The organism is Streptomyces sp. NPDC054786 (genome assembly GCF_053611685.1).
Genome location: NZ_JBSHAW010000016.1, coordinates 115,344 through 167,345 on the forward strand (window position 1 = coordinate 115,344; position 52,002 = coordinate 167,345).

Below are 52,002 nucleotides of genomic sequence, written 5' to 3' on the forward strand. Positions count from 1 at the left end.
CACGCGGAGAGTCCTGGGAGGACGCGATCGTGAGCCGGCGGGTGGGAACAACAGTGGCGGACGGCAAGGGCAGGTCCACGGGCAGAGCGGACGGCCGCGCGCTCGCCGCGGCCTGCGTCACCGTGGCGCTGTGGGCATCGTCGTTCATCGCGATCCGCAGCTCCGCTGCGCATTTCGGGCCCGGCGCGCTCGCCTTCGGCAGGCTGGCGGTGGCGTCTGTCGTGCTGAGCGCCATCCTGCTGGCCCGGCGGGGTGGATTCCCGCCCCGCGAGGCCTGGCCCGGCATCATCGCCTCGGGAGTCCTGTGGTTCGGCGCGTACATGGTCGCGTTGAACTGGGGTGAGCGTGAGGTGGACGCCGGAACGGCCTCCATGATCGTCAATGTCGGGCCGATCCTGATGGCGCTCCTGGGCGGGTGGCTGCTGAAGGAAGGCTTCCCGCCCAAGCTGATGGCGGGCATGGCGGTGTCGTTCGTCGGAGCCGTGGTGGTCGGGCTTTCCACGTCCGGCGGAGGAGAGTCGTCTCTCGTCGGTGTACTGCTGTGCCTGTTCGCGGCGGTGGCGTACGCGGTGGGTGTGGTGCTGCAGAAGCCGACGTTGAAGCACGCCACACCGATGCAGGTGACGACGTTCGGTGCGCTCGTCGGAGCGGTGGCCTGCCTGCCGTTCGCCGGCCAGTTGGTGTCGCAGGTGAGCCAGGCTCCGGTGTCGGCGACGTTGCAGATGGTGTACCTGGGCGTCTTCCCGACGGCCCTTGCGTTCAACACCTGGGCCTACGCGGTGTCTCGTACCACCGCCGGGAAGATGGGGGCCACGACCTACGCGGTACCAGTGCTCGTCGTCTTCATGTCGTGGCTGTTCCTCGGCGAGGTGCCCGGCCGGCTGACGCTCCTCGGTGGCCTCATCTGCCTGTTCGGGGTCGCGGTCTCCCGGATGCGGGGGAAGGCGCAGGCCCAGGTCCCGGAAGACACACGACGGAGCCGAGCGGCTGCGGAGTTCGACGCTGCTGCGGAGCCCGACGCGTCGGCGGAGTCCGCACGGTAGGCGGCGGCCGTTGAAGGCCCGTGGCCCTGTGGGCCTGTGGGGTTGTGTCGCAGGCCCGGGACCTTCGCGGCGTGCTTCGCCGTACACATGACGATCGTCGTTCATCAGTGCCGCCTGCAGCGGCATGGTTTCTACGGTGCTGTCATGGCCTCGGAGTACTTCTTGACGAGTTCGTAGGAGCGAATGCGGTCGTGGAGGTCGTAGACGGGTGTGGTCAGCATCAGTTCGTCTGCTCCGGTCTCAGCAGCCAGTTGTGCAAGCCGGTTTACGACGGTCTCGGGTGTTCCGACGGCTTGCCGTGCGCGGAAGCCCGCCAGCGCCTGTCGCTCCTTTTCCGTGAAGGGGTGGGCGGCCGCGTCCGTGGGCGTGGGGAAGGGGATCTCACTCAGACCCTTGAGGAGCCCGGCTTTGACGACGTCCATCGGTCCGGCCAGCCACGCGGATTCTTCTTCCGTCTCCGCACACACCGCCTCCACGCACACCAGCACCCGAGGTTGCTCGCACCAACGGGACGGGGTGAACTCCGCTCGGTAACGTTCCAGCGCCGCACGGGTGTTGTCCGGCCGGATGTGGTGTGCGAGGGCAATCGGCAGGCCGAGTCCTGCGGCAAGAGCGGCACCTGCGGTGCTGGAGCACAGCAGCCAGGGCTCCGGCAGCGGGCCGAGTGCGACTTCGTCGACCAGAAAGGACAGGATCGCGGCCACGTCACCGTGGTACTCCGCATCCGTCGTCGGTCCGGCCCCGCGGCGCAGTGCCCGCGCGGTGGCCTCGTCGAAGGTGCCAGGGCCGCGGCCGATACCCAGGTCGATGCGGTCCGGGTGCAGGGCGGCCAGCGTTCCGAACTGCTCCGCCAGGGTGATGGGTGCGTGATTGGGTGCCAGTACGCCGCCCGAACCGAGACGGATGACCGAGGCCGAGGCGGCAGCGTGCGCGGTCAACACGACAGGCGGGAACGCGCCGATGGCCGGTGAGTGGTGATGCTCCGCGTACCAGATCCGGCGGTAGCCCAGCCGCTCCAGCCCCTGCGCGAAGGCGGCGGTGTCGCGCAGGGTCTCCACGGCTCGCGCCCCCGTTTGAACCATCGCGACTTCCAGCGCCGAAAGCGGTACATCGATCATGTCGTCAGCATAGGGATCGAGTGTCCGACGAGGGTGCCGTTCTTCCCTGTTCGCGGCCACAGAGCTAACGCGGGTGCGGTGCATACGCCGCCGCAACCGGTCGGAGTCGAGTCGGCCCGATCTACGGAGCGGGCTCCCCCGGTGAAGCGCCGCTACGTCGGCCGCCAATGACATGTCCGGCCCTCCCCCGTCTTCCTCCTCAGGGCCTCCTAGGTCGGAAGTCACCCAGTGGCGCCAAATACGTGGAGACCGTGGGGTGTTGGTGATGACGGACGCCTGGAAGACGGCGGTCGCGGCCGGACCTCGGGACCCGACCGCCGCCGGTGCGGTGTCATGTGGGGGTGCGGAGTTCAGGGGTGATGAGTTGGCCGATCTTCTTGTCCCGCTCCGCTCCCGCCAGAGCGCCTCGACCCGGCGTGCGTCTCCACCGAGAGTCCGCCCCTCCCGGCCCGCCGGGGATGCCGGGTGGGGCCGCTCCGTGACGCCCGTCCTCGTCGTAGCGTGTTTTTCACCCGCCTGCGAGTGCCGTCCGCACCGACGCAGTATCGGCCCGCCCCTTCTCATAGACCGTCAGGCCCCGCGACAAGTGCAGTGGTACCAGCAGCAACTCCACGACGAGAGCCTTCCAGGCGTAGACGAGATTGACGGCTTTGGTTGCGTAGACGCAGGGGATGTTCAGCAGCACCCCCGGCAGCGGGAGTTTGCGGCGGCGGGCGGCGTAGATGAGCGGGGGCATTGTCAACAGGAGTTCGGCTCCGGCCCACCAGGCGAAGGCGAGTGCGGGTGACTGGTCCGTCGTCGCGGCGAGGACGAACGGTGTCGCCCACCAGAGCGGTGCGGTGAGGATCTCCAGGAGGGCGAGCAGCACCCAGACCGCCAGCAGAGGTTTGTGTACGACCAGCCGTCCCAGGTGCAGCCGGACGTTCTGGCAGAAGCCGGCCATCCAGCGCCAGACCTGTTTGCGGAGGTAGGTGAGGTCTTCCGGGTCGGCGGCCAGGGCGACCGCGTCGGAGACGTAGACCGCACGTCTGCCCGCGATCTGCTGGGACCAGGTGTAATCCATGTCCTCGACGATGGTCCGCTCGGGAAATCCGCCGAAGGCCATCAGATCGTCGCGCCGGAAGACGGAGCAGCAACCCGAGCACACCATGGGGCTGTTGGCCCTGGCCTGGATGGGGCGATGCCAATGGAAGCCGAAGAGATACTCGGTGGAACGCCCGCGCTCCCAGATCGTGCGGGTATGGCGGGTGCGGACCGTGCCCGCCGCGATCGAGACGCCGGGGTCGTCGAAGACGGGCAGGACCGTCTCGATGTAGTCCGGTGCGAGGACGGTGTCCGCGTCGACGGCCAGGACGAGGTCGGTGGTGCACTGCGGAAGGGCGTAGTTCTGCGCCTTGGCCTTGCTGCCGAGATTGTGCGCCGGGCGCAGTACCGTCACTCCGTGTGAGGCCGCCACCTCTCCCGTACGGTCCGTGGAGGCGTCGTCCACGACCAGGATCCGGTCAGGCCGTACGGTTTGCCGGGCGAGGGACTCCAGTGTGGCCGACAGTCCCTCCTCCTCGTTGTGGGCAGGAACGATGACGGTGATGGTGTGCATATCGGTCTCCCCCTTTCTTGCGGATCGCGCTGACCACGACGGTGAACAGTCCGATCACGCCGTAGACCATGGTGCTGATGCCGATGAACGGCAGTCCTCCGTGCATGTCACCGACCGTAGCGACGCGACGCCTCACGCGGTTCCGGAGGGCGCCTCCTGTGGATAACTCACCGAGGGAGGGGGTGAGTTGTCGCACCGTGTGCGTCCGTGAGCTGACGGGGCACAGAGATCTCGGGTCAGGCGCCTTCGGGAGTGACCGGTGCTTCCGCCGTCGTGTCGCGGTGCTGTCCGAGCAGGCGGGTGCGGAAGAGGTCGAGCACCTCGTCCAGCGCGGCGCGGGTCGGCTGGCCGGGTTCGTCGATGAGGTGCTCGGTCAGCACGGAGTGCGGCGACAGCACAGCATCGGGATTCGCGGCGGAGTCGTCCAGTTCGACGGCGGTGAAGGCAGCACCGAGTTCGCGGCGCAGTAAGGCGAACCGGTCGCCCGGTACCAATCGGTCCGAACGGAACCGCAGCCCCATGACCCGAAGGTCTTCACGCTCGCAGCGGCCCCGGACCGCGGCGAGATCTTCGGCGGAGATATCGATACCGGCGGCCCGGCTCCTGGTGAGGGGCAGCGGCAGGGACGGCTGGGACAGGACGGGGGCGAGCAGGCGCTCATCGGCGGCCATGGCGAGGGCGAAGCCGCCGGTGAGACACATACCGACGGCCCCGACGCCGGGGCCGCCGCAGCGCTGATGCTCGTGCGCCGCCAGGGCTCGCAGCCAGGTCACCACGGGGGAGGTTTTTCCGGTGGCCAGCACGGTGAATTCCCGGCTCACGCAGACCTTCCCCATCGACGAGGCCGTGTAGAGCCCCGACTTCAGCCGGCCGGCGTCAGGTCCGGCATCGCGGCCGGGCCTGCCGAAAAGTACCGGGAGCACGGCCGTGCAGCCGATGGCGGCCACACGTTCCGCGAATTCCAGGACCTTGGGCGTAATACCGGGTATTTCCGCCATCACGATTACCGCGGGCCCCGTGCCGCGCCGCAGTATCCGGCGCGTATTGCCGTCATGGGTGAAAGTGCTGCGGTCGAAGCCGGTCAGGTCGTGATCTGCCATGGATTGCCACCGTCCTGGTCGGTGCCGGTCGGGGACCGCTCTTCGAACAGGGCGCCCGGCCCCCTCCGGCGCGGTTTCCACGCGAGACTACCGAGCGGTCCTCTGGCGTGCGTCCACCTCTTCGCCACACGGATCACCACTTACGCCGATGCAGCCCTCAGCGGATCCGTCAGTTGGTCGGCCCCGTACCGCTGATGGAGACCCGGCGTCGGCGTCGCAGCCCCTCGGACCACCAGCCCCGGACCGCATCCCGTCGGACCACAGCCCATCGAACCGCGCCCCACCGGACCGCGGCCCCCAAAACCACCGCCGCGGAACACAACGACGCCGGCCGCCGCGCCCCGTGGGGGCGAGCGCGACGGCCGGCAGGTGGAGCTGAGGAGGCGAGGTGATTACTCGACGACCTTCAGCAGCTTGTTGGGCGTTCCCTCGCTGGGGTTCGCGATCTTGTCGGTCGTGGCGCCGCCCGTCAGGGCCTTCTCCACGTCCGCCGGCTTGGCGTCCTTGTGACCGGCCAGGTAGACCGCGGCGGCACCGACGACGTGCGGGGTCGCCATGGACGTACCGGAGATGGTCTTGGTGGCGTCGTCGCCGGTGTTCCAGTCCGAGGTGATGTCGGAGCCGGGAGCGTAAAGGTCCACCACGCTGCCGAAGTTGGAGAAGTCGGACTGCTGGTCGTCCTTGGTGCTGGAGGCCACGGTGATGGCCTCCTTCACGCGCGCCGGGGAGCTCTGGCCCGCGTCGGCGGACTCGTTGCCCGCCGCGACACCGAAGGTGACACCGGCGTCGATGGCCTTCTTCACGGCCGCGTCCAGTGCCTCGTCCACTCCGCCGCCGAGCGACATGTTGGCAACCGAGGGGCCCTTGTGGTTCTTGGTGACCCAGTCGATGCCCGCGACGACCTGCTCGGTGCTGCCGGAGCCCTCGCCGTCGAGGACCTTGACCGCCACGACCTTGGCCTTCTTGGCGACACCGTGCTCGGTACCGGCGATGGTGCCCGCGACATGCGTGCCATGACCGTTGTCGTCCTCGGCCTTGTCACTCTTGTCGATGGCGTTGAAGCCGTACGACGCACGGCCGCCGAAGTCCTTGTGGCTGATGTGGATGCCGGTGTCGATGACGTAGGCGGTGACGCCCTCACCCGCGGCGTCGGGGTAGTTGTACTTCTTGTCGCCCTTGGTGTCCGCCTGGTCGATGCGGTCCAGGCCCCACGACGGCGGGTTGGCCTGGCTGCCGCTGATGTGGAACTTCTTGTTCTGCACGACCTTGTCGACGGACGGGTCGGCGGCGAGGTGCTTGGCCTCTTCCGCACTCAGACCGGTCGCCGAGAAGCCGTCGATGGCGGAGGAGTACTGCCGCTTGACCTTGCCGCCGTACTTGGCGGCCAGGTCGCCGCTCTCGGCGGTACGCACCGAGTTCTTCAGCATGACGATGTAGCTGCCGTTCACGGCGCCCTTGGCCTCGGCTCCGTAAATCTTGCCTTCGGCCGAGGTCGACGCACCCGCGGTGACCGCGGTGACGGTGGCGATGCCAGTGGCGGCGACCGCGGCGGCTATCGCCGTGACGAGCCGCTTCTTGCTGGAACGCTTGTGAGCCATTGCGAGGGTTCTCCTCGTTCGTGGTGTGGGGGGAAAGCGTTGCGCAATAGCCCGAAGAGACCGGAAGATCTCCGTCGGACTGGTTCGAAACCCTGTCTGATTGATGAGTTCAATTCAAGGTCCGCCGGAGCGTGTGAGATAGACAACAAGCCCACTGAAATGGGAAATGTTTCAGAAGCGGTCAAAAGGGCCGATGAGTTGAACCGGAGAGGCTCAACTCCGTTTACACAGACGCAATAGAGGGTGACGGCAGGATGGCCGGCGCATCAGTCCGACCGGAGCGCCGCGGCCGGACGGAGGGCCTGCCACGAGGGGCACGTCGCACCCATTACGGCTTGTTCCAGGGCCAGTTGGTGGGGCGCTACGCACTCGTCGAGGCCTGCCGCGCCGCCGGCTGTCGGGGCTCGACGGCCTGCTCGTGCCGTAGCCGAGCCGGTTGGTGTGTGCCGGCGCCCTCAGCGCTGATAGCGGGCCAGGACCAGATTGCCGTCCCTGACGAGCCGCCTGCGCAAGGTGTCCAGGTCGATTGCGCCGCTGTAGTACTCCTGCAGACCGGGGGTGGCGATCTTGTCCTTCCACTCCGGATAGCCGCGGACGGACTGGGCCGGGGCGGAGCGGAGGGAGCTCGCCAGCGCGGTGCCCGTTGCCCAGTCGTACCGGGCGACCCGGAGTGCCGGATCCTTGAGTGCCTCCTGTCCCGTCGGCAACAGCCAGTCACCCAGGGCGAGCCGGACCATGTTCGGCGGGCGGAGGAGGAAGTCGATGAAGGCCATCGCCGCTTCCTTGTGCGGGCAGTCCTCGGCGATCGACAGGGTCTGCGGGCTGACCCCCTGGTCGAGGGCGGTGCCCTTGGGAGCGGGCAGCACCGTCCAGTCGAAACCCTTGGGTGCCTGCTGGACGATCTGCTGTCGGTAGGAGAAGCCGAGCGGCACCATCGCATAGCGCCCGGCGAAAAAGCCCGGGAGGGTGTCGGAGCCGCCCATGCCCAGGGTCGTACGGGAAGCGCTGCGGTCGACGTTCACCTGGTCGTGGATGGCACGCGGCACCACTTGGTCGACGGCGTCGAAGCGGACCTCCACCTTGCCGTCGGGGCGGCGGTGGAACATCCGGCCGCCCGTGGACAGGGCGAGATTGAGGGTGGCCGAGACCGGTTCCTTCAGCGGCCAGGCCACGCCGTGGTCGGTGCCGCGGGTCAGCCGCTGCGCCACCTCCCCGAACTCCTCCCAGGTCCAGGGGTGTTCGGGGGTGGGGATGCGCACCCCGGCCCGGCGCAGCTTCGCGCGGTTCGCGATCAGCACCCGCGGCTCCTGGAGGAACGGGACGCCATGGACCCGGCCGTCGAACGTGGCGGTCTCCCAGCTCTGCTGCGGGATGTCGCGCCGGAGGCGCGGCGGCAGGAGGGAGGTGAGGTCGGCGAGGTCCCCGCCGTAGGCGAAGTCCGCGAGGTCGTCCGAGGCGTCGTGGACGATGTCCGGCGCCTCGCCGCCCTCGAAGGAGGTCAGGAGCTGGTCGTGGACGGTGGACCAGGCACCCTGGACGTACTGCACCTGGACATCGGGGTGCTGTCTGTTCCATTCGGCGACCAGCTGTTTGTTGGCCTTGAGGGAGTCCTGCTGCCAGGCCAGCGACTGGAAGCGCAGGGTGATCCGGCCGCCGGACGCGCGCCCTCGCCGGTCGTCGGAACAGCCCGGCAGCAGGGCCGCGGCGGGCAGTGCGGCGGTGGCCGCGAGCAGGCCCCGCCGGGTGAAACGGGCCGGGTGCGTGGGGGTGTGGTGATCGTGGCGCATCAGCTCTTCACCGCCCCGGCGAGCATCCCGCCCGTGATCCGCCGCTGGATGACGGCGAAGAGGAGCAGGCTCGGGAGGGTGGCGAGGAGTGCGGCGGCGGCGAGCGGGCCGAGGTCGGCGACGCCCTCCGTCCCGAGGAAGTGGGTCAGCACGACGGGCAGCGTCTGCTTCCCGGGGGACTTGAGCAGGACCAGGGCGAAGAAGAACTCGTTCCAGGCGGTGATGAAGGCGAACAGCGCGGTGGCGACGATGCCCGGCGCGAGCAGCGGTGCGGTGACCGAGACGAGCGTACGGACCCGCCCGGCGCCGTCCACGGCCGCCGCCTCCTCCAACTCGGGTGGTACGGCCCGGACGTAGCCGGTCAGCATCCACAGGGCGAACGGCAGCGACCAGACCACATAGACCATGATCAAACCGATCCGGGAGTCCACCAGATGGAGCCCCTTCAGGATCAGGAACAGCGGGATGATCACCAGTACCAGGGGGAAAGCCTGACTGATCACGACCCAGCCGGTGGCCGCCCGCGAGAAACGGTTGCGGTAGCGGGCCAGGACATACGCCATCGGGGTCGCCAGCACGATCGCGATCAGCGCGGAGACCGCCGCGGCCAGCAGGCTGTTGCCCGCCGCCGCCAGCAGTGGCTGCTGGGCGAAGGCCTGCCGGAAGTTCTCCAGGGTGGGCGCCTCGGGTATCCACGTGGGGTGAATGCTGCCGAGTTCACGTGGTGGCTTGAAGGCGGTGGAGATCAGCCAGAGGAAGGGGAGGGCGAGGAAGGCGAGATAGGCGAGGAGCCCGGCGTACTGGCCGGTGCGGGTGGCGGTGCGCCGGACGGTGACGGCGTTCCCCGCCCCCCGCCGCGAGGCGCTCCTGCGCCTCGCCGGGCTGCCGAGGTCATGCGTACGGCTGCCGTTCCTGCCGCTGCTGCGTTCCGTGTCCTCGGGTTTCCTGCCGCGGAGCTTTCCGTCCCCGGTCTTCCTGCCGTGGTCATTCGTGCCGCTCACCGGTCGTCGTCCCCCTTCAGCCGGCCCGCCAGGTAGACGGCCAGCAGGACCGAGATCACCGCGACCATCGCCAGGCCCATCGTGGCGGCGTAGCCGAACTGCCCGTAGCGGAAGGCCTCTTCGTACGCGAAGAGCATCGGCAGCCGGGTCCGGCCGCCGGGTCCGCCGTCGGTCAGCACGAAGACCAGGGCGAAGGAGTTGAAGTTCCAGATGAAGTTGAGCGCGGTGACGGAGAGCGCGATGGGCCTGAGGGCGGGCCAGGTGACGGTACGGAAGCGGCGCCAGGCGCCCGCGCCGTCCATGGCCGCGGCCTCGTGCAGTTCGCGTGGCACATGCTGCAGGCCGGCCAGAAGGGTCACGGTGGTCTGCGGCATCCCGGCCCAGATGCCGACGACGATGACCGCGGGCAGGGCGGTGGCCAGGCCGCTCAGCCAGTCCCGGCCATCGCCGGCTCCGGACAGGCCGAGGCCGCGCAGCGTCTCGTTCAGGATGCCGGCGTCCGGGTGGTAGACCAGCCGCCACATGATGCCGACGACGATCTCCGGCATCGCCCACGGAATGATCGCCAGCGCCCGTGCCAGCCAGCGCAGCCGCAGGGGGAGATGGAGCAGCAGGGCAAGACCGAGGGCGAGGAAGAACTGCGGGACGGTGACCCCGAACGCCCAGACCAGGCCGATCCGGAAGGAGTCCCAGAACAGGGAGTCCTGGAACAGATCGGAGAAGTTCAGCAGCCCCACGAAGCGGGTGGCCTGGGTCCGGCCCGACTGGGCGTCGGTGAACGCCAGTCCGATGCCGTAGAGCAGCGGCCCCACGCTCAGTACCAGGATCGGGATGAGCGCAGGCAGCACGAGGAACCAGGCGCCGTGATCACGCCGGGTTCGGGCGGCACGGTCAGCGGCCGCTGCGTTTGACCGCTGTGGCGCAGTCGCCGGCGTCACGGCAGGGACTCCTCAGGGCACGGCTCGGTCGGTCTTCCGCCGTGAACCCCCGCCGTCGGCACTGCTGCCATCGCTGCCCCTCTCCCCCGTCGGCCGCTCCCGGCCGCCGTCATCGTCGTGACGGCGGCCACATCCGTCAAGGTCCTGGCCGGATTCCCCGGAGGATCTCCCCACCTGGGAGGTCTCCCGGGGGGCTCCGACGGACCTGCGACACTGGTCGCGTTCACGCACCGCAGGAGGCATTCCGATGACCGAACCGAGCCCCGCCGCCTTCACGGAAGCGCGCGCCCGGGACGTACTGGCCGCGGCCGGACGCCCCGATGCGGCAGCCGACGCCGCGTTGCTCTCGCTCGGCGAGAACGCCGTCTTCGCCCTCGGCGACAACGGGCCGGTCGTACGGGTGGGCCGCAGCGCCGAACTCCTGGAGCGGGCCGAGCGGGAACTGGGGGTGGCGCGGTGGCTGGCGGCCGAGGGGGTGCCGGCCGTACGGGCCGCGGAGCCCGTGGCCACCTTGGTCGACGGACACCCCGTCACGTACTGGCAGCGGCTGCCGGAGGCCGTCCGCCCCGCCGGGCCGGACGATCTCGCCGCCCTGCTGAAGCTGGTCCATGCCCTGCCGGAGCCGCCGTTCGCGCTGCCCCGGCGCGAACTGCTCGGTGGCGTCGAGCGCTGGCTGCGGCTGGCCGGCGACGCCGTGTCGGCGCCGGACGCGGAGTATCTGCGGGGGCGGCGGGATGCGTTCGCGGCGGCCGCCACCGCCCTGGAGCCGCATCTGCCCCGCGGCCCCATCCATGGCGACGCGCTGACCCGCAACGTTCATGTCGGGCCCGACGGACCGGTGCTGGTCGACCTGGAAACCTTCTCCTCCGATCTGCGGGAACACGACCTGGTCGTGATGGCATTGAGCCGGGACCGCTACGGCCTGTCCCCGGACGCGTACGACACCTTTGTGTCCGTATACGGATGGGACGTACGGGACTGGGAGGGCTGCGCCGTATTGCGCGGGTCCCGGGAGACGGCGAGCTGCGCCTGGGTGTCCCAGCACGCGCCCGGAAACCCGGCGGCACTCAAGGAGTTCCGGCGCCGGATCGCCTCACTGCGCGACAAGGACGCGACGGTGCGGTGGTACCCCTTCTGAGCGGGGCGGCCGGAGCCCGGGGCCGGGCCTGCTGAGCGGGGAGACAGGACCCTGTTGTGCCGGGAGGGCCCTGTTGTGGCGGGAGTTCGCGGGGTCCGGCACGCCGCACGGCCTTGCCGGTGCGCTACCGCTCCGGCTCAGGCCTTGGCCTGGTACGGGATCAGGGGCCAGGCCTGCTCGACTATCGCCTGTGGGTCGCCGGATCGCCGCAAATACGCCTGGAACGAGGCGGCCTGTTCGGCGGCCACCTGCTCCTGGAGGGCGTGCAGCGCACGGGGCGACGGGATGGCGACGGCCGGGTACGTCTCCCCGATGCGCCGGGCGACCCCGGCCGCGGCCGCCGCGTCGGCGCCCGCTTCGTGGGCGCCGTCGAGCCGGACGCCGTAGTGACCGCAGAGCGCCTGCAGCGCGCGCTTCCCCTTGCGGTAGCGGTCCACATGCTTGTCCAGGACGAGGGGGTCGATGACCGGCGCGGGGGCGTGTCCGAGTCGTTCGGTCAGTGTCCGCAGGCCGTGGCGCCGGCACTCGCGGTCCAGGAGGGAGAGGTCATAGCGGGCGTTCATCACCACCAGCGGGATGTCCGCGCGCAGGGCATCGGCCAGCGCCTCGGTGATTTCCTCTATCGCGGTCGCCGGCGGTCGGCCATGCTCTTGGACATATACGGTCGAAATGCCATGAATAGCCGCCGCTTCATCAGGAATCGGCACCCCTGGGTCGAGCAGCCAGGTGTGCTGCGCGACCGCGCGGCCGTCCCCCTCCAGCCGGATCAGCGCGGCGGTGACGATGCGGTCCTGCTCGACATCGGTGCCTGTGGTCTCCAGGTCGAAGCTGACCAGCAGCTCCTGATGCCAACTCATGCCGAAACCTCGCTTCGCTCGGCCTCGCACTCGCTCGGCGCGCCCCTCTCCTTGCTTCTCCCCCGGCCCTGGGCCGGGGAGACCCCCACGCTGCGCTCGCTCATGCGGCCTCCTTCAGTGGTACTTCCCCCGTTGCCCGCCCACTCTCGCACGCACCACTGACAATCGACCGGCCACCCGTCACGGGCAGCGCAGCAACCGCTGCCACACCGCGCCCAACGGCAACCCGCCCCTCAGCCGTGCGATCCATGCTCCGGGTCAATACACCTCGGCCCGGTCCGACGGGTCAGGCCCTAGGCTGACCGCCATGGACCTACGGCTGGCAGGACACGGCGCGCTGGTGACGGGCAGCAGTTCGGGGATCGGGGCGACGATCGCCCAGATGCTGGCCGACGAGGGCTGCGAGGTCCTCGTGCACGGGCGCAACGCGGGAGCCGCGGCGGTCGTCGCCGAGCAGGTCGCGGCCCGCGGCGTACGGGCCGAAGTGGTGCTCGGCGATCTGACGGAACCGGGCATCGCCGAACAGGTCGCCCTCACCGCACGCGACTTCGGGGCCCGCATCCTCGTCAACAATGCCGGTCCGTTCGCCGAGCACGACTGGGAGACTTCCCGGCCGGCCGACTGGCGGGCCGCCTTCGAGGGAAACGTGCTGCCGACCGTGCGGGTCAGTCAGACACTGCTGCCGTCGCTGCGTGCGCACGGCTGGGGCCGGGTGATCACCATCGGCAGCCGGGCGGTGCGGACACCGCTGCCCAACATGGTGGCGTACTCCGCGGCCAAGGCCGCCGTGGTGAACATGACCACCAGCCTGGCCCGGCACCTCGCCGGGACCGGGGTCACCGCGAACTGTGTGAGCCCGGGGGTGATCGTCACCCCCTCCATGTCCCGGATGTTCGAGGAGCGTGCGGCGGCGGGCGACGGCACCGGGACGGACCCGGACGGCGGACCGGACGAAGCGGAGATCGTCGCCGGGTATGCGCCGAACCCAAGCGGACGGCTGGGGCGCCCGGAGGACATCGCCGCCGCGGTCGCCTACCTGGCGAGCCCGCTGGCCGATTACGTCAACGGCATCGAGCTGCGGGTCGACGGAGGGATCACGGGGACGCCGTAAGGCGCGCCCGTCTCGTGCCTCCCGGCCCCTTCGCCCCTCTCCCCTTTCCCCCTCCGGCCGGCAACCTCCGGTGCCGCCCGCCGGTGGCGGGGCGGCAGCCGGTCAGGAAACCGGCCGCGAATCCGCCCACATGCTCTCGAATTCCTCCCGGTAGGTCTCGAAGAGGCCGTGGTCGCCGTCGCGGGCGTCCCGAGCGTCCTGGCGGACGACCTCCCGGCCGCCGCCGCGGAGGACGAGGACGGGGGATTCCATGCCACGGCTCTTGCGGAGGTAGGGCTGGACGACGGCCACGCCGTCGGGGCCGTCACCGTCGACGAGGTAGGCGGTGAAGCGCGGGGTCTCGTCGAAGACCTGGATCTCGAAGGCACCGGGGTCGCGCAGCCGGGCGCGCACCCGTCGCATGTGGAGGATGTTCATCTCGATGGAGCGGCTCATCTCGCCCTTCTTCAGGCCGATTTCGCGCTCCCGGCGGCGGACCGCGCTGCTGGCCGGGTTGAGGAAGAGCAGGCGGACGCGGCAGCCGGATACGGCGAGCCGGACCAGGCGGCGGCCCGAGTAGTTCTGGACCAGGAGGTTCAGCCCTATGCCGACGGCGTCGAGCCGGCGGGCGTTGCCGAAGAGGTCCTCGGCGGGGAGCTGGCGCTGCAGCCGCACCCGGTCGGAGTGCACACCGATCACGTCGGCGTAGCGGTCGCCGACGAGGTCCTCCACCGCGTCGATGGGCAGCCGGCCGGAGATACGGGTGCCGACGCCGGAGCCGAGTATGTCCAGGAGGCGGGCGGAGGCGCGCTCGGCCTGGGCGAGGACCGTCTCGGACAGGGCGCGGTTGCGGGAGACGATGTTGCGGGCGACCTCCAGTTCGTCAAGGGCCAGCTCGACATCGCGGCGGTCGTCGAAGTACGGCTCGAAGCAGGGCCAGTGCTGGACCATCAGTTCGCGGAGTTGCGGGAGCGTCAGAAAGCTGACGATGTTGTCGTCGGCGGGGTCGAGGAGGTAGCCCTTGCGGCGGCTGACCTCGCGGACGGCGACCGCGCGCTGGACCCACTCCTGTCCGGCGGGCCCGGCCGCGGCGATGACCCATTCGTCGCCGTGCACCGGCTCGTAGATGGGCCGCAGGACGGCCGAGACGACGGCCCGCAGCCGTTGCTCGACGAGATTCAGCCAGATGTAGGCGCGGCCGGCCCGCCGGGCCCGGGTGCGCACCTCGCTCCAGGCGTCGGCGCCCCAGTCCAGCTCCGCCCCGATCTCCAGCGGTCGCGCCAGGGACACCGCGCCGGGCGGTGCGTCGAGGGAGCCGCCCTCATGGCCCTCATGACTCTCGTCACCAGGGGGCAACTCCAGCCCGCCGCTCACCTGCCACCGCCTTCCCGAACCCCCGTGCCAACGATCAAGGCAGACTACTGCGGTGCGGGAGACGGTGCAGCAGGATGGATCGAGTCGGTTACCAACTCCCCTTATCCATAGTGCCCGTTGTGCCCGGCCAGCGCGGGTGGAGTGAGCGGATTCATAGCGGTGACGTCACGGGGCACCAGCTGGAATCCCTGCCAGTGAACAGGCATGGGCTCCTGGTCCTCGTCCCTGGCGATGTGATGGAACCCGACATTGACCCACGCGATGGGGTGTTTCAGCGGCTGGCCGTTGACCCAGGTGTCGACGCTCTTGCCGGCATGGGCGCCGCAGTTGGCCAGGTTGTTGCTGGCGAACTGCTCGCATTTGTTGTACTCGGTGAAATAGATGTCGTGTGTGGTGTAACTGCGCCCGGTGTACTTGGTGGTGGCGCCCGGGACGATCTCGTACGAGCGCGGGTGGCCGTCCTGGTTCCTGCCGGTGGCGCTCACCACCCGCCACCAGCGCAGCGCGCCGGAGTCCCCGGCCAGCTCCTTGGTGACGGGGGTACGGGTGGTGCGGATGGTGGGGGTGCGGCCACCGGGCCGGACGGTGGTGGCGGAGTCGAACTGCTCGACCTTGTTGGCGGCGGAGCCGTCCAGGCCGAAGTTCAGCCGCCAGAAGACGTTGTGGCTGTGGCTGGTGGCGTAGTCCTTGGCGCCCTTGCCGAGCGGCGCGCCACGGCCGTCGCCGGCGTCGTAGTCGCCGGGTGAAACGGTGCCGGTGGCGCCGGCCTGCAGGGTCATGGTGCCGTCGCCGGAGAACCGCCACTCGCTGATGTACTCGTACCAGCCCACCTTGTTGACGGTGTAGAGCAGCAGGTCCTTGCCCTGGAGCTGGTAGGTCTTGGCGTGCTCGCCGGGGTAGGGGCCCATCCGGTAGGCGTGGCCACGGGCGCGGGTGGTGGCGCACAGGCCGCTGACGTCGGGGTGCGCGGGGTCATAGGCCCCCGGGACCCGGACGGTCTTGATGGTGCCGCCGGGGCATTCGGCGGGGTCGAGCTTCATCAGGCCCTGGGCGAAGCCCTGACCGGTGAGGTCGTCGTATTCGTTCCCTCCGTCGTCGTAAGGGACATGGATCTGGGCGAGCTTGGCGGTGGTGAGCACCTTGATCGGGGCGCGTTCGCCCTTGGGCTGGTAGGAGACGTCGTCCAGGACGAGGCCGGCATTGCCTTCGTAGTGCCAGCACATCCGCCAGACGGTGCCGCCGTCGAGCGTCTGGGTGATGCGGTAGGCGGCGCTGCAGCGGGGGGCAGGGGCGCCGGCGGCCGGAGCCGCGGGGGCTTCGGGCACGGCCTGGGCCGACGGGCCGGTCAGCAGGGCGGTCGCCATGAGCAGCAGGGGGACGGCGGTGCGGACCGCGGCGCGGCGGCGCGGGCGGCGGGTGCCGGCAGGACGTCTTTGGGGCATGTCAGGGGCTCCTGGGAAAGGAGTGGTGGGGGTCGGCGGTACCGGGGCGCGGTCAGCCGAGGCGGGCGACGGTGCGGGCACTGAGGTCGATCACAAAGCGGCGGGTGTCGATCCACCGGCCGTTCTTCACCTTGGTGAAGAGGCGGATGCAGCGGTGCTGCCCGCAGTCACCCAGGGCGCCCGGCGCTTCGCCTTCCGCGCGGCCGCGGTAGACGAAGCCGGTCACGGCGAGCGGATCCGGCCCGGTGAGCTCGCGTCCGGTGGCATCGCGATAGTCCTGGCGCAGCCCGGAGCCCAGCGGGGCGGCGATCAGCAGCCGGGCCGCCTCGACGGCCTCGGCGTGGCTGGGCGGGGGCTGGACGCCGTGCTGGGTGTCCGTCGACTCCACCTTCGAGGTCGTGAGGTTGACGGTCCTGGTGACGTAGCTGTCGCTCTTGTAGTCGTAGAAGGAGACCAGCGCCCGGCGCGGCGGGTCGGCGAGCCCGGTCTCCGAGGGGGCGAGTTCGGCCAGGTCGGTGGTGAGGCGTTCGGGCCCGGGCCGTCCGGTGACATCGGCGGCGGCGCCGCGCCGGGTGCGTGGCAGTGCCAGGTCCTCGGCCCGCCGGAGTTCGTCGTCGGTGAGCGGGTCCCGTCCGCGGCCGCGCTCCCCTTGTGGGCGGGCTGCCTCGACGACGCCGGGCGGCGGTGGTCCCGGGTCGTGTCCCGGTGCGGGCGGGCCGGCCGCGGCGGGCCGGCTCCCGCCGTTCGTTCCGTCCGCGGCGCCGGCGCCGGCGGGCAAGGTGATCGCGGCCATGACGGCGGTGCCGGTCAGCGCGAGGGCGGCGCCCGCGAGGACCTTGCCGAGGTGGCGGTGCATCAGGTGGTGCACGGTTCCCCCCTGTTGTCACGTCCCGTGACACGCATGTCGGATCCCCCCGTCCGTCCTCCAGTAGGACGACCAGTAGGACGATCCGACATCGCGACAGGTTGCCCACCATTGAGCGGAGATCCCGCGAAAAGCCCTCTGTGTGCGAGAAGTTGCGAAAAATTGGGGAAAGATTTCGATCTGTTCCGCAAATGCGTGTCGTGGAGTCGCCGCAGCGCCCGAGAAGAAAGTGGAAGAGTCTACCCATGCAGGTCTGGCCGGGACAGATGTATCCGCTGGGTGCCACCTATGACGGGGCGGGCACCAACTTCGCGGTGTTCTCCGAAGCCGCGAAGCGCATCGAACTGTGTCTGCTGCACGACGACGGTTCGGAGACCGCCGTCGAGCTGCGTGAGAGCGACGCCAATGTGCGGCACGCGTTTCTTCCGGGGGTGATGCCGGGGCAGCGTTACGGCTTCCGGGTGCACGGTCCGTACGAACCGGAACGGGGGCAGCGCTGCAACTCGGCGAAGCTGCTGCTCGATCCGTACGCACGGGCCATGAGCGGCCGGATCGACTGGGACGAGGCCGTCTACGGCTACCACTTCGGACGCCCCGAGGTCCGCAACGACCTGGACTCGGCGCCGCACACCATGGCGTCGGTCGTGGTCAACCCGTACTTCGACTGGGGTGACGACCGTCCGCCGCGCACCGCGTATCACGAGACGGTGCTCTACGAGGCCCATGTCAAGGGTCTGACGATGCGCCATCCGGAGCTCCCCGAGGAGCTGCGCGGCACCTATGCGGCGCTGGCGCATCCGGCGATCATCGACCATCTGACCAAGCTCGGGGTGACCGCGCTGGAGCTGATGCCGGTGCATCAGTTCGTCCAGGACCACCGGCTGGTGGACGCGGGGCTGACGAACTACTGGGGCTACAACACCATCGGATTCTTCGCCCCGCACAACGCCTACGCTTCCTGGGGCGACCGCGGGCAGCAGGTGCTGGAGTTCAAGACGGCGGTACGGGCGCTGCACCAGGCCGGTATCGAGGTGATTCTCGATGTCGTCTACAACCACACCGCCGAGGGCAGCCATCTGGGCCCGACGCTGTCGTTCCGGGGGCTGGACAACGCCTCGTACTACCGCCTGTCGGAGGACAAGCAGTACTACATGGACACCACGGGCACCGGGAATTCGCTGCTGATGCGCAGCCCCCATGTGCTGCAGCTGGTGATGGACTCGCTGCGCTACTGGGTGCAGGAGATGCGGGTGGACGGCTTCCGCTTCGATCTGGCGGCGACGCTGGCCCGGCAGTTCCACGAGGTGGACCGGCTGTCGTCGTTCTTCGATCTGGTGCACCAGGACCCGGTCGTCAGCCAGGTGAAGCTGATCGCCGAGCCGTGGGACGTCGGCGAGGGCGGCTATCAGGTGGGGAACTTCCCGCCGCTGTGGACCGAGTGGAACGGGAAGTACCGGGACACCGTGCGGGATCTGTGGCGGGGTGAACCGCGCACCCTGGCGGAGTTCGGGTCCCGGCTGACGGGTTCGTCGGACCTCTACCAGGAGGACGGGCGGCGGCCGCTGGCCTCGGTGAACTTCGTGACCTGCCATGACGGCTTCACGCTGCACGATCTGGTCGCGTACAACGAGAAGCACAACGAGGCCAACGGCGAGGACAACCGGGACGGTGAGCGCTTCAACCGGTCCTGGAACTGCGGCGCCGAGGGGCCGGCCGACGATCCCGGGGTGCGCCGGCTGCGGGCGCGGCAGATGCGCAACTTCCTCGCCACGCTGATGCTGTCGCAGGGCGTGCCGATGCTCAGCCACGGGGACGAGTTCGGGCGCAGCCAGGGCGGCAACAACAACGCCTACTGCCAGGACAACGAGCTGTCGTGGGTGCGCTGGCCGGAGCCCGTCCCCGCCGGGGGCGCGGGCGCACCGGCCGGGCCCGGCGCACCGGACGAGGCGGACGAGGCGGACGAGGCGGACGAGGCGTCGGTGGCGGACGAGGAGCAGTGGGCGCTGCTGGCGTTCGTCCGGCAGATGGTGTGGCTGCGGCGCGACCATCCGGTGTTCCGGCGCCGGCGGTTCTTCCAGGGGCACCCGATGGAGGGCGCCCACGACGAGCTGTCCGACATCGCGTGGTTCACGGCGGGCGGCGAGGAGATGGGGCCGCGCGACTGGCAGTCGGTGCATGCCAAGTCGCTGGCGGTGTTCCTCAACGGCAGCTCGATCTCCGAACCGGGTCCCCGGGGCGAACCGATCACCGACGACTCGTTCCTGCTGATGTTCAACGCCCATGACCAGGCGCAGGAGTTCAGGGTTCCGGAGCATCTCGGCCGGCAGTGGCAGATCGTGGTGGACACCGACCGGCCGCAGGCGGTGGCGGACGGCGGCGGCGCCAAGGTCAAGGCCGGCGACCGGCTGACGCTCATCGGCCGGAGTCTGCTGGTGCTGCAGCGGCCGGCGTAGTGGCGGCGGCCCGCCGGACCGGGGAGCCGAGGGCGATACCGAGGATCAGGACAGCGGCCCCGACGGCGACGGCGAAGGCGGCGGAGGGGCCGTGGGCCTCGGCGAGCCGGCCGGCGGCGGCCAGGGACAGCGCCTGGCCGCCGACCACCGCGCTGGTGAGGAACGCCATCGATTCGGCCAGCCGGCCGGCCGGCACCAGCCGTTCGGTGAGGCCGAAGAGCGTGATCAGATGCGGGGCAATGGCCACCCCGAGCACCACGACGACCGGATAGAGCGCCCCCAGGGTCCGTACGAACAGCAGCGGCACGGACAGCACGATCAGCGCGGCGGCGGCCGCCCGCCAGCGTGTCGGCAGTGCGATCCGGGCGGGGACCAGCGCCAGTGAGAGTCCGGCGACCGCGCTCATCACCCCCATCGCGGCGTAGACGAGTCCGGCCTGGGCGGGCTGGTGGAGGCGTTCGGTGAGCGCGGTGATGCCGGCCTGGCAGGCGCCGAAGAGAACGCCCTGCAGCGCCATCGAGGCGCGCATGCCGTGCACCGCACGGGGCATCCGGGGGCGGATCGGCCGGGCGCCGGGCGCCCCGGCACGGAGGTCGTCCGTCGTGGGGGCGGGCGGCCCGCCCGAGGGGGCGCTGGACCGCGGCGCCTCGCTCGTGGGCACCGGCGCCCCGGCCGCCGGGTGCGGCACCGCGGCCGCCGGGTGCGACAGCGCCGCCGTCGGGTGCGGCACCGCCGCCGTCGGATGCGGCACCGCCACCGTCGGATGCAGCACCGCCGCCGTCGGATGCAGCACCGCCGCCGTCGGATGCAGCGCGAAGGCCGAGCCGCAGACCGCGAGCAGCAGCGCGGCCAGAGCGAGCGCCACGGCCGGGTGGGCCACCGTGGCGGACAGTCCCACCAGCGCCGGGCCGAGCACGAACGACATCTCGTCCAGGGTGCCTTCGAAGGACAGCGCCGTATTGATCAGGCGCTCGTCGGCCCGTGCGCGGCGGGCGAGCGCCACGAGCCGGGTGCGGGCCAGCGGCCCGATCTGCGGTACGCCGGCACCGGCGAGCAGCCCGATCAGCGCGAGCGGCAGCGCCTCGGTCCGGGCGAGGGCGGCGGCCACCAGCGCGGCCACGGCGAACGCATCGAACCAGCAGGCGGCCAGCACCACCGGCCGCTGCCCGTGCCGGTCGGCGAGCCGGCCCAGCAGCGGCCCGCCCACCGTCTGACCCGCCGCCAGCGCACCGCCCACCAGACCCGCGGTGGCCAGCGAGCCGCTCGTCCGCGCCACCAGCAGCAGACTGCCGAGCTGGCACATGGCCGTGGGGAGCCTGCCGAGGAAGGAGATGACGGGCAGCATCGGCCCGCTCAGCGCGAGCACCCGGCGATAGGTGGCTATGGCAGCGATCATCGCCAGACGCTATCCGGGCACGGTCCGCGTACCCCACACACCGGACGTACGAAGGTCTACGGCCACACGCCCCGATCCCTTGGAGGAAGGGACGACACCAATGCCGGGCGGGATGACACAACGGGCCGTCAGCGGGGTACGGGTGTTCCCATGACGCAGCCACCGAGTACGTCGCCGACCGCCACCTACCGGCTGCAGCTCCAGCCGGACTTCCCGTTCGCCGCCGCCGAGCGGGCCGTCCCGCATCTGGCCGCGCTCGGGATCTCCCATCTGCATCTCTCGCCGGTGCTGGAGGCGGTGCCGGGGTCCCCCCACGGCTATGACGTGGTCGATCATGCGGCGGTACGGGCCGAGCTGGGCGGCGAGCCGGGGCTGCGGGCGCTGGCGGCGACGGCCCGGTCGCACGGCCTCGGGCTGGTCGTGGACTTCGTGCCGAACCATATGGCCGTGCCGCAGCCGGTGTCGCTGAACGGACCGCTGTGGCAGGTGCTGCGCGACGGCCCGTCCTCCCCGTACGCGCGGTGGTTCGACATCGACTGGGACGCCGGACACGGCGGCCGGCTGCTGCTGCCGGTGCTCGGCGGCCGGCTCGGCGACGAGGCGCGGCACTTCCGCGTCGAGGGCGAGGTGCTGCGCTATCAGGAGCACGCCTTCCCGCTGCGCCCCGGCACGGCGGGGCTGCCGCTGACGCGCCTCCTGGAGGCCCAGTGGTACCGCCTCGCCTGGTGGCGGCTGGCCCGCAGCGAGCTCAACTACCGCCGTTTCTTCACCATTTCGGAGCTGATCGCGGTCCGCGCCGAGGATCCCGAGGTCTTCGAGGCGACCCACGGCACGGTGCTGCGGCTGATCCGCGAGGGCGTCATCGACGGGCTGCGCATCGACCATCCGGACGGCCTGGTGGACCCGCGCGGCTATCTGGCCCGGCTGCACGAGGGGACCGGAGGCCGCTGGACGGTCGTCGAGAAGATCCTCACCGGCGACGAACAGCTCCCGCGGAGCTGGGCCTGTGCGGGCACCACGGGCTATGACGCCCTGCGGCACATCGACGGCCTGTTCGTCTGCCCGCAGGGTGCCGGACGGCTGTTCTCGCACTACCGGGACTTCGTCACCCCGCTCGCCGACGAGGGCGGCGACTGGGAGGAGACGGTGCGCCGGGCCGCGTACGAGGTCATCACGCACGATCTCTCGGCGGAGGTCGAGCGGCTGGTGCGGACCGCGGCCCGGATCAGCGCGCGCGTCCCCGAACCGGGCGACCATGCGCCGTGGGCGCTGCGCCACGCCATCCGTGAGCTGATGGTGCGGCTGCCGGTGTACCGCCCGTACGCCGCCGATACCGGGCAGGCCGAGCGGGATGCGGCGATGCTGGGCACGGCTGCGGCGGGGGCGCGTACCGCCTTCCGGGTGCCCGCGGAGGGGCGGGCGGTGGATCTGATCCACGATCTGGCGCTCGGCCGGCTGACGGACGACCCGGACCACGGCAGCGCGGACTGCGCAGACTTCGCTGCGCGGTTCGCGCAGACCGCGTCCGCGCTGCACGCCAAATCCGTGGAGGACACCGCCTTCTACCGCTATCCGGTGCTGCTGTCGGCCTGTGAGGTCGGCGGCGCCCCCGGGGAACCGGCGCTCCCGCCGGAGGCGTTCCATGCACACTGCGCCCGGGTGCAGCGGGACCGGCCGGCCGCCGGAACGGTGCTCTCCACGCACGACACCAAGCGCAGCGCCGACGTACGGGCCCGGATCGCGGTGCTGTCGGAGTGCCCTGACCGGTGGCGGGACGTCCTGGGCGCGATGGCCGACGGCGCGGTGTGCGAGGTCGGCGCCAGTGGCATGAACGGAGCCGGTCCGGCGGATCCGATGGTGTCGTGGCTGGCCTGGCAGACCGCGTTCGGCCTGGGGGCGCCCGGCGACGGAGCCGCGGCGGAACGAGTGGCGCCCGCGGTCCTCAAGGCCGTACGGGAGGCCGGACTGCGCACCTCGTGGACGGAGCGGAACGCGGGCTACGAGGAGGCGGTCGCGGAGTTCGTACGTAATGGACCGTGCGGTCCCACGGCTGCCCCGCTCGCCGCGCTGGACGGGGAACTCGCCCCGTTCATCCGCGCCAATGTGCTGGGCGCGGCGCTGCTGCACCTGACCATGCCGGGCGTTCCCGACCTCTATCAGGGCACCGAACGCGCCTATGCCGCACTCGTCGACCCGGACAACAGGGGGCCGGCCCACTTCCTCCCGGAGCTGCTGGCCGAGCTGGACGCCGGCAGCGCGCCGCGCGATCTGTCCGCCGAAAAGCTCCGGCTGACCGCCACGGCGCTGCGGCTGCGGCGCGATCATCCCCAGTGGTTCGGCGCCACGGCGTCGTACGAGCCGGTGTATGCGGAGGGCCCGGCGGCCGAGCACTGTGTGGCGTTCTGCCGCAGCGGCCGGGTGCTGACGGTGGTGACCCGTCTGTCGCTGCGGCTGGTGGAGACCGGCGGCTGGTGGGACACCCTGCTGCGGCTGCCGCCGGGCGGCTCCTGGCACGAGCGGCTGACCGGCCGCAAGCTGCCGGGCGGCACGGTGGTGGGGCTGAGCGAGCTGCTGGCGGCGTCACCGGTGGCGCTGTTCGTGGAGGAATGACGCAGCATCATTCACCCGCTTCACAGGACGCGTTCCCCGCCGCGCGCAGCAACTCGGTGAACTCCGCCGCCGCACCCACCGGTTCGACCCGTGAGAACACGGTGATGTCCCGGTGCCAGGGCGGATCGGTGGCCACGGACGCACAGTCCAGGCCCCGGAGTTCATGGGCCGCGGTCAGCAGCACACCGACGCCCGCCGAGGCCATCCGGACGGCGGTCGAGCTGTGCTGGGTGCGGACGGCGGTACGCGGGGTGAAGCCGGCCCGTGCGCACTCCAGGTCCAGCCAGCGCCGTCCGTCGACCACCGGCTCCAGACTGCAGCGCACCCACGGGCGGTCCGCCAGCTCCGCGAGACGTATCGTCTGCCGGGCGGCGAGCGGATCGCCGTGCGGTACGACCAGCACCATCCGTTCCTGACCCACGACGGTGACCGGTCCCGGCCAGTCCTTGGGGCGCGGCCCGAGCGCCATATCGGCGACGCCGCGGGCCATCTGGTCGGACAACTCCTCGGTCGTGGCGTACTCATGGAGCACCAGGCGCACGCCCGGATGCTCGCGGGCCCAGCGTGCGCAGACCTCCGGGAGGACCCCGATCGCCTGTGCATGCACCGTCGCGATATGCAGTTCGCCGCTCTCCGCGCCGCCCGCCGCGAGCGCGGCGCGGCGGGCCTGCCGGGCGCTGCGGACGGCGAGTTCGGCGTGCGGGAAGTAGGCCCGGCCCATCACGGTCAGCCGCACCCCGCGTGTCATCCGCTCCAGCAGCGGGCCGCCGACCTCCCGCTCCAGCGCCTTGATCTGGTGGGAGAGCGCGGACTGCGTGACGTGCAGCGCCTCGGCGGCGCGGGTGAAGGACTCCTGCTCGACGACCGCGACGAGGTACTCCATCTGCCGCAGACTCATGCCCGCCCCTCCCGGTGCACCTGGCCCACCTCATGAAGTCGCCCCATGAGGACTCTGCATCAACTCCATAGAAACATTGCCTTGGACTCATCGCTGCAGGTAGGCGGAGTCTGCTCACATGAGTCAGACAGACGCGAACACGACGGACGTCCTTGTCATCGGCGGCGGCACGGGCGGCTACAGCACCGCGCTGCGCGCCGCGTCCCTGGGCCTGCGGGTGGTGCTGGCCGAACGCAATCTGATCGGCGGCACCTGCCTGCACCGCGGCTGCATCCCCAGCAAGGCCATGCTGCACGCCGCCGAGCTGGTGGACGGGATCGCCGAGGCCCGCGAGCGGTGGGGCGTCAAAGCCACCGTCGACTCCCTCGACTGGCCGGCCCTGGTGGCCACCCGCGACACCATCGTCGCCCGCAACCACCAAGGTGTTGTGGGGAACCTGCGGACGGCGGGAGTGCAGGTCGTCCAGGGCACGGCGCGGCTGACCGGTCTCCGTACCGTCCACATCGAGGGCGCCGGGGAGTTCACCGCGCGGCGCGGCATCGTCCTTGCCACCGGGTCCCGGCCGCGCCTGCTGCCGGGGCTGACGGCCGATGGCCGTCGTGTCGTGACCAGCGACGACGCGCTGTTCGCCGCCGGACTCCCGGCATCCGTACTGGTCCTGGGCGGTGGTGCGATCGGCGTCGAGTACGCGTCCTTCCACCGCTCCATGGGGGCCGACGTCACGCTCGTCGAGGCGGCGGAGCGGCTGCTTCCGCTGGAGGACGAGGAGGTCGGCCGTCATCTGGCACGCGGACTCAAGAAGCGCGGTATCGCGGTCCGTACCGGCTCGACGCTGACCGGCACCGAGCTGCTGCCCGACGGCGTACGGGCCACCGTGCGCACCCCGAAGGGCGAGGAGCTGGCGGTCGAGGCCGAACGGCTGCTGATCGCGGTGGGGCGGGTCCCGGTGACGGACGGGCTGGACCTTGCGGCGGCCGGGCTGTCGGCGGACGAGCGGGGGTTCGTCGCACCGGTCGACCGGTCGCGGCTGGAGACCGCCGTGCCGGGGATCCATGTGGTCGGTGATCTGCTGCCGCCGCCGGCCCTGGGCCTCGCCCATGCCTCGTTCGCGGAGGGCCTGTTGGTGGCCGAGACGCTGGCGGGCCTTCCCGGACGTGCGGTGGACTACTCGACGGTGCCGCGGGTGACGTACTCCTCGCCACAGACCGCGTCGGTCGGTCTGACCGAGGCCGAGGCGCGCGCCCGCGGCCTGGAGATCAAGGTCAACACCATGCCGCTGGCCGCCACCGCCAAGGGCATGGTGCACGGTCAGGGCGGCATGGTGAAGGTGATCGCCGCCGCGGACGGGGCGGGCGGCGATGGGGGTCTCCCCTGCTCGAACGAAGTGGAGAGCTTGGGGAACACCGGCGCGGTGCTCGGCGTCCATCTCGTCGGGCCTCATGTCTCGGAGATGATCGCGGAGAGCCAGCTGATCGTCGCCTGGGAGGCCGAGCCGGCCGATGTCGCCGCGCACATCCATGCGCACCCGACGCTCTCGGAGGCGGTCGGCGAGGCATTTCTGACGCTGGCGGGACGGGGGCTGCATCAGCACTGAGCGGCCGCCCCGACCGGTTAATTCGGTTGCGATGCCGCATACGCCGGCGAACCATGGCCCCGTACGCCCGATTTTCCCCGAACCAGGAGCACGGAATGCGCGGATTCCTCGGAACTACTCATCGCCCCGACCGGACGACAGTTCTTGAGGAATCCACTCTCCATGCTTCCTTCGCACACCCTGAACATCGGGATTCTCGCCCACGTCGACGCGGGTAAGACCAGCCTCACCGAGCGACTGCTCTTCGACACCGGTGCCATCGACCGGCTCGGCAGCGTCGACGCCGGTGACACCCGGACGGACACCGACGAGCTGGAGCGGCAGCGCGGCATCACGATCCGCTCGGCCGTCGCCTCCTTCACCGTCGGCGGGGTCCAGGTCAATCTCCTCGACACCCCCGGGCACTCCGACTTCATCGCCGAGGTCGAGCGCGCCCTGGGGGTGCTCGACGGCGCCGTCCTGCTGCTGTCCGCGGTGGAGGGCGTCCAGGCCAGGACCCGGGTGCTGATGAAGACGCTGCGACGGCTGCGGCTGCCCACCCTGCTGTTCGTCAACAAGATCGACCGGGTCGGCGCCCGGGACGAGGCGCTGCTCGCGGACATCCGCCGGCTGCTGGCGCCGGTCGCCGTCCCGATGGCGTCCGTGACCGGCCTCGGCACCGCACAGGCCGACGCGGTGCCGTACGCCCTGGAGGACCCCCGGGTCCGCGAGCGGATCGCCGAAACGGTCGCCGAGGTGGACGAGTCGGTCCTGGCCCAGCTGGTGGGTCCCGCACCCGGAGCGCACGGCCGGGGCCATGGCGGCACGGAGCCGGACGGGCCGGAGCTGACCGCGGACCGGCTCCGCAAGGCGCTCGCCGCCCGGACCGCCGACGGCTCGCTGCACCCGGTGTACTTCGGCTCCGCACTCGGCGGTCAGGGCGTCGGCGCGCTCATCGACGGCATGGTCCGGCTGATCCCGCCGGCGCCGGCCGGCACGGGCACCGCTCCCCGGGGCACGGTCTTCGCCGTCCACCAGCCGCCGAACGGCGAGCGGACGGCCCATATCCGGCTCTACGAGGGCGAGTTGCGGCCACGCCGGCAGATCGAGCTGCACCGGCCCGGTGCGGACGGCACCGACGGGTCCCTGACCGGACGGATCACCGCTCTCGAAGTCGTCGGCCGGCCGGCCGGCGACGGCGGGCCGCTCACCCCGGGCAATATCGGGGTGGTCCGCGGGCTGCCCGGCATCCGGACCGGCGACCGTCTCGGGCCGGCCACCGATGACCCCGCGGACAGCGCCCTGTTCCCCTCCCCCACCCTCGAAACCCTGGTCCGGGCGCGCCGTCCGGCGCACGCCGCCGCGCTGCGCGCCGCGCTGCTGACGCTCGCCGACCAGGACCCGCTGCTGCGGGCGCGCCCCGCGCCGGACGGGGCGACCTCGGTGCTGCTGCACGGCGAGGTGCAGAAGGAGATCATTGCGGCCACCTTGTGCCAGGAGCACGGCATCGAGGCCGAGTTCGCGCCCAGCCGGGTGGTGTGTGTCGAGCGGCCGTGCGGGGTCGGCGAGGCCTGCGAGGAGATCGCCAGGCACGGCCACACCGGGCCCTGGGCCACGGTCGGCCTCCGCGTCGAGCCGGGCGCCCGGGGCTCCGGCCCGGTCTTCACGTACGAGACCGAACTGGGCGCCCTGCCGCACGGATTCCACCAGGCGATCGAGGAGACCGTGCTGGCGACCCTGCGGCGCGGACCGCACGGGCTGGCGGTGACGGACTGCCGGGTGGTGCTGACCCGTTCCGGCTTCGTCGGCCCGCTCAGCACCGCCGGGGATTTCCGTACGGTCACCCCCGTCGTACTGCGGCGGGCGCTGCACCGGGCCGGCACCCGGGTCCACGAGCCCTACCACGCCTTCGAGGCCGAGGTCCCGCTCGCCGCGCTGGCGCCGGTGACCGCCCGCCTCGCGGCGCTGGGCGCCGCCTTCGCCGAGACCACCGCAGGGCAGCACTCCTGGCTGGTCAGCGGTTTCCTGCCGGCCCGTCATGTACCCGAATTCCAGGGGCTGTTGCCCGGTCTGACGCATGGAGAAGGGCTGTGGACGTCCCGTCCCTCGGGGGACCGGCCGGTGCGGGATGCCGGGCGGGAGCCGGTGCCGGAGGACGGTGCGGCGTCGCCGTCGCCACGGGGCGGGTCCGTATGAGGACCGCCCGCTCAGCGCTCCGTCAGGACGTAATCCACCCGGCCGAAGGTGATGTGGTCGCCGGGGCCGACCGGCACCTCGCCCACCACACGGCGGCCGTTGACGCAGGTGCCGTTGGTGGAGCCGAGGTCGCGGAGCAGCCATCCCTTGCTCGCGCTGCGGAGTTCGGCGTGGGCGCGGGAGACCGTCTCGTGGTTGAGCCGCAGGCCCATGCCGGGTGCCCGTCCTATGCGCAGCGGGAGCGGACCTGGCTCCGGCAGCAGCAGCTTCGGCAGCCGCTCCATACGCCATGCGCGGCGCACCCTGAGGTGGAACGCCGACACCCGGCCCACCATCCGCAGCATGACTCCCTGGACCTTGCCGCGAGCCGCCAAGTCGGCCGTGACCAGGTCGAGTTCGGACTGCTGCTGGGCGGTGAGGACGAGTTCCAGGCGCCGCAGGAAGGTGTCCTGGGAGAGCCGTCCCTGCGCCGCACCGTCGCGCAGCAGGTCGAGGGCGCGTTCCCGGTCGGCGTCCGACGGGCGCGCCGGACGCGCGGGGAACTCGAGCGAAGTCATACCGCGATTCTCCGGCCACCGCGAGCCGCTGTCCAGGCAAGGTAGGTGCGCGGGACGGTGCGGGTGAGCCCGCGGGCGCGCCGGAACGGCTCACCGGGATGGCGTGAAGCCGGCCCGTATCGCCGCGCCGGGCTGTCGGGCGGCGCGGCAGCATGCTTTCTTCGTCAGGTACCGGGACCGAACGAAGGAGGACGGCCGTGCTGTTCGAGGTGTGGGCACCGAAGGCCGGGCGGGTCGCTCTCCAGTGGGCGGGTGAGCGGGCCGGTGAGCCGGACGTCCCGCTGGAGCCCGCTGCCGGACACCCGGGCCGGTGGCGTACCGAGGCACCGGCCGTCGACGGGGACCGGTACGGCTTCCGGCTCGACGGCGGGCCGCCGCTGCCCGATCCGCGCGCCGTGCGGCTGCCGGAGGGCCCAGGGGGCCCCGGTGCGGTCGTCGAGCACGACCGGTTCGGGTGGCGGCATCCATGGCCCGGCCGCCCACTGCCCGGCGCGGCCCTCTACGAGCTGCACATCGGGACGTACACCCCCGAGGGCACCTTCGACGCCGCGGCCGCGCGGCTGCGGCACCTCGCCGACCTGGGCATCACCCATGTCTCCCTGATGCCGGTCTGCCCGTTCCCCGGCAGCCACGGGTGGGGCTACGACGGGGTCGCGCCCTGGGCGGTGCACGAACCGTACGGGGGGCCGGACGGGCTCAAGCGGTTCGTGGACGCGGCGCACGGCCACGGGCTGGGGGTCGTGCTCGATGTGGTGCACAACCACCTCGGCCCGTCCGGCAACCATCTCCCGGAGTTCGGGCCGTACTTCACCGACACCCACCACACGCCGTGGGGCGCGGCGGTCAACCTTGACGCCCCCGGCAGCGACGAGGTGCGCGGCTATCTCCTCGACTGCGCGCTCTCCTGGCTGCGTGACTACCGGCTCGACGGGCTGCGGCTGGACGCCGTCCACGCACTGCACGACGACGGCACCCCGCACTTCCTGGCCGCATTGTCCGCCGCCGTCGACGCGCTGGCCGGGCAGCTGGGGCGCCCGCTGTTCCTGGTCGCCGAGTCCGACCTCAACGATCCGCGCACCACCGCACCCCGGACGGACGGCGGGCACGGTCTGCACGCGCAGTGGAACGACGACTTCCATCACGCCCTGCACACCGCGCTCACCGGCGAATCCCAGGGCTACTACGCCGACTTCGCGCGCGCCCCGCTCGCCGCTCTCGCAAAGACGCTGACCGGCGGCTTCTTCCACGACGGGAGCTATTCCAGCTTCCGCGGCGAGACGCACGGCGCGCCCCTCGACCTGCGGGTGACGCCCGCCTACCGGCTGCTCGCCTACGCCCAGACGCACGATCAGATCGGCAACCGCGCGCTCGGCGACCGGCTCGCTGCCGGTCTCTCCCCGGGGCTGCTCGCCTGCGCCGCCACGCTGGTGCTGTGCGCGCCGTTCACACCGATGCTGTTCATGGGCGAGGAGTGGGGGGCCACCACCCCGTGGCAGTACTTCACCGCTCACACGGATCCGGAACTGGCCGAGGCGGTACGCGCCGGGCGGCGTCGCGAGTTCGCCGCGCACGAGTGGGCCGGTGACGCCGGCGACTGGCCGGATCCGCAGGACCCGGCGACCCGCGACCGCTGCGTGCTGGACTGGGGCGAACCCGCCGTGGAGCCGCACACCGCGCTGCTGGCCTGGCACCGTACGCTGCTGGCGCTGCGCCATGAGCTGCCGCCGTTGACGGACCCGGATCCGCGCCACACCGGCGTCCGCTACGACGAGGAGGCCCGCTGGCTGCTGCTGCGGCGCGGGCCGCTACGGGTGGCGGTCAATCTCGCGCGGGACACCACGGCCGCCATTCCGGTCGGCGGCGACGGCGCGGACGGGGACGGCGGCGGTGAGGGCGGCGGGGCCGGGCTGCAGGCCCTGGCGGGCTGGCCCGCGGCCCGGCTTCCCGGGGCGGACGGCGTGCTGCGGCTGCCGCCGGAATCGGCGGTGGTGCTCGGGCCGTAGGGCGGGGCTGCCGCGGGGCCTCAGTGCGAGAACTCCGAGATGAACGCCGCGCAGAAGGCCTCCAGATCGGCCGGCTTCCGGCTGGTGATCAGGGTGTTCGGTCCGCTGGTGCAGATCTTGACCTGTTCGTCGACCCAGGTGGCGCCCGCGTTGCGGAGGTCGGTCCGCAGGCTCGGCCAGGAGGTCAGCGTGCGGCCGCGCACCACATCGGCCTCGATGAGCGTCCACGGTGCGTGGCAGATGGCCGCCACCGGCTTCCCGGCGTCGAAGAACGCCTTGACGAACGCGACGGCCCGCTCGTCCAGACGCAGTGCGTCCGGGTTGGCCACCCCGCCCGGCAGCACCAGTCCGTCGAAGTCCGCCACGGTTGCCTCGTCCACCGTCAGATCGACGGGGAAGGTGTCCGCCTTGTCGAGGTGGTGGAACGCCTGCACCTTTCCCGCGCGGGTGGAGACCAGCGTCGGGCCGCCGCTCGCGTCGGTCACCGCCTGCCACGGCCGGGTCAGCTCGACCTCTTCGATGCCCTCGGTGGCCACCAGAAATGCCGTCTGCATAGTGCGCTCACGTCCCTTCATCGGGTCGAGAAGTGAGGAAGAGCCCCACTCCCACACCTCTCGACCATAACGGGCCGAAGCGCTTTCGTTCATCCGCAGAACCCGGCCCCGTGGACCGGCCGGAACAGCGCACTCGCAGCCGCCGCAGGGCCCACGGCCCACCGCCTGTCCCGCTCGCCCGATCGTCCACTCCATCGACAGGTGGTGGACACTGTGTCCATGCCCCTGCATCTCTCCGACCTGCTGGCCCGGCCCGATCTCCGGCTGTCGGTCACCTACGACGTGCCGCCGCAGCAGCTGGCCCGCACCATCGAAGCGGCGACGGTCTCGGATCTGCCGACGCCGGGCAAGTGGCTGCAGGGCGGCGAACTCCTCATGACCATCGGCCTGTTGCTGCCGATGGAGCCGGCCGCCTGCCGGGCGTACGTCCGGGACGCGGCCGAGGGCGGGGCGGCCTGTCTGGCGCTCGGGCTGGGGCAGGGACTGCCGTACCAGGAGGCGCCGGAGCCGCTGGTGAGGGCGGCCGAGGAGGCCGGCCTGCCGCTGCTGACGGTGCCGGACGAGGTGCCGTTCATCGCCGTCACCAAGGCGGTCTTCGACGCACGGGCCGACGAACAGCGCGAGCTGCTGCACCGGGCGTTCGCGACCCAGCGCCGGCTGACGGCCGCGGCGACCGGCGACGGGCTGCGGCCGATGCTGTCGGAGTGGACGGCCGCCACCGGCGTGGGCGCTGCGGTGCTCGACCCGCTCGGGCGGCTGCTCGCCACGAGCGAGCGCGAGCGGCGGACCCTGCCGGCGCAGGCGCACGATCTGCTCGAACGGGTTGCCGCGCGCGGACTGCGCGGCAGCGCGTCCAGCACGGCCGCGGGGCAGCAGCTGGAGGTGCAGCCGCTGGGCGCGCGGCGGCTGCGCGGGCTGCTGCTGCTCACCGGCCGGCCGGACGACGCCGCCCGTTCGGTCGTACCCGGCCTGGTCTCGCTGCTCTCCCTGGAGCTGGAGCGCCGCCATCTCCGCGATGAGCCCGAGCGCCGCCGCCGGTCGGCGCTGCTGTCGGAGCTGCTGGCCGACGAGGATCCGTCCGCCGACCGGGCCCGGGACATGCTGCACTCGGTCGGACTGACGGCCGAGCGGGTGCGGGGGGTCGTGGTGGAGGCGGCAGGTGCCCCGGGGGGCCGTACGACAGCCGGTCCCTCGGAATCCGGGGCCGGGGCGGCGGACGGCGCCGCGCAGGAGATGGCCGCCGATCTGGCGCTGGCGATGCCCGGCGGCCTGGTCAGGGTCGTGGACGGGGCGCCGGGCGCGGTCATCGAGGCGGTGGTGGGCGAGGAGCTGGACATCCACGAAGTGCTCGCCCGCTTCGCCCCGCGCTGCCCGGCCGGCATCGGCCCGGCCACCGCTCCCGAAGCGGTACGGGTGTCCCTGCGCCAGGCGGCCGGACTGCTCGCCGTCAGCCGGTCGGGCGGCGAGCCCGCGGAGGCCCGGCAGAGCCAGGCCAGCCGGCTGCTGCTCGACCTGGGCGACCGCAGCACGCTGCACGGGTACGCCGACACCGTGCTCGGCCCGCTCGATCTCGCGGACAACGGCGAGGAGCTGATCGCCACCCTCGCGGCCTGGCTGGAGACCGGCGGCGCCTGGGACGCCACCAGCCGGCACCTCGGCGTCCACCGGCACACCGTACGCAACCGCCTCGACAAGGCCATGGACCTCACCGGCCGCCGCCTCGACGACCCCGACGACCGCTTCGACCTCTGGCTGGCCACCCGCATCCGCCGCGGCGGCGCTCCCGCCACCGGCCCCGGCGGCCGGCCGGCTCCCCCACCGCCAGGCCGGTGACATGACGCCCTGCCTGCCGGGCCGCCCTTCACTCTCTCCCCAGCACCGTCTTTACTTCGATGGTGACCTACGAGATCCGCACCCTCACGCCCGGCGCCGCCGGCCCCGCCCCCACGCCCGCGTCCGCTCCCGGTTCCCCGCGCGGCGGCGGGCGCGGCACCTTGGTGGCCGTCAGCGATCTGCACGTCCGCTACCGGGAGAACCGCGACATCGTCGAGGGGTTAAGACCGGAGTCCGACGAGGACTGGCTGCTGGTCGCCGGCGACGTCGGCGAATGCGTCTCCGACATCCGCTGGGCGCTCACCCTGCTCAGCAGCCGGTTCGCCAAGGTGGTCTGGGTGCCCGGCAATCACGAGCTGTGGACGCCGGACCACGACCCGGTGCAGCTGCGCGGCGTGGCGCGCTATGAGCATCTGGTGGAGATCTGCCGGGAGTTGGGCGTCCTCACCCCCGAGGACCCCTATCCCGTCTGGGAGGGCGCCGGCGGCCCGGCCGTCATCGCACCGCTCTTCCTCCTCTACGACTACACCTTCCGGCAGCCGGGGGCGGCGTCCAAGGAAGAGGCGCTCGCCCGGGCCGAGAAGGCCGGAGTGGTGTGCACCGACGAGCACTTCCTGCACCCGGACCCGTACCCGTCGCGGGAGGCGTGGTGCCGGGCACGGGTGGCCGCCACCGAGGCCAGACTCGCCGCCCTGCCGGAGGAGTTGCCCACGGTGCTCGTCAACCACTGGCCGGTCGTGCGCGAGCCGACCCGGCCCCTGTGGTACCCGGATTTCGCGCTGTGGTGCGGTACGGAGGCGACCGCCGACTGGCCGCACCGGTTCCGTGCCGCCGCGGTGGTCTACGGCCATCTCCACATCCCGCGGCTGCTGATCTGCGACGGCGTACCCCACCAGGAGGTCTCGCTCGGCTATCCCCGGGAGTGGCAGCGCCGCGCCTCCGCACCCGGCCGCCCGGTGCAGATCCTGCCCGCGCCGGCCACCGTCGCCGCCGGAACCACGGGGACCCCCGCATGATCGACAAGCTGCTGCCGGCCCCCGTCGTCACCGCCGAGGCCTTCCACGACGCCCCGGTGTCCGAGATGTTTCCCGAGGAGTGGGCGCTGGTCTCCGACGCCGTGCCCCAGCGCCAGAAGGAGTTCGGCACCGTACGCGGCTGCGCCCGCAGCGCCCTGGCCGAACTGGGCATCGCCCCCGCGCCCCTGCTCCCCGGCCCCGGCCGGGAGCCGCAGTGGCCGCCGGGCATCGTCGGCGCCATGACGCACTGCGCCGGCTACCGCGCCGCCGCCGTGGCCCGCTCGGCCGACGTACGGACGGTCGGCCTGGACGCCGAACCCCACCTGCCCGTGAACGACCCCGGCGTGGTCGACCTCATCACCCTCCCCGAGGAGCGCGCCCAGCTGCGCCGACTGGCCGCCGCACAGCCCGACATCTGCTGGGACCGCCTGCTGTTCAGCGCAAAGGAGTCCGTCTACAAGGCGTGGTACCCCCTCACCCACCGCTGGCTCGACTTCGAGGAGGCCCTCCTCACCCTCGACCCGTCGAACGCCACCTTCACCGCCCGCCTCCTCGTCCCGGGACCCGTGGTCGACGGCACGGAACTCACCGAATTCAGCGGCCGGTGGCTCGTGGGGGCGGGGTTGGTGGTGACGGGGATCGTGGTGAGGCGGTGAGGCGTGAGAGGGGTGCGGCGGGTCCTCACCCCTGAACAGCGCGCGCGGCCGGACCGTCCGGAAGATGCCCTTCCCTCTCTCCGTCAACACATCACCCGTAGTGGCCGAAAGTGGAGGAACAAACTGCGGCGAGACGGACGGGAACCCCACGAGAACAGTGCCATTGACCTCGCAGTAGAGCAACTTCCGGACATTCTCCAGCAGGATGCGACAACGGCACCCGGGACAGCTAGCGTTGGCGGAAATCCGTGGGTGCAAGGGGGGAAACATGGATCCGGTCACTGCTGCCGCAGCCGCCGCGGTCGCGCTGGTGGTCAAGGGTGCGTTGGAGTCTGCCGGCCAGGAAGCCGGCCGCTCCGGATGGAGCGGCGGCGCGAGGCTGATCGAGCGGGTGCGTGCCCGCTTCCGGGGCGACGGCGAGGCGGTGGACGCACTCGACCGGGTGGAGCAGAGCCCGGATGACACCGCGGCACAGGAACAGTTGCAGCGCCTGCTGCTGGCCCACATGCTCCGTGACCGCGACTTCGAGTCCGATATCCGCCGACAGGTCGATGAGGCGGTGGCGGCCCACGGCGGCACGGCACAGGTGAACGCGGCCCTGATCAAGAACGCCCAGGTATTCAACGAAAAGGTCGAGATCCAGGGCGACTGGAACATCTCCTGAAGCCATCCGGGCCGGCACGAAAGTTCGACTTCATGAGTGAGGAAGCACCGGCGGGCGACGCTCCGCACGGCGCCGGGACGGGCGACACCTCAGACCCCGCACACGACCGCGCACCCTCCGCGCCCGAACGGCACGACGAGGAGAGCGACGGCCCGGTCAGCGAATCGCAGGCGCTGCATTCCCTGGTGAACGGCGGAGGCCATGACGATACCGAGCGCTCCGAGGCGGTGCGTGCGGGCGCCATCGCCGACCTCATCGCCGAGCGCCTCAACGCCGACGCCGCCGGAACCCGGATCGGCACGCTGGCTCTCTTCAATGATTCCGTCAGTTTCGGTGGCGGCTTCGTCACCGGGGGCCGCAGCGGAGCCCGGGCGTCGGGCGGACCCGCCACGATCGCCCTCGATGACGCCGAACTCTCCGAATACACCGAGCTGTACATCCATCCCGACTCGTACGACGAAGCGCTGGACCTCCTGCGCGAACGCCACCTTCTGGTCTTGACCGGGCCGCCGGGCAGCGGTCGCGAAGCAGCCGCCGTGAATCTCCTCGCGGAGGCGATGGCCATCAGCGGCACGAGCGGCGGTGCTTGTCACCGCGTCCTCGACCCGACGATGATCGCCGCACCTGGCTGGGAGCCGCCTGCCAAGAACAGCGGCTTCCTCGCCGTTCTCGACGACGGCCCGGCGGGCTCCGAAGCGTTCGGGCCGGCCACTCTCCGCGGACTGGCCGCAGCCGTGGCCGGGCTCCGGGCCGCACGGAGTCATCTGGTGCTGGTCGGCGGTCATGAACTCGCCGTCGCCGCCTCCGGCACCGATGGGGTGGCCTGGCATCACCTGTCCGGTGTCGACCCGGTGGCTCTGGTGAAACGCCGGGTACTCGGGCACGGCCCCGAGCCCGGGAAGGAAGAAGAGCTGCACGCCCTGCTCGACACGACCGGTGCGACAACCGCCCTGCGCGAGCGCCCCTCTGCCCGGCACGCCGCCCGGCTGGCCTCGGTCATCACGGCTGAGGGAGATCTGATGGCCGAGGTCGCCGCATTGCGGGACCCGAGCGACCAGGTACACGCATGGTTCAGCCTCCACCATGAGCCGGAGGCCATCGGATTCGCCCTGGCCGCAGCCGTGCTGGAGGACAGCAGCTACCTCACGGTCTCGGATGCCGCCATGGCGCTGCGCAACGCCCTCGCCCCCGCCGGCGACGCGCCACCGGATGTCCGCTTTCGCGACCGCCTCGGATATGAACAGCCCTGGATCGAGCTGACCTTCACGGGGCGGAGTGCGCCGGCGGGACCTCCGCGCGTACGGTTCCGCAGCTCACTGCTGCGGCAGGTGGTGCTCGCCTACGCCTGGACGACCCTCGACGGGCGCCGTGAGGCCGTACTCGCCTGGCTGCGCCGCCTACTCACCCATGCCGACCTCGAGGTGCGGGCGCGGGCCGCTGTCGCTGCCGGCGTACTGGCCTGGGCCGATCACGACTACGCAGTGCACCGCTTCCTGAAGAGCTGGGCGGGCAGCACCTCTTGGCCGGTACGGCAGGCCGCGGCGACCGCACTCGGCCTGGCCGGCAGCAGGCCGGAAGCGGCCGAGCCGGTCTGGAACCTGCTGCATGCCTGGGCGCGCGGGGGGTCCTCCGCGTACGAACGCAGGCTGGCCGGCACGGCGGCCAATGCCGTCGCCGGCCTGCTCGGCAGGGCCACACCCGAGCGCGCACTGGACGTGCTGCACGACGCCCTCGACCGCAAGGACGACTGGGGCACCCTCACGCCCGTCGCATGGGGTGGTGTGCACCTTCTCCACCAAGGCCGGGCCGGTCATGTGCTGGAGGCGTACCTCGACTGGTCCGCCCCGCAAGATCTCTCGCCCATGGTGGTCAAGACACTGTCGGCGTTCGTCTTCGCGGCCTCCCACCCGTACGAGGAGACCGCACGGAACGCCACCGGGACCGTGGACGGCGCCGTGGCCGGGGTGCCCCTGCTGCTCAGCCTGCTGCCCGCCCAACGCACGCGGCTCGCTGAGCTGTGGGCGCGGGCGCTGGCCCGCAAACCGGTCCAGGACACGGCCCTTGAGGCGCTCCACAGGTGGATCGACGACTACGCCGACCGCTGCCCCGGTTCCCTGGACGAGATCCGTGACCTGCTGGTGGACATCTCACACCGGCCCGGCAAGCACCGTGAACGGCTCCTGTGGTGGCTGGAGAAGTGGGCGAACGACCGGGAGCGGCCCTCTCGCCACGCCGCGGCTCTGCGCCGCGCCGTGGAACGGGCGGCGTGACCGATCGCGGGCGCAGATCGCAGGGGGCCCTCGATCACGTACAGGGCGACCCGCACAACGCAGCGGAGGAGAACGGTGGAGGAGCTGACCTACGACCCCGTGCTGGACAGCCAGACGGTGCCCCGGTGGCGCTTGTTGAATCCGCTGCGGCCGCCCGCCCCGGGGAGGGCACTGGTGCTGGTACCGGACAGCGGTGTCGCGCTGACGGTGCGTCCCGGCGAGGAAATTCCCGATGCCCGCTTCGGCACCTACCAGAGCGTCTTCACGGTGGACCTGACCGAGCACCGGCTCATCCTGGACATCGCGCTGCTCAGCAGGGATGCCACGTTCTCCTTCCGCAGCCGGGTGGACGTGGTGTGCCGGGTCGCCGACCCCGCCGAGGTCGTGGCACGCGGCATCCGGGACATGAGCGGCGCGCTGTACGGCCACCTCCGCAGGGTGCTGCGCCGGGTATCGCGTGAGTACGACATCGGGGAGTTCCACGAGGCGGAGGAGGCACTGAACCGTGCGGTCCGCGACTTCACCGGTGATTCCGCCGTACGGCTGCGCAACACGCATGTCGAACTGCTGGTGGACGAGGACGAGATCGCTGCCAGCGGCCGTGAGTTCCGTGACGTCGTACGGGAGACCCGGCTGGACGGGATGCGCCGCACGCGCCACCTGGACATGATCCGGGACGATGGCGTCGAAGGAATCATCGCCGAGATCATGGAAAGGGAAGGGCCGCGCGCCGCACTCGCCTGGATCGAGAAGGGCGAGACCGAGAAGCGGGAGGCACGTCTCCAAGCCATGCGGATGGTGCTGGAGCGCGGTGACGCCCACCGCGAACCCTTCGAGCAGACCGAGCTCGAGCGGGCCGTGGTCGAGGACGTGCTCGGCGACGGTGAGGGACCGTTCGGCGGAGTGCGCCGCGGGCGGCTCAGGGGAGCCCTCGCCGCCGGCACGAGGTCCGAGCGCCCGGAGCCCGAACGGCGCGAGGAGGATGAGTCCCCGAGCCGCGGCGCCCTGCGCGGCGAGGTGGTACCACCGCGTCGTGACACCGCGCCCCCGGAGGACGAACCGGTCCCCCCGCGACACACCGCGCACGAGTCCGCCGCCCCGCCCTCGTCCGGTTCGGCGCCCTCGGACTCGGCACCGACGGAGCGCGTGAGCCGGGTGCGTGGCACCGCCAAGCGACCGGGCGGCGGCACCGGCAGGGGCGGGGGTGAACGACGATGACGACACCCAGGAGCATGGCAGGGCCTCCGCCACGTCCCGCGGACGGTTCCGTGGGCGCAGCCTCACCGTCACCGGATGATGCCGGGCCGCCACGCGACTCCGTGCAGGAGAACCGGCCGGCGCCACCGCAGATGATGTGGCACCACGGGACGACGGGTCTTCAGTCGCTCGTCGTGTGGACCGAGCGTGTTCCCGGACGCGGCGAAGATGCCGAACCCTTCGTCGCCCATCACTTCGGGACGCAGCAGGGCATGCTCGCGGTCTTCGACGGATCCGGTGGCGCGGGCTCCTCGCCCGCGTGGCAGGCGCCGGACGGAGAGACCCGGACCGGCGCATGGGTCGGTTCGCGAGTGGCCCGGCTGGCTGCCGACTGCTGGTTCCACGATGTCGTCGAGCGCGGTCAGGCGGATACGCCCGAACAACTCACCCAGTACCTCAAGTACTTCCTGTCCAAGGCACCGCAGCGGCGCAGCAAGATCGTGGGGACGATGCGTCGCCGACTGCCCACCACACTCGCGGCCGTGCAGTACCAGATGCACGAGGACCGGTCCATCGAGTGGCAGGCGCTCTGGGCCGGAGACTCCCGCGCCTACACTCTGCAGCCCGGCGCCGGGCTACGCGTACTCACGCGCGACCATACCCACGAGAGCGACGCGCTCGAACTGCTGCGCTCGGATCCGCCGATGACCAACTCCATCTGCGCGGACCGGGAATTCGTGGTGGAGGTCCAGCGCATGTCGTTCCAGCTTCCCTGTGTGTTTCTGGCGGCCACCGACGGCTTCTTCGGATACGTCCATACACCGGCAGAGTTCGAGTACGTACTGCTCAGCACCCTGATGCAGGCGAACAACGAGCACGAATGGGCCGACCTGATCCGTCGTGAGGTACAGGGCTACACCGCGGACGACGCCTCCATGGCCCTGATCGCACTCGGCTATCAAGACGTGACACACCTCCGCGATGCCTTTGCGGACCGGTATGTCGCCGTGCGCGAACGCTACGCACGCGGGAGGCCCCAGGGCACCGATCAGACGGAGAGAATCCGCGGCTGGCAGGACGAGACCTGGCGCACCTACCGCGCCGCCTACGAGACGTTCCTTCCACCGCTGCCGGAGGAGCAGGCATGAAGAACGGGGATGTGATCGCGGGCTACCGCATCATCAGCGAGCCGACCAATGCCAATGGCGGCAAGTGTATGTGGGCCTTCGCGGAGAAGGACGGCCAGCAGTTCTTTTTGAAGCGCTTCCTGGAGCCCAAACGGCCTCGCGAGGGCTCCACGGCGAGCGCGGCCAGCCGGCGTATCCGCCTGGAGGTGTGCGAGGAGTTCGAGAACCGGCACCGCACCATCATGAAGCGGCTGCGCCCCGATGCCCGGGGCGGCGGCAATCTCGTCCTCGCCAAGGACTTCTTCCACGAGGGCAGCACGTACTACAAGGTCACCGAGCGGATCGACACCTCTACGCTGGAGAAGCCGCAGGCACTGGAGCCCCGCCAGAAAGCGGTGCTGCTCAAGACCCTGGGGATGAGCCTGCAGCAACTGCACGACATCGATGTGGTGCACGGTGATCTCAAGCCGCTGAACGTGCTGGTGCAGAAGCGGGAGGGCGTGGCCTTCCACACGGCGAAGCTGATCGACTTCGATGACGCCTATGTGTCCCGTATTCCGCCGGGGCCCCAGGACATCGCCGGGGACTCCCTCTACGGCGCACCGGAGTGGCGGAACTACGTACAGGAGGAAGGAGCCGTCCGGCCCGAGCACCTCACGACGGCGGTGGACATCTTCGCTCTCGGGCTGATGACGCACTACTACCTGACGGGTGCGACACCCGGGCACGCCGAGCAGTACGGCTCCCCGGCGGACGCGGTCAACGCGGGCGACGAGCTGACGATCGACACGCGCCTGTCGGATTCCATGCGCGGTCTGATCCGGGCCATGACGACACGGGAACCGGGGCGCCGGCCCCGGATGGCCACCTATCTGAAAGCGCTCAAGGACCCTCAGGTCTGTGCACTCCAGCACCGGCGGCCCGGTACCTCGGGACCGATGGATCCGAAGCCGGCAAGTACGGGCGCCGCGACAACGAGCACGGAACCGGACGATGCGGCACCACGCACCAGCCGCATCCGCGCCAACCTCACGGGCGGCAGGAGCTCGCGTCCCACCACCGGCGCGCCCGGGCCCGCTCCGGCAGCCGCTTCCGGCCCCGAACCCACGGCGGCTCCGACGCCGCCGAAGGAGCCCGAGTCCCCCGCGCGAAGGACGTCCAGGGTGCGGATCAACCTGGGCGATCGCCGCAAGCCGTAACGCCAGTCCAAGGAGGCACCACATGAACGCGAACGTCGAGCAGTATCAGGGGAACCTTCAGTACGCGGTCGACATCGTGCTGTGCATCGATGCGACCGCCAGCATGTTCCCCGTCCTCGACTCGGTGAAGTCCAGTTCGCTGCAGTTCCATGACCGTCTCCATGACGTCATGGCGAAAAAGGGCAAGGCGATCAGTCAGCTCAGGCTGAAGGTCATCGCCTTCCGTGACTTCGGCGACGATCCGTCCAATGCCATCGAGCAGACGGACTTCCTCCAGTTGCCCGCGCAGTCCGACGCCTTCGAGGCCTTCGTCCGGGGAATCGATGCCGCAGGCGGCGGCGACATCCCGGAGTCCGGCCTCGAAGCACTGGCTCTCGCCATCAACTCGCCCTGGGAGAGGGGGCTCGACCGAAGGCGGCACGTGGTCGTGATGTTCACCGACGCGCCTGCCCACCCGCTGGGCACGGCCGGTGCCTCGGCGCAGTCGTACCCCTCCTCGATTCCGCGCAGCATGGACGAACTCTTCGAGCAGTGGGGCTATGCGCGCAGCCAGAGCGCGGTGATGGAGCAGTCGGCGAAGCGGCTGGTGCTCTTCGCGCCCGAGAGCAGCCCGTGGTCGGACCCCATCGCCGAGGAGTGGGACCTGACGCTGCACTTCGAGTCCAAGGCGGGTGAAGGACTTGAGGAATTCGAGATGGACGAGATCATCGAGACCATTGCGAACAGCCTGTGAACCTGGAGCTGCCGGGTTTTGAGCTGAGCGTAGCCGAAGGAATTCTCAAATTCAGCTGGCGGGGCTTCGCCTGGCTGGAGGTATTCATCGACCGCTGTGTCGCGGTGAGGTTCAGGCCGCGCGGGCAGGACGGCAGCCAACAGCTCGTATTCCAGCTCCGGCGGGAAAATCAGGAATCCGGTGGCACCGTCGTGGCATTGGCAGATGTCCCGCCCGAATTGGCCGCGCGGGCACAGCAGTTCGTGGCGGCTCTCGAGCGCGAGTACGGGATCAGGAACGTGACATCGGAGGAGGCGGAAGAGGAGCCGCTGACCCGAGTCCCCTCCGCCGGCCAGGACTGGCTCGTCTCCCCTGCGGGTGCTCCTGCAGAGGAGCTCTACGCCGAGGTGTTCCACCGGATCGAAGCAGAACCGGCGTCCTAGGCGCCGGGGGAAGGGAGAGGGGTGTCGGGGGCGAACTGGCGGTGTACGGCATGCGATACGTACAACGATCCCGATCTGAAGGCGTGCGAGGCCTGCGAGACAGAGCGAGGCGTTGCGCCGGCGGCCAAGCGGCCGGGAGCCGCCCGGCCGTCGGCCGATTGGCAATGCCGTCAATGCGACACGAACAACGACCGAAGCGATCTGTCCTGCATCGTGTGCGGGACAGGATGGAAGGCGGCGAAGAAGGCCGCGCCCAAGCGGCCGTCGGCCAAGAAGACGGCCACCAAGAAGACCACCGCCAAGCCGTCCGGCACGGGGTCTGCCGGTGCCCGGAAGAGCACGTCGACGTCCCGGCCGAGGAGCGGTACGGACACCCCCCGTACGTCGCCACCCCGCAAGAGCACCAGCACCGGCGGACGGAGCGCCCCGCCCCGGGCTGCAGGAGGAGAAGTCTTCTACCCGTCGGCGGCAGCGCACGGCTACACCCCCACCGCCCCGGCTCCCCCACCCGGTATGGCGCCACCGCCCGTCCCGCCGCCTCCGCCCTGGACCACCGCGCCTGGCTACCGGCCACCCGTTTACAAGGCTCCGAAGTCCCGGGGCAAGGGCACGGGGTGCGTCTTGGGAGTCCTGCTCCTCATCGCCTTTCCCCTACTGAGCAAGGCTTGCGACGCGCTCTCCAGCGGTATGAGCGGGCCCGGAGCGTCATCCGCCAAGAGCGGTCCTCCCTCGTGCCCCGAGCGGATCGCTTCGGTGCTGCCGGGTGGTGACGGCGCCGCATTGGTGAAGGCGTTCCGCACGAAGAACAAATCGATCATTCTCTGCCGCACCGAGGACGACAAGCTCTTCTACTACGGAGAGTTCAGTGATCACCGGGAGCGCGGAATCGCCATGCCCGCGAAAAAGACGCCGGATGGATACGAGGCACACAACGACCCGTACCGCTACCGCATCCACGACGGAGTCGTGACGATCTACCAGTCGGGCCGACGCATCGGCCAGGAGAAGCTCACGCCCGTGTCGTCACCCTCTTAGGCCGCCGGCCGAAGTGGGCCGACGGGGGACGTGCCGGGCCGGTCGTCGCACCCGGCCCCGCCCGTCCTCCCCCGCGTCAGCCCTCGTCAGCCGTCAGCCGCAGCGAGATGCTGTTGATGCAGTACCGCTGGTCCGTGGGGGTCGGGTAGCCCTCGCCCTCGAAGACGTGGCCCAGGTGGGAGCCGCAGCGGGCGCAGCGGACTTCGGTGCGGACCATGCCGTGGCCGCGGTCCTCGATGAGTTCGACGGCGTCGGAGTCCTTGGGGTCGTAGAAGGACGGCCAGCCGCAGTGGCTGGCGAATTTGGTGTCGGAGCGGAAGAGCTCGGCGCCGCAGGCGCGGCAGGAGTAGACGCCCTCGGTCTTGGTGTCGGTGTACTCACCGACGAAGGCGGGCTCGGTGCCGGCCTGGCGGAGTACCTGGTACTCCGCGGGGGTCAGCTCGGCGCGCCACTGCTCGTCGGGCTTGTCGATCTCGTACGGCATCTGGGTCCTCCTCAGCTAGCTGCCCAGGCGGGACAGGATGGCGGGGCCGAGGTCGGTCACATCGCCCGCGCCCATGGTGAGAACAAGGTCACCGGGCTTCGCCATTCCGGCGATGACGTCCGGGACGGCGGCCTGGTCGCTTTCGGGGGTGACATCGGCGCCGGCGGTGCGCGCGGCGTCGATGATCAGGGCGCTGCTGACGCCCGGGATCGGGTCCTCGCGGGCCGGGTAGATGTCCAGCACGACGGAGGCGTCGGCGAGGGCGAGCGCCTGGCCCATCTCGGTGCCCAGCTCCTGGGTGCGGGAGAAGAGGTGCGGCTGGAAGACGACCAGCACCCGGGAGCCCTCGGCGGCGCCGCGGATGGCTTCCAGGTCGGCGGCCATCTCCGTGGGGTGGTGGGCGTAGGAGTCGATGACCTGCACCCCGGCCGCCTCGCCCTTGAGCTGGAGGCGGCGCTTGACGCCGGTGTACTTGCCGAGCGCGGAGGCGAGGTTGTGCGGCGGGAGGTCCAGGGCGACGCCGGCGGCCAGGGCGGCGACGGCGTTGTGGGCGTAGTGCCGGCCCGGGACGGAGACCGTGAAGGTGAGGATCTTGCCGCTGGTGAGGGTGACGGTGACATCGCTGGTCAGGCCGCGGGGGTTGACCTTGAGGATGCGCACGTCGGCGTCCGGGGACTCGCCGTAGGTGACGACCTCGATGTCGTGGCGGCCGGAGATCTTGGCGGTCAGCTCGCGGGCGCCGGGCTGGTCGGCGGCGATGACCAGGGTGCCGCCGGGGCGGATGCGGCCGACGAAGGTCTCGAAGGACTCGTAGATCTCGTCCATCGAGGCGTAGTTGGCGTGGTGGTCCAGCTCCACGTTGAGGATGATCGCGACCTCGGGGGCGTACTTGTGGAAGCTGCGGTCGCTCTCGTCGGCCTCGGCGACGAAGATCTCGCCGGAGCCGTGCGCGGCGTTGGATCCCGGGGCGTCGAGGTCGCCGCCGATGGCGTAGGACGGCTTGAGGCCGAGGGCGCCGAGGGAGACGGCGAGCATGGAGGTCGTCGTCGTCTTGCCGTGGGTGCCGGCGACGGCGATGGGGCGCAGGCCGTCCATGAGGGAGGCGAGCGCGTCGGAGCGGTGCACGACCGGGATGCCGCGCTCGTGGGCGGCGGCCAGCTCGGGGTTGTCCGGGCGGATCGCGGAGGAGACGACGACGCTGGTGGCGTCGGCGGCCAGATGACCGGCGGCGTGGCCGATGTGGACCGTCACACCGAGGGCGCGCAGGGCCTGGGCGGTCGCGGAGTCCTTCGCGTCGCTGCCCGCCACCTGGGCGCCGCGCTGCGCGAGGATCTTGGCGATGCCCGACATACCGGCTCCGCCGATGCCGATGAAGTGCGGCCGGTCCATCGAGGCTGGGATGGCGGGTGCCATGGGTGGGTCTCCCTGATCGTCGATCATCGCGAGCGGTGGTGCTGTCCATGATTCTCGCACCCGGCACCGACAGTGCCGGTCCGTGGACCCCGGCAGGCTGCGAGGACCGGCCCGGCGCGCGGCGTTCAGCGGCGGATCAGGCCCTGTGCGGTGGCGGCGGCGACCGCGGAGGTACGGGAGTCCACGCCCAGCTTGGAGTAGATGTGGACGAGGTGGGACTTGACGGTCGCCTGGCTGAGGAAGAGCTGTTTGCTGATCGCCGCGTTCGACAGACCGTCGGCGACGAGCTGGAGGACCTCGGTCTCCCGGCGGGAGAGCGCGGTGGCGGGGGTGCGCATCCGGTCCATGAGGCGCAGCGCGACGGTGGGGGCGAGCGCGGACTTCCCGGCGGCGGCGGTGCGTACCGCGGCGGCCAGCTCCTCCGGCGGAGCGTCCTTGAGGAGGTAGCCGGTGGCGCCGGCCTCGATGGCGGCGAGGATGTCGACGTCGGTGTCGTACGTGGTCAGGACGAGGACGCGTGGGGCGCCGGGGCGGGCAGTGATCGCCGCGGTGGCCTGGGGGCCGAGCATCCGGCCGCCGAACTGGAGGTCCATGAGGACCACGTCGGCCGCGAGCCGCGCGGCGAGGTCGACGGCCTGCTCGGCGGTGGGGACGTCGGCGACGATCTCGAAGTCCTCCTCGGTCTCCAGGACGGCGCGCAGTCCGGCGCGTACGACGGGGTGGTCATCGGCGAGCAGCAGCCGGATGGGGGTGTCCGTCGCGGTCACGGGGCGGCCTCCGGGATGGCGTCGGGCGCGGCGGCGGGGCAGGGGAGGGTGACGGCGACGGCGGTGCCTTCTCCGGGGGCGGACTCGACGGCGAGGGTGCCCCGGAGGGCGCGGGCCCGGGCACGCATCGCGGCGAGGCCGAAGCCGGTGCCGGCGGCCGCGGCGGAGCCGGGGGCCGGCACCTCGGCGGGGACGAAGCCCGCGCCGTCGTCGACGACGTCCAGCGCGACCTCGGTGTCCATGTAGCTGAGGGTCAGCTCGGCCCGTCCGGCACCGGCGTGCCGCACGGTGTTGGCGAGCGCGGACTGGGCGATGCGCAGCAGGGCGACCTCGTGCGCGGTGGGGAGCGTGGTGGGCGCACCGGAGACCTGGCAGTGCACGGCGAGACCGGAGGTACGGGCCGTGGTGGCGCAGAGCCGCTCCAGGGCGGCGGGCAGCGATCCGGTCTCCAGGTCGGGCGGGCTCAGCGCACGCACGAAGCGGCGCGCCTCGGCGAGGTTGCCGACGGCGGCGGTGCGGGCCTGCCGGACATGGCCGAGGGCGGTGCCGGGCCGCTGCGGCAGGGCGCGCTCGGCGGCCCGCAGCAGCAGCTGGATGCTGGACAGGCCCTGCGCGAGGGTGTCGTGGATCTCGCGGGCCAGCCGCTCGCGTTCGGCGAGCACGCCGGCGGCGTGTTCCGCGGCGGCCAGTTCGCTGCGGGCGGCGGTGAGTTCCTCGATGAGCCGGCGGCGCTGTTCGCTCTCCCGGTAGAGGGCCTGGTAGCCGAGGACGACGGCGACCGCGACGGCGGCGCCCAGGGCGGGGCCGAGCACCGTGCCGACACCGAGGGTGTGGGTGTGCAGGCCGAATCCGGCGACGGCGAAGACGGTGGTGGCCGCGACGGCGGGCAGTGCCGCGCGGAGCGGCAGCAGATGCAGCTGGACGAAGAACAACGGGAAGGCCAGCCAGACCCCGTCCTGGGTGAGGGCGAGCAGCACCAGCCAGATCAGGGCGACGGCGGCGAGCCAGAGGGCGGCGGCGCCGGTGGAGCCGCGCAGACGCGGCAGCCTGGGGCCGATGGCGTACACGGCGCCCAGTGCCGCCGCGGTGGTGATCACGGCCGGGGCGTTCGGGGCGTGCGCGGCGAGGGCGCGTACGGCGGCGAGCGCGAGCAGCGCGGCCACCATCAGATGCAGGCAGCTGCGCAGGACCCGCAGGACGGGGGTGAGGGAGTGAGCGGTCACGGCTTCTTCGGTCACGGCCCCCTCAGGCTAGGTGCCCGCCCCACCTGCGGCATCAACCAAAGGGTTGACCGCGGGGCACACCTTTCGATCCCGGCGGACCGTTCCCCGGCGCGATGTCCGCGACCCGCCCGGGGAGCGACGGTGGGGGCCGGCCGCCGGGCAGTGGAGTCCGGCACCCGGATCCGAGGAGGGCATCGCTTGTGTTCGTCGCCTGGAGGGACCTGAGATTCGCCAAGGGGCGGTTCGCCCTGATGGGCACCGTCATCGTGCTGATCACGATGCTGGTGGGTCTGCTGTCGGGCCTGACGGCGGGCCTGGGCCGGGAGAACACCTCCGCGATCACCGCGCTGCCCGCCGACCATCTGGTGTTCTCGGCGCCCGCCGACGGCAGGGGCGTCACCTTCGCCGATTCGCGGCTGACGGAGCGGACCGTACGGGCCTGGGCGCGGGTGCCGGGCGTACGGCGCGCCGACCCGCTGGGCATCGCGACGACGAAGGCCCAGGCGGGCGGCCGGACCGCCGCGGTGTCGGCGTTCGGGGTGCGGCCGGGGTCGGGGACGGCGCCGGGGCGGGTGGGTGACGGTGCGGTGGTGCTGTCCGGGAAGGCCGCCGCCTCGCTCGGGGTGCGGGCCGGGGGCACGCTGACGCTGGGCGGCCGTACGTTCCGGGTCGCGGCGGTGTCGGGCGCGGCGATGTACAGCCATACGCCGGTGATCTGGACGTCGCTGGAGGACTGGCGGCGGCTGGCGGGCGGCCCCGGACCGGCCGCCGGTGAGCGCTCCGCCTCCGGGAAGGACGGCACATCCGGCGGCTCCGTGGGCGCGACCGTGCTCGCCCTCTCCACCTCGTCGGCGGCCGGGCTGCCGGCCGCCGACAAGGCGCTCGGCACGCGGACGGTGGGCACCGGCGACGCCTTGCAGGCCATCGGCTCGTTCGCCGCCGAGAACGGTTCCCTGCAGCTGATGCGCGGCTTTCTGTTCGCCATCTCCGCGCTGGTCATCGGGGCGTTCTTCACGGTGTGGACGATCCAGCGCGGCGGCGATGTCGCCGTGCTGAAGGCGCTGGGCGCCTCGACCCGCGCTCTGCTGCGGGACGCGCTCGGCCAGGCCGTCGCCCTGCTGGTGACCGGGACCGGTCTGGGCACCGCCGTGGCGGCCGCGGTGGGCGCCGGGATCGGCGGCACGGTGCCCTTCGTGCTCGCCCCGTCCACCGTGCTGGTCCCCGCCCTGATCATGATCGCGCTGGGTGCCGCCGGCGCCGCGCTCGCCGTCCGCCGCATCACGTCCGTGGACCCGCTGACCGCCCTGGGAAGTGCCCGATGAGCCTCGAACTGACCGATGTCACCCTCACCTACCCCGACGGCGATGCCCGGCTGACCGCACTGGACGAGGTCTCGCTGACCGTGCCCCCCGGATGTCTGACCGCGGTGATCGGCCCGTCCGGCTCCGGCAAGTCCAGCTTGCTCGCGGTCGCCGCCACGCTGATCGGCCCGGACCGCGGACGGGTGGTGATCGACGGCACGGACACCGCGGGGCTCGGCCGCGCCGCGCTGACGACGCTGCGCCGCACCAGCATCGGTACGGTCTTCCAGCAGCCGAATCTGCTGCCGTCGCTGACCGCCGCCGAACAGCTGCAGGTGATGGCCCATCTGGACGGCCGGCCGGCCCGTAAGGCGCGGGCGCGGGCGCGGGAGCTGCTGGCAGCGGTGGGCCTGGAGGGCCAGGCCGGCCGGCGGCCGCATCAGCTGTCGGGCGGCCAGCGGCAGCGGATCAACATCGCGCGGGCCCTGATGAACGAGCCCGCGGTGCTGCTGGTGGACGAGCCGACCAGCGCCCTGGACCAGGAGCGGGGCGCCGCGGTGCTCGCACTGCTGCGCACCCTCACCCGCGAGCGCGCCACCGCGACGGTGCTGGTCACCCACGACCCTGCGCATCTGGACGCGGCGGACGCGGTCGCCGAGGTGCGGGACGGCCGGCTCCGCCCGCGGCCCGTCGCCCGCCCCTGACCGCACGGACGGGACCGGCGGCGGTGGGCCGCTCAGCCTCCGGCGGTCCCCTGGGGCTGGTCGTCCGCCGCATGCGAGAAGAGCTTGAGGACCGGGACACCGACCTTGTGGCGGGCACGGGAGGCCCAGTCGCGGTGGAAGAACTCCTCCACGAAGTGCGGGGTGGTCAGCACGATCACCTCGTCCGCCGTGGTCTCGTCGACGACGGACCGCAGCAGGTCGAGCGGATGGTCCTCGACCACCTGTCCGACGGCCTGCGCGCCGGTGTCGCGCAGCGCCTGCAGCGTGTGGGCCAGGGCGAGCTCGGCGGGGGCCTCCGACCGGGCGCCGCCGGGCTCCTCGCCCTCCCTTACGGCGTCGTCGAACTCACCGAGGGCGACATCGTCGATGGCCCTTAGCAGAACATCCTGCTTGCCGCGAGGCTGCATGAGCACGACGAACGAGATCCGGTCATCGCCGTGCAGGGTGGTCACAAACTCCACATCGGCGGGCGTCAGTGGCTTCTCGATCATCAATACGCTCGTGAACACGACGGACGCCCTTCTTCTCTTCGGGGCACCGCATGGCACGGAGCCCGACAGACACCATCCTGCCCCGTCGCCGTGCGGGACCTGTTGGCTTTTAGTGTGCCCAACGGAAGCTAAGCGGAACAGGTAATTCCGCCGATTGTCAGGACCGACGGTAGCGAGTGAAGAGGAACCCGGCCTCCTCCAATACCGACGCCAGGGCGAACCGCTCCGGCACCGGAACGGCGGGGCCGTTCATGATCCTCGGCGCATCGCCCACGGCGACCACCGGAGCCAGCGACAGACACAGCTCGTCCAGCGCGCCGGCCGCCGCGAACTGCCCCAGCAGCATCGGCCCGCCCTCCGTGAGCAGCCGGGTGTGGCCCTGCCCGGCCAGCACCCCGGCCACCCGGGCCGGATCGACGCCCTGCCCCTCACCGGCGAACAGCACCTCGACGCCCGCGGCACGGGCCTTCGTCACCCGGTCCGCCGGCGCGCCCGCGCCGGTCAGCAGCAGGGTGGGAACCAGCGGCTCGGTGAACAGCGGCAGGCTGAAGTCCAGCCCGAGGCCGGCGCTCACCACGGCGATGGCGGGGGCCGGGCCCTGGCCGGCGGCGGCCCGGCGGGCGGCGAACGCCTCCCTGGCGCGGGCCGGCCGGTAACCCTCCTGCCGCACCGTCTCCGCACCCACCACCACCGCATCCGCGAGCCCCCGCAGCACCCCGAAGATCCGCATATCGGCGTCGCTGGAGAGCGGCTGCGAGCGGCCCTCGTGGTGGGCCGCGCCGTCCACGGAGGACACCATGTTCGCGCGCAACCAGCCGGTGCGCCCCGAGCGCACCGGATCGTCCGCCGCCGGGTACGCATAGGCCTCGGCCAGCTCGTCCAGCGTCCACTCGCGGTCCACGGGGTCGAGCGCCCCCACCACGGTGTTCTCGGCGTCAGGGGCCGCGGCGGAGGGGGCGAAGAGGGGGAACAGGCGTCGCATGGCGGCAGTGTGACATGCCTCGCTCACCGGACCGGCGGCCACCGCACACGAGATAGGCTGGACGGCTGTGTCGCCTTCCCAGCACTCTTCCCCGCAGCCCGACCCGATAGCCGGACCGCCGGCCGACGGTGACGACGCTGCGCCCGCCGCGCTCACCGCCCGCGCCCCGCAGGTCCCGGCCGACCGCCTGGTGGCCGAGATGGTGCCGCCGCCGCGTTTCCAGGGCGCCCGCTTCGACACCTACCTCCCGGACCCGAAGCAGCCCAGCCAGGCCGAGGCCGTCCAGGTCCTGAGCGACTTCGCGGAGAGCATCGACGCCGGGCGGGCGAGCTCGGGCAAGCGGCGCTGGTTCGCCAGGAAGCCCGCGGCTCCCCAGGGCCCGCGCGGCGTCTATCTGGACGGCGGCTACGGCGTCGGCAAGACGCATCTGCTCGCCTCCCTCTGGCACGCCACCCCTGCCCCGTCCGAGCGCAAGGCCTTCGGCACCTTCGTCGAGCTGACCAACCTCGTCGGCGCGCTCGGCTTCCAGCAGACCGTGCGCACCCTCGGCGAGCACAAGCTGCTGTGCATCGACGAGTTCGAGCTGGACGATCCCGGTGACACGGTGCTGGTCTCCACCCTGCTCGGCAAGCTGGTGGACGCCGGTGTGGCGCTGGCCGCCACCTCCAACACGCTGCCCGGCAAGCTGGGCGAGGGCCGGTTCGCCGCGGCCGACTTCCTGCGGGAGATCCAGGGCCTGAGCGCCCACTTCCGTCCGCTGCGGATCGACGGTGAGGACTACCGCCACCGCGGCCTGCCCGAGGCGCCCGCCCCGTACGACGACGAGACCGTCACCCGCACCGCCTACCACACGCCCGGCGCCTCGCTCGACGACTTCCCCTCCCTGCTGGAGCATCTGTCCAAGGTGCACCCCAGCCGCTACGGCGCGATGTGCGACGGCATCGAGGCGGTCTGCCTCACGGACGTCCAGGCGGTGCCCGACCAGTCCACGGCGCTGCGCCTGGTCGTTCTCGCGGACCGGCTCTACGACCGTGAGGTACCGGTGCTGACCTCCGGCAAGGCCTTCGACGAGCTGTTCAGCGAGGAGATGCTGCGCGGCGGATACCGCAAGAAGTACTTCCGGGCGATCTCCCGGCTGACGGCACTGGCGCGCGACGCCAAGCCGCTGGTCGAGGGCGCCGCCTAGGGCGTGTCGTTTGGATCAGGGCGGATCAGGGAGCGGGGTCTGGTTCGTGCGATCGCAAGGCGGAGGAGGGAGTCGACGCGGAGCGTCGGC

43 protein-coding genes are annotated in these 52,002 nt (G+C 71.6%); 22 read left to right on the plus strand and 21 right to left on the minus strand.

From position 1 onward, the window contains the following. Positions 1–53: 53 nt before the first annotated feature. On the plus strand, positions 54–1,043 hold the full coding sequence (locus ACWGI6_RS15875; protein WP_453268082.1) for a DMT family transporter: 990 nt from the start codon (positions 54–56) through the stop codon (positions 1,041–1,043). Between the two features lie 131 nt (positions 1,044–1,174). Here the strand turns inward: ACWGI6_RS15875 and ACWGI6_RS15880 are convergent, their stop codons facing one another. From ACWGI6_RS15880 to ACWGI6_RS15910, 7 genes are all read right to left on the minus strand, one after another. Continuing rightward, positions 1,175–2,161, minus strand: coding sequence for an LLM class flavin-dependent oxidoreductase (locus ACWGI6_RS15880; protein WP_453268040.1), 987 nt, complete (start codon positions 2,159–2,161; stop codon positions 1,175–1,177). A 508-nt stretch (positions 2,162–2,669) separates the two neighbouring features. After that, positions 2,670–3,758, minus strand: coding sequence for a glycosyltransferase family 2 protein (locus ACWGI6_RS15885; protein ID WP_453268041.1), 1,089 nt, complete (start codon positions 3,756–3,758; stop codon positions 2,670–2,672). A gap of 236 nt (positions 3,759–3,994) precedes the next feature. Next, positions 3,995–4,858: a dienelactone hydrolase family protein gene (locus tag ACWGI6_RS15890; RefSeq protein WP_453268042.1), complete on the minus strand. Its 864-nt coding sequence runs from the start codon at positions 4,856–4,858 to the stop codon at positions 3,995–3,997. A 392-nt stretch (positions 4,859–5,250) separates the two neighbouring features. Then, on the minus strand, positions 5,251–6,456 hold the full coding sequence (locus ACWGI6_RS15895) for a S8 family serine peptidase (RefSeq protein ID WP_453268043.1): 1,206 nt from the start codon (positions 6,454–6,456) through the stop codon (positions 5,251–5,253). 455 nt (positions 6,457–6,911) lie between these two features. Then, positions 6,912–8,243 carry an ABC transporter substrate-binding protein gene (locus ACWGI6_RS15900; RefSeq protein ID WP_453268044.1) on the minus strand — a complete coding sequence of 444 codons (1,332 nt, stop codon included), beginning with the start codon at positions 8,241–8,243 and terminating at the stop codon, positions 6,912–6,914. Then, positions 8,243–9,244: a carbohydrate ABC transporter permease gene (locus tag ACWGI6_RS15905; protein ID WP_453268045.1), complete on the minus strand. Its 1,002-nt coding sequence runs from the start codon at positions 9,242–9,244 to the stop codon at positions 8,243–8,245. The genes ACWGI6_RS15900 and ACWGI6_RS15905 overlap by 1 nt, the downstream gene beginning before the upstream one ends. After that, the gene (locus ACWGI6_RS15910) at positions 9,241–10,182 is read right to left on the minus strand and encodes a carbohydrate ABC transporter permease (protein WP_453268046.1); all 942 of its coding nucleotides are present in this window, start codon (positions 10,180–10,182) and stop codon (positions 9,241–9,243) included. The genes ACWGI6_RS15905 and ACWGI6_RS15910 overlap by 4 nt, the downstream gene beginning before the upstream one ends. A 247-nt stretch (positions 10,183–10,429) precedes the next feature. Between ACWGI6_RS15910 and ACWGI6_RS15915 the strand changes: the two genes are divergently transcribed. Then, positions 10,430–11,320, plus strand: a complete 891-nt coding sequence (locus ACWGI6_RS15915) for an aminoglycoside phosphotransferase family protein (RefSeq protein ID WP_453268047.1) — start codon at positions 10,430–10,432, stop codon at positions 11,318–11,320. A gap of 137 nt (positions 11,321–11,457) precedes the next feature. Here the strand turns inward: ACWGI6_RS15915 and ACWGI6_RS15920 are convergent, their stop codons facing one another. After that, positions 11,458–12,177 carry an exonuclease domain-containing protein gene (locus ACWGI6_RS15920; RefSeq protein ID WP_453268048.1) on the minus strand — a complete coding sequence of 240 codons (720 nt, stop codon included), beginning with the start codon at positions 12,175–12,177 and terminating at the stop codon, positions 11,458–11,460. 307 nt (positions 12,178–12,484) lie between these two features. Here ACWGI6_RS15920 and ACWGI6_RS15925 point away from each other — a divergent pair, with 307 nt between their 5' ends. Beyond that, on the plus strand, positions 12,485–13,288 hold the full coding sequence (locus ACWGI6_RS15925) for an SDR family NAD(P)-dependent oxidoreductase (protein WP_453268049.1): 804 nt from the start codon (positions 12,485–12,487) through the stop codon (positions 13,286–13,288). 102 nt (positions 13,289–13,390) lie between these two features. Here ACWGI6_RS15925 and ACWGI6_RS15930 read toward each other — a convergent pair whose 3' ends face one another. From ACWGI6_RS15930 to ACWGI6_RS15940, 3 genes are all read right to left on the minus strand, one after another. Beyond that, on the minus strand, positions 13,391–14,641 hold the full coding sequence (locus ACWGI6_RS15930; RefSeq protein ID WP_453268050.1) for an SAV2148 family HEPN domain-containing protein: 1,251 nt from the start codon (positions 14,639–14,641) through the stop codon (positions 13,391–13,393). A 101-nt stretch (positions 14,642–14,742) separates the two neighbouring features. Continuing rightward, complete coding sequence (locus ACWGI6_RS15935) at positions 14,743–16,083, minus strand: copper amine oxidase (RefSeq protein ID WP_453268051.1); 1,341 nt, start codon at positions 16,081–16,083, stop codon at positions 14,743–14,745. 52 nt (positions 16,084–16,135) lie between these two features. Further along, positions 16,136–16,951 (minus strand): Tat pathway signal sequence domain protein, encoded by an 816-nt coding sequence (locus ACWGI6_RS15940; RefSeq protein WP_453268052.1) that lies wholly within the window; start codon positions 16,949–16,951, stop codon positions 16,136–16,138. Between the two features lie 242 nt (positions 16,952–17,193). Between ACWGI6_RS15940 and glgX the strand changes: the two genes are divergently transcribed. Continuing rightward, positions 17,194–19,401 (plus strand): glycogen debranching protein GlgX, encoded by a 2,208-nt coding sequence (glgX, locus tag ACWGI6_RS15945; RefSeq protein ID WP_453268053.1) that lies wholly within the window; start codon positions 17,194–17,196, stop codon positions 19,399–19,401. Here glgX and ACWGI6_RS15950 read toward each other — a convergent pair. Then, positions 19,361–20,797: an MFS transporter gene (locus tag ACWGI6_RS15950; RefSeq protein ID WP_453268054.1), complete on the minus strand. Its 1,437-nt coding sequence runs from the start codon at positions 20,795–20,797 to the stop codon at positions 19,361–19,363. The two genes, glgX and ACWGI6_RS15950, sit on opposite strands and share 41 nt — an antisense overlap. A 150-nt stretch (positions 20,798–20,947) precedes the next feature. Between ACWGI6_RS15950 and treY the strand changes: the two genes are divergently transcribed. Beyond that, on the plus strand, positions 20,948–23,407 hold the full coding sequence (gene treY, locus ACWGI6_RS15955) for a malto-oligosyltrehalose synthase (RefSeq protein WP_453268055.1): 2,460 nt from the start codon (positions 20,948–20,950) through the stop codon (positions 23,405–23,407). A 7-nt stretch (positions 23,408–23,414) separates the two neighbouring features. Here treY and ACWGI6_RS15960 read toward each other — a convergent pair whose 3' ends face one another. Continuing rightward, positions 23,415–24,305 (minus strand): LysR family transcriptional regulator, encoded by an 891-nt coding sequence (locus ACWGI6_RS15960; RefSeq protein ID WP_453268056.1) that lies wholly within the window; start codon positions 24,303–24,305, stop codon positions 23,415–23,417. A 118-nt stretch (positions 24,306–24,423) separates the two neighbouring features. Here ACWGI6_RS15960 and ACWGI6_RS15965 point away from each other — a divergent pair, with 118 nt between their 5' ends. Together ACWGI6_RS15965 and otr(A) are read left to right on the plus strand one after the other, a co-directional pair. Next, on the plus strand, positions 24,424–25,899 hold the full coding sequence (locus ACWGI6_RS15965) for a dihydrolipoyl dehydrogenase family protein (protein ID WP_453268057.1): 1,476 nt from the start codon (positions 24,424–24,426) through the stop codon (positions 25,897–25,899). A 162-nt stretch (positions 25,900–26,061) separates the two neighbouring features. Continuing rightward, positions 26,062–28,074: a tetracycline resistance ribosomal protection protein Otr(A) gene (gene otr(A) / locus ACWGI6_RS15970; protein WP_453268058.1), complete on the plus strand. Its 2,013-nt coding sequence runs from the start codon at positions 26,062–26,064 to the stop codon at positions 28,072–28,074. Positions 28,075–28,085: 11 nt separating this feature from the next. Here the strand turns inward: otr(A) and ACWGI6_RS15975 are convergent, their stop codons facing one another. Next, on the minus strand, positions 28,086–28,631 hold the full coding sequence (locus ACWGI6_RS15975) for an FHA domain-containing protein (RefSeq protein WP_393903731.1): 546 nt from the start codon (positions 28,629–28,631) through the stop codon (positions 28,086–28,088). A gap of 197 nt (positions 28,632–28,828) precedes the next feature. On the opposite strand from ACWGI6_RS15975, the gene treZ reads away from it, so the two are divergent. Then, positions 28,829–30,634, plus strand: coding sequence for a malto-oligosyltrehalose trehalohydrolase (treZ, locus tag ACWGI6_RS15980; RefSeq protein WP_453268059.1), 1,806 nt, complete (start codon positions 28,829–28,831; stop codon positions 30,632–30,634). Between the two features lie 20 nt (positions 30,635–30,654). Here the strand turns inward: treZ and ACWGI6_RS15985 are convergent, their stop codons facing one another. Then, a complete protein-coding gene (locus tag ACWGI6_RS15985) occupies positions 30,655–31,188 on the minus strand; it encodes a type 1 glutamine amidotransferase domain-containing protein (protein WP_453268060.1) in 534 nt (177 codons plus the stop codon). 219 nt (positions 31,189–31,407) lie between these two features. Here ACWGI6_RS15985 and ACWGI6_RS15990 point away from each other — a divergent pair, with 219 nt between their 5' ends. From ACWGI6_RS15990 to ACWGI6_RS16040, 11 genes are all read left to right on the plus strand, one after another. Continuing rightward, positions 31,408–33,021 (plus strand): PucR family transcriptional regulator, encoded by a 1,614-nt coding sequence (locus tag ACWGI6_RS15990; RefSeq protein WP_453268061.1) that lies wholly within the window; start codon positions 31,408–31,410, stop codon positions 33,019–33,021. Between the two features lie 62 nt (positions 33,022–33,083). Then, positions 33,084–34,037 carry a metallophosphoesterase family protein gene (locus tag ACWGI6_RS15995; protein ID WP_453268083.1) on the plus strand — a complete coding sequence of 318 codons (954 nt, stop codon included), beginning with the start codon at positions 33,084–33,086 and terminating at the stop codon, positions 34,035–34,037. Continuing rightward, positions 34,034–34,693: a 4'-phosphopantetheinyl transferase family protein gene (locus ACWGI6_RS16000; protein ID WP_453268062.1), complete on the plus strand. Its 660-nt coding sequence runs from the start codon at positions 34,034–34,036 to the stop codon at positions 34,691–34,693. Before ACWGI6_RS15995 ends, ACWGI6_RS16000 begins: the two co-directional genes overlap by 4 nt. Before the next feature lie 268 nt (positions 34,694–34,961). Further along, positions 34,962–35,357 carry a hypothetical protein gene (locus ACWGI6_RS16005; protein WP_453268063.1) on the plus strand — a complete coding sequence of 132 codons (396 nt, stop codon included), beginning with the start codon at positions 34,962–34,964 and terminating at the stop codon, positions 35,355–35,357. Between the two features lie 32 nt (positions 35,358–35,389). After that, on the plus strand, positions 35,390–37,627 hold the full coding sequence (locus ACWGI6_RS16010; protein ID WP_453268064.1) for a hypothetical protein: 2,238 nt from the start codon (positions 35,390–35,392) through the stop codon (positions 37,625–37,627). Positions 37,628–37,702: 75 nt separating this feature from the next. Further along, positions 37,703–38,845 carry a hypothetical protein gene (locus tag ACWGI6_RS16015; RefSeq protein WP_453268065.1) on the plus strand — a complete coding sequence of 381 codons (1,143 nt, stop codon included), beginning with the start codon at positions 37,703–37,705 and terminating at the stop codon, positions 38,843–38,845. 173 nt (positions 38,846–39,018) lie between these two features. Continuing rightward, positions 39,019–39,972 (plus strand): PP2C family protein-serine/threonine phosphatase, encoded by a 954-nt coding sequence (locus tag ACWGI6_RS16020; RefSeq protein ID WP_453268066.1) that lies wholly within the window; start codon positions 39,019–39,021, stop codon positions 39,970–39,972. After that, complete coding sequence (locus tag ACWGI6_RS16025; protein WP_453268067.1) at positions 39,969–41,150, plus strand: protein kinase domain-containing protein; 1,182 nt, start codon at positions 39,969–39,971, stop codon at positions 41,148–41,150. The genes ACWGI6_RS16020 and ACWGI6_RS16025 overlap by 4 nt, the downstream gene beginning before the upstream one ends. Positions 41,151–41,172: 22 nt before the next feature. Then, a complete protein-coding gene (locus tag ACWGI6_RS16030) occupies positions 41,173–41,883 on the plus strand; it encodes a vWA domain-containing protein (protein WP_393903722.1) in 711 nt (236 codons plus the stop codon). Further along, the gene (locus tag ACWGI6_RS16035; RefSeq protein WP_453268068.1) at positions 41,880–42,305 is read left to right on the plus strand and encodes a hypothetical protein; all 426 of its coding nucleotides are present in this window, start codon (positions 41,880–41,882) and stop codon (positions 42,303–42,305) included. Before ACWGI6_RS16030 ends, ACWGI6_RS16035 begins: the two co-directional genes overlap by 4 nt. 621 nt (positions 42,306–42,926) lie before the next feature. Beyond that, positions 42,927–43,340, plus strand: a complete 414-nt coding sequence (locus ACWGI6_RS16040) for a hypothetical protein (RefSeq protein ID WP_453268069.1) — start codon at positions 42,927–42,929, stop codon at positions 43,338–43,340. Between the two features lie 76 nt (positions 43,341–43,416). Here the strand turns inward: ACWGI6_RS16040 and msrB are convergent, their stop codons facing one another. From msrB to ACWGI6_RS16060, 4 genes are all read right to left on the minus strand, one after another. Next, positions 43,417–43,824: a peptide-methionine (R)-S-oxide reductase MsrB gene (gene msrB, locus ACWGI6_RS16045; RefSeq protein ID WP_453268070.1), complete on the minus strand. Its 408-nt coding sequence runs from the start codon at positions 43,822–43,824 to the stop codon at positions 43,417–43,419. Positions 43,825–43,839: 15 nt separating this feature from the next. Further along, a complete protein-coding gene (gene murC / locus ACWGI6_RS16050) occupies positions 43,840–45,237 on the minus strand; it encodes a UDP-N-acetylmuramate--L-alanine ligase (protein ID WP_453268071.1) in 1,398 nt (465 codons plus the stop codon). Positions 45,238–45,362: 125 nt separating this feature from the next. Beyond that, positions 45,363–46,004: a response regulator gene (locus tag ACWGI6_RS16055; RefSeq protein WP_453268072.1), complete on the minus strand. Its 642-nt coding sequence runs from the start codon at positions 46,002–46,004 to the stop codon at positions 45,363–45,365. After that, positions 46,001–47,242 carry a sensor histidine kinase gene (locus ACWGI6_RS16060; protein ID WP_453268073.1) on the minus strand — a complete coding sequence of 414 codons (1,242 nt, stop codon included), beginning with the start codon at positions 47,240–47,242 and terminating at the stop codon, positions 46,001–46,003. Before ACWGI6_RS16060 ends, ACWGI6_RS16055 begins: the two co-directional genes overlap by 4 nt. Before the next feature lie 185 nt (positions 47,243–47,427). On the opposite strand from ACWGI6_RS16060, the gene ACWGI6_RS16065 reads away from it, so the two are divergent. Beyond that, positions 47,428–48,549, plus strand: a complete 1,122-nt coding sequence (locus ACWGI6_RS16065) for an ABC transporter permease (RefSeq protein WP_453268074.1) — start codon at positions 47,428–47,430, stop codon at positions 48,547–48,549. Next, positions 48,546–49,232 (plus strand): ABC transporter ATP-binding protein, encoded by a 687-nt coding sequence (locus ACWGI6_RS16070; protein WP_453268075.1) that lies wholly within the window; start codon positions 48,546–48,548, stop codon positions 49,230–49,232. Before ACWGI6_RS16065 ends, ACWGI6_RS16070 begins: the two co-directional genes overlap by 4 nt. Positions 49,233–49,264: 32 nt before the next feature. On the opposite strand, the gene ACWGI6_RS16075 is transcribed toward ACWGI6_RS16070, so the two are convergent. Together ACWGI6_RS16075 and ACWGI6_RS16080 are read right to left on the minus strand one after the other, a co-directional pair. Continuing rightward, a complete protein-coding gene (locus ACWGI6_RS16075; RefSeq protein ID WP_393903991.1) occupies positions 49,265–49,744 on the minus strand; it encodes an indole-3-glycerol phosphate synthase in 480 nt (159 codons plus the stop codon). A gap of 157 nt (positions 49,745–49,901) precedes the next feature. Then, positions 49,902–50,726 (minus strand): pyrimidine reductase family protein, encoded by an 825-nt coding sequence (locus tag ACWGI6_RS16080; protein ID WP_453268076.1) that lies wholly within the window; start codon positions 50,724–50,726, stop codon positions 49,902–49,904. Positions 50,727–50,793: 67 nt separating this feature from the next. Here ACWGI6_RS16080 and zapE point away from each other — a divergent pair, with 67 nt between their 5' ends. Next, positions 50,794–51,912, plus strand: a complete 1,119-nt coding sequence (zapE, locus tag ACWGI6_RS16085) for a cell division protein ZapE (protein WP_453268077.1) — start codon at positions 50,794–50,796, stop codon at positions 51,910–51,912. The last annotated feature ends 90 nt before the right edge of the window (positions 51,913–52,002 follow it).

What these genes read in the sequence shown, in the direction of transcription:
- glgX (WP_453268053.1), top strand. Translation starts at nt 17,194, where the DNA reads ATGCAGGTCTGGCCGGGACAGATGTATCCGCTGGGTGCCACCTATGAC.
- murC (WP_453268071.1), bottom strand. Translation starts at nt 45,237, where the DNA reads ATGGCACCCGCCATCCCAGCCTCGATGGACCGGCCGCACTTCATCGGC.
- ACWGI6_RS15950 (WP_453268054.1), bottom strand. Translation starts at nt 20,797, where the DNA reads ATGATCGCTGCCATAGCCACCTATCGCCGGGTGCTCGCGCTGAGCGGG.
- ACWGI6_RS15895 (WP_453268043.1), bottom strand. Translation starts at nt 6,456, where the DNA reads ATGGCTCACAAGCGTTCCAGCAAGAAGCGGCTCGTCACGGCGATAGCC.
- ACWGI6_RS15900 (WP_453268044.1), bottom strand. Translation starts at nt 8,243, where the DNA reads ATGCGCCACGATCACCACACCCCCACGCACCCGGCCCGTTTCACCCGG.
- ACWGI6_RS15960 (WP_453268056.1), bottom strand. Translation starts at nt 24,305, where the DNA reads ATGAGTCTGCGGCAGATGGAGTACCTCGTCGCGGTCGTCGAGCAGGAG.
- ACWGI6_RS15965 (WP_453268057.1), top strand. Translation starts at nt 24,424, where the DNA reads ATGAGTCAGACAGACGCGAACACGACGGACGTCCTTGTCATCGGCGGC.
- ACWGI6_RS15890 (WP_453268042.1), bottom strand. Translation starts at nt 4,858, where the DNA reads ATGGCAGATCACGACCTGACCGGCTTCGACCGCAGCACTTTCACCCAT.
- msrB (WP_453268070.1), bottom strand. Translation starts at nt 43,824, where the DNA reads ATGCCGTACGAGATCGACAAGCCCGACGAGCAGTGGCGCGCCGAGCTG.
- ACWGI6_RS15915 (WP_453268047.1), top strand. Translation starts at nt 10,430, where the DNA reads ATGACCGAACCGAGCCCCGCCGCCTTCACGGAAGCGCGCGCCCGGGAC.
- ACWGI6_RS16030 (WP_393903722.1), top strand. Translation starts at nt 41,173, where the DNA reads ATGAACGCGAACGTCGAGCAGTATCAGGGGAACCTTCAGTACGCGGTC.
- ACWGI6_RS16025 (WP_453268067.1), top strand. Translation starts at nt 39,969, where the DNA reads ATGAAGAACGGGGATGTGATCGCGGGCTACCGCATCATCAGCGAGCCG.
- treY (WP_453268055.1), top strand. Translation starts at nt 20,948, where the DNA reads ATGACGCAGCCACCGAGTACGTCGCCGACCGCCACCTACCGGCTGCAG.
- ACWGI6_RS16070 (WP_453268075.1), top strand. Translation starts at nt 48,546, where the DNA reads ATGAGCCTCGAACTGACCGATGTCACCCTCACCTACCCCGACGGCGAT.
- ACWGI6_RS15880 (WP_453268040.1), bottom strand. Translation starts at nt 2,161, where the DNA reads ATGATCGATGTACCGCTTTCGGCGCTGGAAGTCGCGATGGTTCAAACG.
- ACWGI6_RS16080 (WP_453268076.1), bottom strand. Translation starts at nt 50,726, where the DNA reads ATGCGACGCCTGTTCCCCCTCTTCGCCCCCTCCGCCGCGGCCCCTGAC.
- ACWGI6_RS16005 (WP_453268063.1), top strand. Translation starts at nt 34,962, where the DNA reads ATGGATCCGGTCACTGCTGCCGCAGCCGCCGCGGTCGCGCTGGTGGTC.
- ACWGI6_RS16010 (WP_453268064.1), top strand. Translation starts at nt 35,390, where the DNA reads ATGAGTGAGGAAGCACCGGCGGGCGACGCTCCGCACGGCGCCGGGACG.
- ACWGI6_RS16075 (WP_393903991.1), bottom strand. Translation starts at nt 49,744, where the DNA reads ATGATCGAGAAGCCACTGACGCCCGCCGATGTGGAGTTTGTGACCACC.
- ACWGI6_RS15990 (WP_453268061.1), top strand. Translation starts at nt 31,408, where the DNA reads ATGCCCCTGCATCTCTCCGACCTGCTGGCCCGGCCCGATCTCCGGCTG.
- ACWGI6_RS15935 (WP_453268051.1), bottom strand. Translation starts at nt 16,083, where the DNA reads ATGCCCCAAAGACGTCCTGCCGGCACCCGCCGCCCGCGCCGCCGCGCC.
- ACWGI6_RS15885 (WP_453268041.1), bottom strand. Translation starts at nt 3,758, where the DNA reads ATGCACACCATCACCGTCATCGTTCCTGCCCACAACGAGGAGGAGGGA.
- ACWGI6_RS16000 (WP_453268062.1), top strand. Translation starts at nt 34,034, where the DNA reads ATGATCGACAAGCTGCTGCCGGCCCCCGTCGTCACCGCCGAGGCCTTC.
- ACWGI6_RS15925 (WP_453268049.1), top strand. Translation starts at nt 12,485, where the DNA reads ATGGACCTACGGCTGGCAGGACACGGCGCGCTGGTGACGGGCAGCAGT.
- ACWGI6_RS15975 (WP_393903731.1), bottom strand. Translation starts at nt 28,631, where the DNA reads ATGACTTCGCTCGAGTTCCCCGCGCGTCCGGCGCGCCCGTCGGACGCC.
- ACWGI6_RS15985 (WP_453268060.1), bottom strand. Translation starts at nt 31,188, where the DNA reads ATGCAGACGGCATTTCTGGTGGCCACCGAGGGCATCGAAGAGGTCGAG.
- ACWGI6_RS15920 (WP_453268048.1), bottom strand. Translation starts at nt 12,177, where the DNA reads ATGAGTTGGCATCAGGAGCTGCTGGTCAGCTTCGACCTGGAGACCACA.